General features: G+C 64.4%; 57 protein-coding genes (2 of these 57 only partly in view). 30 read left to right on the top strand and 27 right to left on the bottom strand.

Annotated features, from left to right (window positions below):
* The 3 genes from ACNJX8_RS15910 to ACNJX8_RS15900 all read left to right on the top strand — a co-directional run.
* Positions 1-2671, top strand: the 3' portion of a protein-coding gene (locus tag ACNJX8_RS15910; protein ID WP_439361322.1) for a PAS domain S-box protein. 167 nt of this gene lie to the left of the window's left edge; only the last 2671 of its 2838 coding nucleotides appear in the window; its start codon lies beyond the left edge, outside the window; the stop codon is at positions 2669-2671.
* Positions 2672-2729: 58 nt separating this feature from the next.
* Positions 2730-3731 (top strand): P1 family peptidase, encoded by a 1002-nt coding sequence (locus ACNJX8_RS15905; protein ID WP_128932933.1) that lies wholly within the window; start codon positions 2730-2732, stop codon positions 3729-3731.
* 262 nt (positions 3732-3993) lie between these two features.
* Positions 3994-4218, top strand: coding sequence for a KTSC domain-containing protein (locus ACNJX8_RS15900; RefSeq protein ID WP_128932932.1), 225 nt, complete (start codon positions 3994-3996; stop codon positions 4216-4218).
* Here the strand turns inward: ACNJX8_RS15900 and ACNJX8_RS15895 are convergent, their stop codons facing one another.
* Entirely contained in the window at positions 4219-5028 is an 810-nt protein-coding gene (locus ACNJX8_RS15895; RefSeq protein WP_439361321.1) for an EF-hand domain-containing protein, read from the bottom strand.
* A 282-nt stretch (positions 5029-5310) separates the two neighbouring features.
* Here ACNJX8_RS15895 and rpe point away from each other — a divergent pair, with 282 nt between their 5' ends.
* The 4 genes from rpe to ACNJX8_RS15875 all read left to right on the top strand — a co-directional run bounded on the left by rpe (position 5311) and on the right by ACNJX8_RS15875 (position 6710).
* On the top strand, positions 5311-6012 hold the full coding sequence (gene rpe, locus ACNJX8_RS15890; protein WP_439361320.1) for a ribulose-phosphate 3-epimerase: 702 nt from the start codon (positions 5311-5313) through the stop codon (positions 6010-6012).
* 152 nt (positions 6013-6164) lie between these two features.
* Positions 6165-6308, top strand: a complete 144-nt coding sequence (locus ACNJX8_RS15885) for a hypothetical protein (protein ID WP_164940187.1) — start codon at positions 6165-6167, stop codon at positions 6306-6308.
* 5 nt (positions 6309-6313) lie between these two features.
* Positions 6314-6493, top strand: a complete 180-nt coding sequence (locus tag ACNJX8_RS15880) for a hypothetical protein (protein ID WP_128932929.1) — start codon at positions 6314-6316, stop codon at positions 6491-6493.
* Positions 6494-6518: 25 nt separating this feature from the next.
* Positions 6519-6710, top strand: a complete 192-nt coding sequence (locus ACNJX8_RS15875) for a hypothetical protein (protein ID WP_128932928.1) — start codon at positions 6519-6521, stop codon at positions 6708-6710.
* 22 nt (positions 6711-6732) lie between these two features.
* Here the strand turns inward: ACNJX8_RS15875 and ACNJX8_RS15870 are convergent, their stop codons facing one another.
* The 5 genes from ACNJX8_RS15870 to ACNJX8_RS15850 all read right to left on the bottom strand — a co-directional run bounded on the left by ACNJX8_RS15870 (position 6733) and on the right by ACNJX8_RS15850 (position 11086).
* Positions 6733-8172: a serine/threonine protein kinase gene (locus ACNJX8_RS15870; RefSeq protein ID WP_439361319.1), complete on the bottom strand. Its 1440-nt coding sequence runs from the start codon at positions 8170-8172 to the stop codon at positions 6733-6735.
* A gap of 5 nt (positions 8173-8177) precedes the next feature.
* On the bottom strand, positions 8178-8918 hold the full coding sequence (locus tag ACNJX8_RS15865) for a metallophosphoesterase family protein (RefSeq protein ID WP_128932926.1): 741 nt from the start codon (positions 8916-8918) through the stop codon (positions 8178-8180).
* A gap of 116 nt (positions 8919-9034) precedes the next feature.
* The gene (locus tag ACNJX8_RS15860) at positions 9035-9640 is read right to left on the bottom strand and encodes a hypothetical protein (protein WP_439361318.1); all 606 of its coding nucleotides are present in this window, start codon (positions 9638-9640) and stop codon (positions 9035-9037) included.
* Complete coding sequence (locus ACNJX8_RS15855; RefSeq protein WP_128932925.1) at positions 9633-10319, bottom strand: hypothetical protein; 687 nt, start codon at positions 10317-10319, stop codon at positions 9633-9635. Before ACNJX8_RS15855 ends, ACNJX8_RS15860 begins: the two co-directional genes overlap by 8 nt.
* On the bottom strand, positions 10316-11086 hold the full coding sequence (locus tag ACNJX8_RS15850) for a MotA/TolQ/ExbB proton channel family protein (protein WP_128932924.1): 771 nt from the start codon (positions 11084-11086) through the stop codon (positions 10316-10318). The genes ACNJX8_RS15855 and ACNJX8_RS15850 overlap by 4 nt, the downstream gene beginning before the upstream one ends.
* Positions 11087-11298: 212 nt before the next feature.
* On the opposite strand from ACNJX8_RS15850, the gene ACNJX8_RS15845 reads away from it, so the two are divergent.
* Positions 11299-12669 (top strand): sensor histidine kinase, encoded by a 1371-nt coding sequence (locus ACNJX8_RS15845; RefSeq protein WP_439361317.1) that lies wholly within the window; start codon positions 11299-11301, stop codon positions 12667-12669.
* A gap of 7 nt (positions 12670-12676) precedes the next feature.
* Positions 12677-13330, top strand: a complete 654-nt coding sequence (locus tag ACNJX8_RS15840) for a response regulator (protein WP_128932922.1) — start codon at positions 12677-12679, stop codon at positions 13328-13330.
* Between the two features lie 450 nt (positions 13331-13780).
* Here ACNJX8_RS15840 and ACNJX8_RS15835 read toward each other — a convergent pair whose 3' ends face one another.
* Entirely contained in the window at positions 13781-14368 is a 588-nt protein-coding gene (locus ACNJX8_RS15835; protein ID WP_164939644.1) for a TetR family transcriptional regulator, read from the bottom strand.
* A 564-nt stretch (positions 14369-14932) separates the two neighbouring features.
* Here ACNJX8_RS15835 and purB point away from each other — a divergent pair.
* The gene (gene purB, locus ACNJX8_RS15830; protein WP_439361316.1) at positions 14933-16240 is read left to right on the top strand and encodes an adenylosuccinate lyase; all 1308 of its coding nucleotides are present in this window, start codon (positions 14933-14935) and stop codon (positions 16238-16240) included.
* Positions 16241-16365: 125 nt separating this feature from the next.
* Positions 16366-17538: a M20 aminoacylase family protein gene (locus tag ACNJX8_RS15825; protein ID WP_439361315.1), complete on the top strand. Its 1173-nt coding sequence runs from the start codon at positions 16366-16368 to the stop codon at positions 17536-17538.
* A 115-nt stretch (positions 17539-17653) separates the two neighbouring features.
* Here the strand turns inward: ACNJX8_RS15825 and ACNJX8_RS15820 are convergent, their stop codons facing one another.
* The gene (locus ACNJX8_RS15820) at positions 17654-19456 is read right to left on the bottom strand and encodes a caspase family protein (RefSeq protein ID WP_439361314.1); all 1803 of its coding nucleotides are present in this window, start codon (positions 19454-19456) and stop codon (positions 17654-17656) included.
* A gap of 205 nt (positions 19457-19661) precedes the next feature.
* Positions 19662-21569, bottom strand: a complete 1908-nt coding sequence (locus ACNJX8_RS15815) for an acyl-CoA synthetase (RefSeq protein ID WP_439361313.1) — start codon at positions 21567-21569, stop codon at positions 19662-19664.
* 251 nt (positions 21570-21820) lie between these two features.
* Here ACNJX8_RS15815 and ACNJX8_RS15810 point away from each other — a divergent pair, with 251 nt between their 5' ends.
* The 9 genes from ACNJX8_RS15810 to ACNJX8_RS15770 all read left to right on the top strand — a co-directional run bounded on the left by ACNJX8_RS15810 (position 21821) and on the right by ACNJX8_RS15770 (position 29376).
* Positions 21821-22894 carry a SecDF P1 head subdomain-containing protein gene (locus ACNJX8_RS15810; protein ID WP_439361312.1) on the top strand — a complete coding sequence of 358 codons (1074 nt, stop codon included), beginning with the start codon at positions 21821-21823 and terminating at the stop codon, positions 22892-22894.
* A gap of 238 nt (positions 22895-23132) precedes the next feature.
* Entirely contained in the window at positions 23133-23939 is an 807-nt protein-coding gene (locus ACNJX8_RS15805; RefSeq protein WP_370988907.1) for a Crp/Fnr family transcriptional regulator, read from the top strand.
* A gap of 187 nt (positions 23940-24126) precedes the next feature.
* Positions 24127-24924, top strand: a complete 798-nt coding sequence (gene murI / locus ACNJX8_RS15800; RefSeq protein WP_439361311.1) for a glutamate racemase — start codon at positions 24127-24129, stop codon at positions 24922-24924.
* Positions 24925-24985: 61 nt separating this feature from the next.
* Positions 24986-25759 (top strand): HpcH/HpaI aldolase family protein, encoded by a 774-nt coding sequence (locus tag ACNJX8_RS15795; RefSeq protein WP_439361310.1) that lies wholly within the window; start codon positions 24986-24988, stop codon positions 25757-25759.
* A gap of 305 nt (positions 25760-26064) precedes the next feature.
* Positions 26065-26832: an acyltransferase gene (locus ACNJX8_RS15790; RefSeq protein WP_439361309.1), complete on the top strand. Its 768-nt coding sequence runs from the start codon at positions 26065-26067 to the stop codon at positions 26830-26832.
* A 199-nt stretch (positions 26833-27031) separates the two neighbouring features.
* A complete protein-coding gene (gene rpsD, locus ACNJX8_RS15785) occupies positions 27032-27649 on the top strand; it encodes a 30S ribosomal protein S4 (RefSeq protein WP_128932912.1) in 618 nt (205 codons plus the stop codon).
* Between the two features lie 114 nt (positions 27650-27763).
* Entirely contained in the window at positions 27764-27991 is a 228-nt protein-coding gene (locus ACNJX8_RS15780; protein ID WP_128932911.1) for a hypothetical protein, read from the top strand.
* Positions 27988-28272 (top strand): type II toxin-antitoxin system RelE/ParE family toxin, encoded by a 285-nt coding sequence (locus ACNJX8_RS15775; RefSeq protein WP_245474148.1) that lies wholly within the window; start codon positions 27988-27990, stop codon positions 28270-28272. Before ACNJX8_RS15780 ends, ACNJX8_RS15775 begins: the two co-directional genes overlap by 4 nt.
* 36 nt (positions 28273-28308) lie before the next feature.
* Complete coding sequence (locus ACNJX8_RS15770) at positions 28309-29376, top strand: threonine aldolase family protein (protein WP_128932909.1); 1068 nt, start codon at positions 28309-28311, stop codon at positions 29374-29376.
* Here the strand turns inward: ACNJX8_RS15770 and ACNJX8_RS15765 are convergent, their stop codons facing one another.
* From ACNJX8_RS15765 to grxD, 4 genes are read right to left on the bottom strand one after another with little or no spacing between them, the layout of a single operon-like run.
* Entirely contained in the window at positions 29377-30636 is a 1260-nt protein-coding gene (locus ACNJX8_RS15765; protein ID WP_439361308.1) for a serine hydrolase domain-containing protein, read from the bottom strand. It abuts the gene before it with no gap.
* 1 nt (position 30637) lies between these two features.
* Positions 30638-31924, bottom strand: a complete 1287-nt coding sequence (locus ACNJX8_RS15760) for a serine hydrolase domain-containing protein (protein WP_439361307.1) — start codon at positions 31922-31924, stop codon at positions 30638-30640.
* Between the two features lie 46 nt (positions 31925-31970).
* Positions 31971-32522 carry an O-acetyl-ADP-ribose deacetylase gene (locus ACNJX8_RS15755; RefSeq protein WP_439361306.1) on the bottom strand — a complete coding sequence of 184 codons (552 nt, stop codon included), beginning with the start codon at positions 32520-32522 and terminating at the stop codon, positions 31971-31973.
* Positions 32523-32525: 3 nt separating this feature from the next.
* Positions 32526-32852 (bottom strand): Grx4 family monothiol glutaredoxin, encoded by a 327-nt coding sequence (gene grxD / locus ACNJX8_RS15750; RefSeq protein WP_061883061.1) that lies wholly within the window; start codon positions 32850-32852, stop codon positions 32526-32528.
* 249 nt (positions 32853-33101) lie between these two features.
* Between grxD and egtB the strand changes: the two genes are divergently transcribed.
* A complete protein-coding gene (gene egtB, locus ACNJX8_RS15745; protein WP_439361918.1) occupies positions 33102-34400 on the top strand; it encodes an ergothioneine biosynthesis protein EgtB in 1299 nt (432 codons plus the stop codon).
* 48 nt (positions 34401-34448) lie between these two features.
* The gene (egtD, locus tag ACNJX8_RS15740; RefSeq protein ID WP_439361305.1) at positions 34449-35420 is read left to right on the top strand and encodes an L-histidine N(alpha)-methyltransferase; all 972 of its coding nucleotides are present in this window, start codon (positions 34449-34451) and stop codon (positions 35418-35420) included.
* Between the two features lie 10 nt (positions 35421-35430).
* On the opposite strand, the gene ACNJX8_RS15735 is transcribed toward egtD, so the two are convergent.
* Entirely contained in the window at positions 35431-36612 is a 1182-nt protein-coding gene (locus ACNJX8_RS15735) for a low temperature requirement protein A (protein WP_439361304.1), read from the bottom strand.
* Between the two features lie 39 nt (positions 36613-36651).
* Positions 36652-36897, bottom strand: coding sequence for a BolA family protein (locus ACNJX8_RS15730; protein ID WP_128932902.1), 246 nt, complete (start codon positions 36895-36897; stop codon positions 36652-36654).
* A gap of 174 nt (positions 36898-37071) precedes the next feature.
* On the opposite strand from ACNJX8_RS15730, the gene ACNJX8_RS15725 reads away from it, so the two are divergent.
* The gene (locus ACNJX8_RS15725; RefSeq protein WP_128932901.1) at positions 37072-37431 is read left to right on the top strand and encodes a DUF427 domain-containing protein; all 360 of its coding nucleotides are present in this window, start codon (positions 37072-37074) and stop codon (positions 37429-37431) included.
* 122 nt (positions 37432-37553) lie between these two features.
* Here the strand turns inward: ACNJX8_RS15725 and ACNJX8_RS15720 are convergent, their stop codons facing one another.
* The gene (locus ACNJX8_RS15720) at positions 37554-37727 is read right to left on the bottom strand and encodes a DUF1328 domain-containing protein (protein WP_007612121.1); all 174 of its coding nucleotides are present in this window, start codon (positions 37725-37727) and stop codon (positions 37554-37556) included.
* A 176-nt stretch (positions 37728-37903) separates the two neighbouring features.
* Here ACNJX8_RS15720 and ACNJX8_RS15715 point away from each other — a divergent pair, with 176 nt between their 5' ends.
* On the top strand, positions 37904-39094 hold the full coding sequence (locus ACNJX8_RS15715; RefSeq protein WP_439361303.1) for an acyltransferase family protein: 1191 nt from the start codon (positions 37904-37906) through the stop codon (positions 39092-39094).
* Between the two features lie 183 nt (positions 39095-39277).
* On the opposite strand, the gene purL is transcribed toward ACNJX8_RS15715, so the two are convergent.
* Entirely contained in the window at positions 39278-41488 is a 2211-nt protein-coding gene (gene purL, locus ACNJX8_RS15710) for a phosphoribosylformylglycinamidine synthase subunit PurL (protein WP_128938690.1), read from the bottom strand.
* A 184-nt stretch (positions 41489-41672) separates the two neighbouring features.
* Here purL and ACNJX8_RS15705 point away from each other — a divergent pair, with 184 nt between their 5' ends.
* Together ACNJX8_RS15705 and ACNJX8_RS15700 are read left to right on the top strand one after the other, a co-directional pair.
* On the top strand, positions 41673-42152 hold the full coding sequence (locus tag ACNJX8_RS15705; protein WP_439361302.1) for a PaaI family thioesterase: 480 nt from the start codon (positions 41673-41675) through the stop codon (positions 42150-42152).
* Positions 42153-42227: 75 nt separating this feature from the next.
* Positions 42228-43193: a DMT family transporter gene (locus ACNJX8_RS15700; RefSeq protein ID WP_439361301.1), complete on the top strand. Its 966-nt coding sequence runs from the start codon at positions 42228-42230 to the stop codon at positions 43191-43193.
* A 257-nt stretch (positions 43194-43450) separates the two neighbouring features.
* Here ACNJX8_RS15700 and ACNJX8_RS15695 read toward each other — a convergent pair whose 3' ends face one another.
* Together ACNJX8_RS15695 and purQ are read right to left on the bottom strand one after the other, a co-directional pair.
* Positions 43451-44425, bottom strand: coding sequence for a tripartite tricarboxylate transporter substrate binding protein BugD (locus ACNJX8_RS15695; RefSeq protein ID WP_439361300.1), 975 nt, complete (start codon positions 44423-44425; stop codon positions 43451-43453).
* Positions 44422-45123 (bottom strand): phosphoribosylformylglycinamidine synthase subunit PurQ, encoded by a 702-nt coding sequence (purQ, locus tag ACNJX8_RS15690; RefSeq protein WP_091889052.1) that lies wholly within the window; start codon positions 45121-45123, stop codon positions 44422-44424. The genes ACNJX8_RS15695 and purQ overlap by 4 nt, the downstream gene beginning before the upstream one ends.
* Before the next feature lie 170 nt (positions 45124-45293).
* Between purQ and ACNJX8_RS15685 the strand changes: the two genes are divergently transcribed.
* Entirely contained in the window at positions 45294-46310 is a 1017-nt protein-coding gene (locus ACNJX8_RS15685) for a magnesium and cobalt transport protein CorA (RefSeq protein WP_128938692.1), read from the top strand.
* Positions 46311-46322: 12 nt separating this feature from the next.
* On the opposite strand, the gene purS is transcribed toward ACNJX8_RS15685, so the two are convergent.
* Positions 46323-46562: a phosphoribosylformylglycinamidine synthase subunit PurS gene (gene purS / locus ACNJX8_RS15680; RefSeq protein ID WP_091889056.1), complete on the bottom strand. Its 240-nt coding sequence runs from the start codon at positions 46560-46562 to the stop codon at positions 46323-46325.
* A gap of 15 nt (positions 46563-46577) precedes the next feature.
* A complete protein-coding gene (gene purC / locus ACNJX8_RS15675; protein ID WP_173015815.1) occupies positions 46578-47345 on the bottom strand; it encodes a phosphoribosylaminoimidazolesuccinocarboxamide synthase in 768 nt (255 codons plus the stop codon).
* A gap of 319 nt (positions 47346-47664) precedes the next feature.
* Between purC and ACNJX8_RS15670 the strand changes: the two genes are divergently transcribed.
* Positions 47665-47988, top strand: coding sequence for a DUF1476 domain-containing protein (locus ACNJX8_RS15670; protein WP_128932894.1), 324 nt, complete (start codon positions 47665-47667; stop codon positions 47986-47988).
* Positions 47989-47993: 5 nt separating this feature from the next.
* On the opposite strand, the gene ACNJX8_RS15665 is transcribed toward ACNJX8_RS15670, so the two are convergent.
* Positions 47994-48968: a LysR family transcriptional regulator gene (locus ACNJX8_RS15665; protein WP_439361299.1), complete on the bottom strand. Its 975-nt coding sequence runs from the start codon at positions 48966-48968 to the stop codon at positions 47994-47996.
* A gap of 104 nt (positions 48969-49072) precedes the next feature.
* Here ACNJX8_RS15665 and ACNJX8_RS15660 point away from each other — a divergent pair, with 104 nt between their 5' ends.
* The gene (locus ACNJX8_RS15660; protein WP_439361298.1) at positions 49073-49900 is read left to right on the top strand and encodes an isocitrate lyase/PEP mutase family protein; all 828 of its coding nucleotides are present in this window, start codon (positions 49073-49075) and stop codon (positions 49898-49900) included.
* On the opposite strand, the gene cynS is transcribed toward ACNJX8_RS15660, so the two are convergent.
* The 4 genes from cynS to ACNJX8_RS15640 form a co-directional block, all read right to left on the bottom strand.
* Entirely contained in the window at positions 49887-50375 is a 489-nt protein-coding gene (cynS, locus tag ACNJX8_RS15655; protein WP_439361297.1) for a cyanase, read from the bottom strand. The genes ACNJX8_RS15660 and cynS overlap by 14 nt on opposite strands.
* A 73-nt stretch (positions 50376-50448) precedes the next feature.
* Complete coding sequence (locus tag ACNJX8_RS15650; protein WP_439361296.1) at positions 50449-51372, bottom strand: ABC transporter ATP-binding protein; 924 nt, start codon at positions 51370-51372, stop codon at positions 50449-50451.
* Between the two features lie 4 nt (positions 51373-51376).
* Complete coding sequence (gene ntrB, locus ACNJX8_RS15645) at positions 51377-52216, bottom strand: nitrate ABC transporter permease (protein ID WP_128932890.1); 840 nt, start codon at positions 52214-52216, stop codon at positions 51377-51379.
* A gap of 166 nt (positions 52217-52382) precedes the next feature.
* Entirely contained in the window at positions 52383-53765 is a 1383-nt protein-coding gene (locus ACNJX8_RS15640) for a CmpA/NrtA family ABC transporter substrate-binding protein (RefSeq protein WP_128946525.1), read from the bottom strand.
* Between the two features lie 159 nt (positions 53766-53924).
* On the opposite strand from ACNJX8_RS15640, the gene ACNJX8_RS15635 reads away from it, so the two are divergent.
* Complete coding sequence (locus tag ACNJX8_RS15635; protein ID WP_439361295.1) at positions 53925-55859, top strand: sigma 54-interacting transcriptional regulator; 1935 nt, start codon at positions 53925-53927, stop codon at positions 55857-55859.
* Between the two features lie 194 nt (positions 55860-56053).
* Here the strand turns inward: ACNJX8_RS15635 and ACNJX8_RS15630 are convergent, their stop codons facing one another.
* On the bottom strand, positions 56054-56663 hold the 3' portion of the coding sequence (locus ACNJX8_RS15630; protein WP_128938699.1) for a sulfurtransferase. It continues 269 nt past the right edge of the window; only the last 610 of its 879 coding nucleotides appear in the window; the start codon falls outside the window, past its right edge; it ends in the stop codon at positions 56054-56056.

Below are 56663 nucleotides of genomic sequence, written 5' to 3'. Positions count from 1 at the left end.
GGCCGTGCCCTTCGCGGGTACCCCGCTCCTGCCCGTCCCCGCCTTCGTGGCGAGTTATCAATCGGCGCTCGCGGTGAGCGACATCGTCACGGCAGTGCTGCTGCTGTCGCAATTTGCAGTCTTGCGGACCCGTGCGTTGCTGTGGCTCGCGACCGGTTATCTCTTCACCGCCGCAGCGGCGTTGGTCCATGCCCTCACCTTCCCCGGCCTGTTCACACCGACCGGGCTCTTCGGCGCGGGCCGGCAGACCACGGTCTGGCTCTACATGATCTGGCACGGCGTCTTCCCGCTATGCGTGCTGGGCTATGCCTGGCTGAAGGAAAAGGACGGAGGCCCGCGGGTTCGGACTGCGACGAGGAGGGCGATCTGCGCCAGCGTGCTCGGCATCATCGCCGCGATGGCGGTCTTCACTTGGATCGTCACCGTACAGCACGATCTGTTGCCGGTCCTGCTGCGCGACGGCCGCTACACGCCGACAATGATCGGTGTCGTGTCCTTCGTGTGGTCGCTGAGCTTTGCCGCGCTCGTCTCGCTCTGGTTCCGCAGGCCGCATTCGGTGATCGACGTCTGGCTCATGGTCGTCATGTGCGCCTGGCTGTTCGACATCGCGCTGTCGGCGATTGTCAACGTCGCACGCTTCGATCTGGGCTTCTATGCCGGCCGGCTCTATGGGCTCGGCGCGGCGACCTTCGTGCTCGCGGTGCTCCTCATCGAGAATGTCCGCCTTCAGGCGCATACGGTGGGCCTCGTCGGCAGGTTGCGCCAGCAATCGGCTTCGGAACGCGACTATTACGGCAAGCGTCTCGCCCTGTATGGCGCGGTGGTCGAGTCCTCCAACGACGCCATCATCACGAAAACGCTCGACGGCATCATCACCGGCTGGAACAAGGCCGCCGAACATCTGTTCGGCTATTCTGCTGCGGAGGCGATCGGCAAGCCGATCGACATCATCGTGCCGCCGGATCTCAAGGGCGAAGTCAGGAGCATCCTCAACCGGATCGCCAGCAACGAGTCGATCGCGCAGCACGAGACGATCCGCATCCGAAAAGACGGACGTCCGCTCGACGTCGTCCTGAATGTCTCCCCTTTGCGCACAGATCATGGCGAGATCATCGGCGCCTCCAAGATCGCGCATGACATTACCGAAGAGAAGCAGGCGAGAGAAAAGCTGCGCCGCGAGACCGAAGAACGCCAGCGCATTTTCGAGACATCGCAGGACCTGATCCTGGTCACTGACGGCTATGGCAATTTCGTCCAGATCAGCCCGAGCGTGAAGAACATCCTCGGCTACAGCCCCGAGGACATGGTCGGGCACTGCGCGACCGAATTCATCCATCCCGACGATCTCGAGAACACGCGGAGCGAGATGCGCGCGGCCCGGCGTGGCGCGGCCAAGCGCAGTTTCGAGGCGCGCTACTATCATTACGACGGTCACGAAGTCACGCTGAACTGGATGGGCACCTGGTCGGAGCCGGTGAAGCGCCACTTCTTCATCGGCCGCGACCTCACCGACAAGCAGGCCGCCGAAGCCCAGCTCCGGCAGGTCCAGAAAATGGACTCCATCGGCCAGTTGACCGGCGGCGTCGCCCACGACTTCAACAACGTGCTGACCGTCATCACGGGCACGATCGGCATTCTCAGCGACGCCGTCGCGGACCGGCCCGAACTTGCCGCCATCACCAAGTTGATCGACGATGCCGCCGAGCGGGGTGCGCAGCTGACCAAGCACCTGCTTGCCTTCGCGCGCAAGCAGCCGCTGCAGCCGCGCGAGATCGACGTCAACGCATTGGTGCTCGAAGCCGCCAAGCTGTTGCATCCCACGCTCGGCGAGCAGATCACGATCGTGCCGCAGCTCACCGAGGATGCCTGGCCGACACTGGTCGACCCGGGCCAGCTCTCCACCGCGATCCTCAATCTGGCATTGAACGCGCGCGACGCCATGCCCGACGGCGGCACCTTGGTGCTGGAGACGCGCAACATCTTCCTCGACGATGGCTATGCCAGCATGAACCCTGACATGGTCGCCGGCAGCTACGTGATGATTGCGGTCAGCGACACCGGCAGCGGAATTCCGGCGGACCTGATCGACCGTGTGTTCGATCCTTTCTTCACCACCAAGGAGGTCGGCAAGGGCACCGGCCTGGGCTTGAGCATGGTGTTCGGCTTCGTCAAGCAGTCTGGCGGCCACATCAAGATCTACAGCGAGGAAGGCCACGGCACGAGCGTGAAGATCTACCTGCCGCGCTCGACCGGGGTGCAGGAGACCGAGTTCGAAGCGCTCCAGAATGCGCCCATCGCCGGCGGCAACGAGAAGATCCTGATCGTCGAGGATGACGCGCTGGTGCGGCAATATGTTGTGACGCAGGTCAAGAGCCTCGGCTATACCGCGCTCGAGGCCGCCAACGGCGCCGAGGCCCTCACCATCATCGACAGCGACAAGACCATTGACCTGCTCTTCACCGACATCATCATGCCCGGCAACATGAACGGCCGCCAGCTTGCTGACGAAGCGCACAAGCGCCGCCCCGACCTGAAGACGCTGTTCACCTCGGGCTACACCGAGAACGCCATCGTCCATCACGGCCGGCTGGATTCCGGCGTGCTGCTGCTGGCCAAGCCCTACCGCAAGTCCGAGCTCGCCAAGATGCTCAGGACGGCCCTCGCCAGTTGAGCCTGCGACGTCTCTGCGCTATCGCAGGTGCGAACTCCTCTCAGCTCACGAGGCCAGTTTGAAAAATCTCCTCACCGACATCGCCGGCGTCCGCGTCGGCCATGCCGAAGACGCAAAAGTCGGCTCGGGCGCGACCGCGGTTGTCTTCGATTCTCCGGCGGTCGCCGCCATAGACGTTCGCGGCGGCGGACCCGGCACGCGCGAGGACGCATTGCTCGATCTTGCCAACACCGTCGAGCGCGTCGACGCCATCGCGCTGTCGGGCGGCTCCGCCTTTGGCCTCGATACCGGCGGCGGCGTGCAGGCCTGGCTCGCCGAGCAGGGCCGCGGCTTCCGGGTTCGCGAAGCGCTGATCCCGATCGTGCCGGGCGCGATCCTGTTCGACCTCCTCAATGGTGGCGACAAGGCCTGGGGACGCTTCTCGCCCTATCGTGACCTCGGCTACGCCGCGGCAGCAGCAGCCGCCGCCGGCACGGACTTCGCGCTCGGCAGCGTCGGCGCCGGCCTCGGTGCCACCACCGCGACGTTCAAAGGCGGGCTCGGCTCGGCCTCGGCGGTGACGCCCGATGGCGTCAAGGTCGCGGCGATCGTCGCCGTCAACGCGGTGGGCAGCGTCACCGTCGGCGACGGACCGTGGTTCTGGGCGGCGCCGTTCGAGGTGGACGGCGAATTCGGCGGACGCGGGCTGCCGGACAGATTCACCGACGACATGCTCCGCATGCGCATCAAGGGCGGTCCCGCGGCGAGCGCGCGCGAAAACACCACTATCGGCGCCATCGTCACTGATGCGGTGCTGACCAAACCCCAGGCCAAGCGGCTGGCGATGATCGCGCATACCGGTTTTGCCCGCGCGATCTATCCGGTGCACGCGCCGACCGACGGCGACGTGCTGTTCGCCGCCGCGACGTGCGCGAAGCCGATCGAGCCGCTGGTCGGCCTCACCGAGCTTGGCACGATCGCTGCCAACGTGGTCGCACGCGCGATCGCGCGTGGCGTCTACAGCGCGTCGGCCTTGCCGTTCGCGGGCGCCCAGCCGGCTTGGAGGGATCGGTTTGGCTAGAAGCGAAACGGAAATTAGGTTGAATCGATTGCCGCGGGCCGCTCACCTCTCCCGCTTGCGGGAGAGGTCGGCGCGAAGCGCCGGGTGAGGGCTCTCTCCACTAGGCGATTGTCCCATTGCGGAAGCACCCTCTCCCCAACCCTCTCCCGCAAGCGGGAGAGGGAGCCCACCTCCCTGTTGCAGCTATCGAGCTTCATCTCGTCATGCTTTAGCAACGAATCGGCGGATGCCGCGTTTGCCTGACGGGCTAAGGTGCACCGTCATGCCGTCTTCCGTGATCCGCTTCTTTCGCTATGCGCCCGATATGCGCGAGCTGAAGGTGACTTTCGTCAGCGGTCGCCTGTATGTCTACGAGGACGTTCCGGCCGAGGTCGTTGCCGCGTTCAAGGATGCGCGCTCAAAGGGAACGTTCTTCAACCAGCACATCCGTGACCGCTATGCCTGTCACGAGATCACGCGTGAATACTCCGGACGCGCCGGATCCTGATCACACGCTCATCGACATCGAAGAGGACGCGGTCGCGGACACAGCCTGCGCCTGACGCTGCATCATCTGCCCGAACCAATCATAGGGCGAATTGCCGCCACCATTCGCGCTTGAAGAGCTGGACGCGCCAGGCACAGTCGTCGACATCTTGAAACCGTCGGCATAGGTGACGGTGGTGGTGGTCGAGCCGTCGGCATTGGTCGTCGTCGTCGAGGTCGACCCCCTGCTTGCCTTCGACGAAGACTCCGATCCGCCGCCCGACGCATCGCCCGATCCGCCGGCGCCTTGCGCGTGATGGCGGCCATAGCCGCTCGTCAGCGCCTTCGACATCTCATCCAGGCTGATGCTGTCATCCGAGTTCGCATCCATCTTCGAGAACACGTCGTCGGCCTGCGCCAGATTGGTGCCGCCGGCGCCCAGCGCATCCTCGAACTCGGACTTGGTGATCTTGCCGTCGCCATCCGCATCGATCTGCGAGAACAGATCCTTCAGCGCCGCCTCCCGGTCCTTCGAGGTCGAGGACGCCGAACTCGACGAGGTCGAGCTGGTCGCCCCGCTCGCGCCGTCGGTCGACTGGCTTTGCGCCGCGAACAACGCATTCATCGTTTCGGGCGATATCTGCGGATACCTGCCCGAATTGATCGACGAGGTCGCGCCGCTGGTCGTGCTGCTGCTGCCGCTGTCGATCGCGAATGGATTGGTTGCGCCTTGGGAAGATCGCGTCTTCTGCGTTGCCGATGACGATTTCGAGCTCGTCAGCGACTGGATCACGTCGAGCGCACTGCCTACGGCACCGAGGGCGAACAACATTGCACAACTCCAACCGATGCGGCATGCCGCGGCCAATGTTCCGAAGACGACGTCAGCAAGAGATGACGCCAGAAAGAGACGTCAGCAAGCGTCGTGCCAGCGTGAAAAGCTCAATGAAATCCGCCTTCGCTGCGCCTTGCACGGTCCGGGAACACCGGCAATTCGTGCCGGTCGCGGCAGAAATTTCCGCCCACAGGAAGCAGCTTCCCCCTGCATTGCCCGCTGCGGAGGCCCATGTTAGGCGAGGCCATTCTTGTTTCGGCCGCCACCGGAAACCGCGCCATGACCCAAGCCTTCGCCCCCCGCCCCCTGGCCATAGCACCCTCGATCCTGGCCTCGGATTTCTCCAAGCTCGGCGAGGAGGTGCGCGCGGTGGATGCCGCCGGCGCCGACTGGATCCATCTCGACGTGATGGATGGACACTTCGTTCCCAACATCTCCTACGGTCCTGATGTCATCAAGGCGATGCGCCCGCACACGAAGAAGATCTTCGACGCGCATCTGATGATCTCGCCCTGCGACCCCTATCTCGAGGCCTTTGCGAAAGCCGGGTGCGACCACATCACCGTCCATGCGGAGGCAGGTCCACATCTGCACCGTTCGCTCCAGGCCATCCGCGTGCTCGGCAAGAAGGCCGGCGTCTCGCTCAACCCGGGCACGCCGATCAGCGCGCTCGAATACGTGCTCGACCTGGTCGACCTCGTGCTGGTGATGTCGGTCAATCCCGGCTTCGGCGGCCAGGCCTTCATCCCCTCCGCGATCGGCAAGATCCGTGACATCCGCGCGATGACTGCGGGACGCCCGATCGACATCGAGGTCGACGGCGGTGTCGGCCCTGACGTTGCCGGCGCGCTCGCGGCGGCGGGCGCCAACGCCTTCGTCGCTGGCACCTCCGTGTTCAGGGGCGGCACGCAGGAGGCCTACAAGACCAACATCGCGGCCATCCGCAACGCGGCGCTAGGGGCGCGCGGCGAAGCGATTTGAGCTGGATCGGGAGCCCGCAAACCTGCGGCTCTTAGCGGTGTTGCAGCGCGCAATGCCTAGAAACTGCAATCTTGATCCGTACTCACCCGGACTTCACTGATTCGCGCAAATCACCGCAAGTGACTCCTGCCTGCTTTTGACGGGAGCACATCATGACGACGACCCTGGTTTGGACTGGCGTAGCGTTGTGGTTCGGATTCAATGCGGCGATTGCAGCTCGCAGCCTCTACGTGGCGCGACCGGTGAAGGCCCCAACTTCGGCCCGCATCATCCCGCTTCATCGTCACCGGGACTGAGCGCGATGCAGATCGCACTCGTGAAGCGCCAGCCGAAGCGCAGGTGCCGGATCCCGCGTCGCCCGCATCTGAGCCTCGATGACTTGTTCGGCCGCCTCGAACGCGCCGACGGCACGCTGGACAACGATGCCTGGCCTGACAATTCGGACCTCGACCATTCGTTCTCCTCGCAGCGCCGACACTGAGATTTCCTTTTCCGGACCGCCCACCATGAAGCCGCACTGCCCGAACTGCCTGAAGGAAATGACGAAGGCGTCCGCGTCGCGCAACCTGTTCAACTGCGAGCCCTGCCGCGAGATCATCCAGTATTTTGGCGGCAGTGCGGATCACGGCGAGCCCGGCCCGCAATTCTCCTGGCCCATCCGCCGTAAGCGCGCTGCTCACACCGTCCACGCGGCCTGATCCGCCGTTCGGAGGCGCAGCCCTATCCGGCCGCCTCGCCGGCATCCGCTTCGGCTGCATCCCCCGCCATTCGCGGCGGCCGCACCACGGTGACGGTGCAGGCTGCTTCCGAGGCCACCTTGGCCGAGACGCTGCCGAGCAGCGTACGGCGGAACGAGCTCTGCCGTGCCCCGATGATGACGTGGTCGACCTGATTGACCGCGGCGAACTCCAGGATCGCAGCGGCGGGATCGACGGCTTCCAGCACATGAACCGACAGCCGGCTCTCATCCAGCTTGAGGGGCGTCGCCCAATGCCGGAGCGCGACCAGGCGGTCGATATGCTTGTTGGAGCCCTGCTCGTCGAGCGTCCGGTCGATCGCGATGCGGTTGAGCTTGAGCACGTTGAGGCAGGCAAGCCGCGCCGAGGGCAGTGTGGCGAGGATGCGCGCGGTCGTCACGCGGAGCGCTTCGTTCAGCTCCGGTGCGCCCTCCACCGTGTCGAGCGCCACCGCAAGAATTGGGCTCGACGCGATCTGCGCCGCGACATCCGACTTCGCCCGTGGCTGCATGATGCCCTGATTGAAGCGGCGCCGCCACGCGATGCCCAGGGAATCACGCTTCAGCCGTTCCGCGCGCGCGGTGAGCTTGACCTGATCCGGATGGGTGAGGTCGAAGGCGAGCTGTGACGCCGTTGGATAGCGCCACACCGGCTCGATCTCGAGGCAGCGCAGCACCACCTCCTGGAGCCAGGGCGGATAGTCAGCGCGCAATGCGCGCGGCGGATAGGGATCGCGCCACAGCCGGCGCCGCATCGCGCGCAACGTCTCACCCTCGCCGAACGGACGCTCGCCCGTAGTGAAGAAATAGAGCAGCACGCCGAGCGAGAACAGGTCACTGCGCGGATCGTCACGAACACCAAGCAGCCGCTCGGGGGCCATGTAAGGCGCGGTCCCGTAAGGCAGGCGAAATTCTTCCTGCAATAAATCAGGCAGATGGTTGTGGTGCGACAGGCCGTAATCGATCAGCACGGCCTCGCCGCTCTCGCGGAACATGATGCTGCTTGGCTTGATGTCGTGATGGATCACGTTCTGCCGGTGCAGGTCGGCGAGCGCGGTCGCAATCTTCGCCACGAGTTGCCGCGCCTCGTCATAGGGCAGCGGCAGGTCCGGCAGCCGCTTGTAGAGCGTCGTGCCGACGATGCGCTCGATCACGACATAGGCCTGGTGCGCGAAATCCCCGGTGCCGAAACAGGCCGGCACGTGCGGCCCTGCGAGCCGCGGCAGGATCATCATCTCCATCTCGAAAGAGACGATCGCGGCGGGATCCTCGCCCTCCGACACCCGCGGGATCTTCATCAGCATGGGCACATCGATGCCGGGATGGGTGACGGTCCACAGCGTCGCCATTCCGCCAGCATGCACGCACTCGCCGATGGTGAAGCCGTCGATCACAGCGCCTGATTTGACCAGCGGTTTCGGCATCGCCGTCAGCGCCCCTGCGAGAGGCGGTCGGCCAGCCAATGCGGCAGGCCGTTCTCGCGGATCCGGTTTGCGGCCGTCTCGATATCGTAGGGCGCGCGGCAATAGGTGATCTGGCACGAGACCGTGTCGAACAGCACGAAGGCTGCGGATGGATCGCCGTCGCGGGGCTGGCCGACCGAACCGAGCACGGCAAGCCATTGCCGCCCGCGCAAGAGCTGCACGGACACGTCGGTCTTCGGCACAAAGCTCGTCATCTTCGCCGTCACCGACATCGAATAGAGCGCCGGCCTGTGGATGTGGCCGCAGAAGGTGACGTGGGCGGGCGTCGATATCAGGCTCTTGGCGGCATCGGCCGTTGATCGGACATAGTGCCAGCGCTGCGGGCTGGAGGCTTCCGAATGCACGAACAGACGGCCGTCGTCCTCCACCAGCATCGGCAATTCGGCCAGGAACCGCCGCTGCGCGCTATCGAGCCGGCCGCGGGTCCATTCGATCGCGACCTGCGCCTCGACATTCATGGTCTCGGCCGAGGAATTGACCGCCTGGTCGTGGTTGCCGCGCACGGCAATGGCGCCGCCGGCGACGAGCTCCATCGCTGTGTCCACGACCCATTCCGGATCGGCGCCATAGCCGACGAAATCACCGAGCAGGACGAAGCGCTCCGCGCCCTTCGCACGGGCGATCTTCAGGCACGCCTCGAACGCCTGCCGGTTGCCGTGGATATCCGAGAAGACAGCTAGGAGCACGCACCCTCCACCCTCAAATCTTATCGGAAGCCGATAAGGCCAAATTGAGGGACGTCAAGAACATGCGCCGGCGCGGGTCGGTTTTCCAGCGGGTCGCTGCCGCGATGGTGAAGGGCCTATTGCTCGTCCTTTGGCGGCATCCGGGGCGGCGGCAGCGGCGTGAACACAGCGCTTTGCGCGCCGGCCGGCGGGGCATTGAACTCGCCGGTCGAGGAATCGCCGCCACTGGTCTCCAGGATCGTCTTCGGCGTCACATATTCCCGCACCATGTCGATCAGGCTGCCGTCACCGCCGCCGAAATCGGCAGCGCGCCCGCCTTGCGGATGCCCGGCCGCGATCTCGTTCTGCGCCGCATGGGTCTTGTCGGCCAGCCTGTCGTCATAGGGCACCCGGAACGCCCGCGGAATGCCGCTCGGGCGATTGTCTTCGTCCAGCGCCTCGACCCACAGATAGATCGAGCCGGGGTCGCCCTCCAGCGAATGCGGCTCGACGATGCGGGCCTGGAGCAGCTTGAAGGCGGCCGGCATCCGGTCGGAGCTGGCCCAGCCGAGTAACCCGCGCATCTCGGTGAAGCTGACGACATAGAAGGCGCTGGTGATGACGACGGCTGTCGCCTTCAAGGACCAGTGCAGCCGCGCATAGACTAGAACGACCAGCAGCAGCGCGCCTACGACGGCGTAGGCGACCGACAGCGAGATGACGACCGTCTGCAAGTTAATCACGGCGCACCCTCACAGCGTTCTTGCTCACACCGGTCTTGGGATCGACATCGCCGCCGTTGCGCCAACTGCTGCGAAACGTCTCCAGCAGCGACTTCGGCCGCTGATCCACATTGACCACCTTGCCCTCGGCATCGAGTCGGAACCGGACTGCGGTCTTCTCGTCGCCGGTGTGGTCGAGCGTAAACTTGTTGTCGAAGATCACCTGCGCTGTCGGATTGAGCTTCTGCACCTTCACATTGGCCGTCACGGGCTCGCCGGTCGTCGCGACGAAATGCGAGACGTTGACGGTGTATTCGCCGGCGAGGATACCGCGCACGGTGACGATCTCCTCGCGGATGGGCGAGGCGATCTTCTTGCCGGCGACGATGATGAAGTCATTGGCCCCGCCGCGATCGTCGCGGTCGAGCGTGAGGAAGCCGGCCTCGCGGTGGCGGTACCAGGCGATGTTGCCGGCGGGATCCTGCACGAACAGGTCGAGATCGTCGGGATGATTGTCCGGCCAGTCCAGCGTGATCATGAACTCGGCCTTGGAATCGATCTTGCCGTCCTTGGCGTCCGGCGAGACCGCAAGCAATGCCAGAAAGAACAGGAACGCGATCACCTGGAGCGCCTTGAACAGCATCACGCCGAGCGGATCGAACGCCTCCTCGCGCGGATAGAGACCGAAATCATCCATCATGACGGCGTCCCAGATCCCCTGCGCTCCAGGACCGGGGTCACGTAGGTCTCGGTCAGCACCACCGCATCCGAGAACACCCGCTGGGTCGCCGCATCCAGCATGTAGTACTGGATGCGGACCAGGATCGAGCCGACGAGGCCCGCCAACGTCGTGTACATCGCCACCGCCATGCCGTCGCTCATCAGCCCCATCGAGGAGCGCATCGCGGTCTTGTCGGCGGCATCCAGGCCCGCGATCGGCGCCAGCATGATGATGAAGCCGATGATGGTGCCGAGCAGGCCGAGCTTCATCAGCGTGTCCGAGACGAAAGCGCCGAAGCCGTTGGAGCCGCGCAGCCGGTCGGCCAGCGTCCGCAGCAGCAGCGTCTGGTCGACCGGCCGGTAGCCTTGCGCGGCGGCCTTGGTCACGAGGCTCTCGATGTGATCGCGCACGAGGCCCCGCGGCAGCGCCGTCGCCCCTGCATCCAGCGCCTTGCTGCCGCCGACGGCCGACAGCACCGCCCGGCAGCGCCGTGCCGCTGCGCCCTCACGGGCGATCGCCCGCGTCCGCAGGAAGCAGTGGCCGCAGGTGACGACATAAAGCACCGCGATCACGCTCGAAATGTAGGTGCGGTCGGAGGTCAGCATCAGGTGGATCAGGCCGAAGCGCCACAAGAGCACGACGGCGAAGACCGAGAGCCCGGTGAAGATCATCCAGAACAGCAGCGCGCTGCGCTCGGATGGGTCGGCAGCTTGGCCCGCGATCGGTCCAATCGTCATAGAACTCATGCTGCACTGCTCCTGACTTGCGCCGATTGGCTGCGACGATTGGCCGAGAAAGATTGTTGCCCGATTAGATCAAAGCCGCCGCGCCAGGTCCAAAGACCCATGCCCAATCCGGCTTGGGAATTTTGCCCGAGCTGCCATCCTGCCGTTCCCCGCAATTGGCAAGGCGCGGCGGCGTTGTTAGGCTGAGCTTACCAAACGTTGGGGGTGATCGCATGCGCCTCGTGCTTCAGCTCGTCGCCCGTCTGCTGCTCATTGTGGCGCTGTGCCTGGGAGCGGCAACGGTGTGGGCCACGTTCGACGCCTACCGCAGCGTCGACTGGGCGACGGCGGCCTCCGCGCAGCGGGTCGCGCAGGCGCTTCAGGCGCTGTACTGGCGTGAGCTCTTGCTGCGCAGCAGCAGAGCCCGCGAGCATCTCTTGCCGGTTCCGGATTGGCGCACGCTGGAGACGATGAAGCTGATCTCGCCCGGCGTTTGCGTCGAGTTCCAGCCAGCCGCGGCGTTCGAGAAGCCGCTCTGCGGCCAGAGCCAAGGCATCGGCAAGACACCGCCGCGCTGGTTCGCATCGATCGTGCCGACCTTCCTCGGCAGCCACGCCGAGGTGGTGCGGCCTGTCAGTTCCCGCGCGGCAGCCGCCGGCACGGTGGTTGCGACACCGGACGCCGCCGCCGCAATCTCGCTCGCCTGGGAGTACATCCTCAACGTGATCGACGTTGCTCTGCTGATGGCGGCGGCAATCGCTCTGCTGGCTTCGCTCGCGATCGCGCACGCGCTGGCGCCGGCACGCACCATCGTCACCGCCTTACAGCGCATGGCGCGCGGCCAGTATCGCACGAAGCTGCCGCGCTTCCGTTCGATGGAGCTTGCGATGATCGGTAGCGCCGTCGATGCGCTCGGCGGCCGGCTGGAGGAAGCGACCGAGCAGCGCGCGGCGCTGACACGGCGGCTGATCGAGATCCGAGACGACGAACGCCGCGCGCTCGCCCGCGAGCTCCACGACGAATTCGGACAAAATCTATCGGCCATCCTCGCCTTCGCCAACACCATCGAGATGGCGAGCGCGAAGGAAAGCAAAGACAACGGCATCGCGCAGGATGCGCGCATGATCTCGCAGGCCACCCATCACCTGATGGCCTCGCTGCGTGACGCCTTGAAGCGGCTGCGCAATCCGCTGCCCGAGGAGCTTGGGCTCGAGGCCAGTCTCGTCAATCTCGTCGACAGCTGGCGTTCGCAAAGCGCGGCGCGGCCGACGATTCAGCTCGACCTCAGGGGCGATCTCACCGACATCAGCGGTCCGGCGGCCACCACCGCCTATCGCGTGGCGCAGGAATGCCTGACCAATGCCCTACGCCACAGCTCGGCGCGCGAGATCTCGTTGCGGATCGAGCGCCAAGCCGGCGAGGACGACGCGCTCCTGATCCGTGTCGAGGACGACGGCGGCGGCGATGCGGAGCGCGTCGCGCAATCGGCCGGTTTCGGCCTCACCGGCATCCGCGAACGTGTTGCGGCCGCCGGTGGATCGCTGTCGATCCTGCCCGCGACCCGCGGCCTCAGCGTGGCCGCCACCATCCCGCTCGCCGCGTGACGCCGAGATGAGCGAGGTCGCGGCAACAGGAATCTCCGTGCTGCTGGTCGACGACCACCCGATCGTGCGGCAAGGCTACCGGCGCGTGCTGGAAAGCCAGGGCGATCTTCGCGTCGTGGCGGAAGCCGACAACGCCGCGGACGCCTATGGTGCCTTCAAGGCGCACGATCCCGATGTCGTCGTGCTTGATATCTCGATGCCCGGCGCGAGCGGGCTGGAGGCGATCCGCAACATCCGTGCGCGCAGCCCGCGGGCGCGCATTCTCGTCTTCACCATGCACAACGAAGCCGTGCTGGTGAAAGCCGCCTTCAGCGCCGGCGCCTCTGGCTTCGTCACCAAGAGCAGTGAGCCGTCGGCTGTCGTGAATGCGATCCGCAGCGTAGCGCGCGGCGAGCGTGCGATGAGCGACGACATCGCGCATATTTTAGCCGAGGACAGCCTGTCGCCGACCGGCTCGGCGCTGGATCAACTGGGCGAGCGTGAGATCGAGATCCTGCGGCAGTTCGCCGGCGGCGCCACCACCGAGCAGATCGCAGCGCATCTCAACCTCAGTGTGAAGACGGTGCAGAACTATCACTATCTGATCAAGTCGAAGACGGGCGCGCGCACGGACGCGCAACTCGTACGGCTTGCGGCGTCGTGCGGGTTGACGAGGATCTAGCAGCAGGGCTGCCGCATCGCTTCAGTCCTGTGAACCTTCTCAATGTGCCAAGCGGAATGGAACGGAGACCGTTCAGTTTCGGTTAGCAACGGAGTGAAGGAGTAACGGTCATGAGTAAGGGTCATCACAAAACAGTCGACCATCCCCCGATCATCACAGTAGGCGAACTCATTGACGAGCTTTGCCGCCTACCGGACACCGCCGTCGTCCACTTCCGCTGCCCAATGCTCGATCAGGAACTCACATTCTACCGCCTTCGAAAGCGATCGAAGGACGTCGTCGAAATCGCGGTCAATGCATATCCGGAGAGTCCGCCGGTCGTGCCCTCGTCCGACCCTGCTTTCCACACGCGAAGACACCAGGCTTCCTCGCCCTCGCTTCGCGACGGCCCCCTGCTCCACAAGGCGAGAGGTTGATTAGCCACACCGCTTTTGAAGGGATCCTGCGGCTTTAGGCCGCCTTCAGCCCACGCAGCAGCAGCGCCAGCGTCGCATCGACGCGCGCGGAGAGATCGGCATCCTTCCACTCGTCGGCATGGGCCGGATGGTGGAAGCGGACGGTGGCATCGAAGATGGCGCGCGCGGTGGTCTTGACGTCCTCCACCTCGAATACGCCCTGCTTGACGCCGTCGGTCAGGATCGCCGCGATCTGGTCGATCATGGTGTCCTTGTGACACTTGACGGCCGCACAGGCCTCGCGCGCCAGCGTCAGATAAGTCTGGAACATCTCGGGGTCGTCGAGCACGCGCGAACGCTTGGCGGCGAACAGCGTGCGCAACCAGCGATCGAGCCTATCAGGCGCGGGGCCCTGCTCCCCGGCGATCGCGCGCAACGGCGCGTCGATGCGGTCGAGCCAGCGTTTGGCAACGGCCTCGCGCAGCGAGGCCTTGCTCGGGAAATGGCGATAGACGCTGCCGTGGCTCACATCGAGCGCACGGGCAACGTCGACCACCGTGGCCTTGGCAAGTCCGAAGCGCCTGAGCACGTCCTCGGTGACTTCGAGGATCCGCTCCGGCGTCAAGACAACAGCTTCGTTCATGCCAGCACCATGTTCCCGTTCAGGGTTCAGTTACCCGGCAATAGGACCGCTTCCGAAGCGCCCTGGCCGGTCGTTCGGAAAGCCTATGCCTTAATGAGGCAGTTTTGCAGCCTGCGCCGCGATCTGGCGCGCCACCAGCAAATTGAGCCAATGCCCAATCACGCCGGTGAAATTGAGGATTTCGGTCGTCATTGTCTTAAGTCTCCATTCGTCCGCGGTCCCCGTTCTTCAATCCGCCCTCCGATCCGAGCTTGATTCGGATGTCGGGCTCCCCGAGGCTTGTCGCGGGACGCCCAATCGGAGCGTCCGGTTACGGATATACACGTCTCGCTGACAGATTTCAATATCTGTCAGTCAATGATCCGTGATTGACAGCCAATTTTTGGTCCGGCGCAGGCTCGCCCCGCCCGACCGGTGGATAGTTGCCCCCGTACCCCGCTCCCTGAGCCGGATCGTTTGTTTCGCCCTCCCCGCTCTGCTAAATCGCGGCGTAAAAAGCATTTTGGCCGGAGCCCACGCCCCTAGCGTCCCCAGGGGTGTCCGCCCACCTCTTGGAGCCGTCAGATGATCCCCCGCTATACCCGCCCGGAAATGGCCTCGATCTGGGAGCCGCAGACCCGGTTCAAGATCTGGTTCGAGATCGAGGCGCATGCGGCGGACGCGCTCGCCGAGCTCGGCACCATCCCCAAGGAGGCCGCCAAGACCGTCTGGGCCAAGGCCAAGGACGCCACGTTCGACGTCGCCCGCATCGACGAGATCGAGCGCGAGACCAAGCACGACGTCATCGCCTTCCTCACCCACCTCGCCGAGATCGTCGGCCCCGAGGCACGTTTCGTGCACCAGGGCATGACCTCCTCCGACGTGCTCGACACCTGCCTCAACGTCCAGCTCACCCGCGCCGCCGACCTGCTGCTCGCCGACCTCGACAAGGTGCTGGCCGCCCTGAAGAAGCGCGCCTTCGAGTACAAGATGACGCCAACCATCGGCCGCAGCCACGGCATCCATGCCGAGCCCGTCACCTTCGGCCTCAAGCTCGCCTATGCCTATGCCGAATTCTCGCGCGCCAAGGAGCGTCTGATTGCGGCGCGCAAGGAGGTCGCGACCTGCGCCATCTCCGGCGCCGTCGGCACATTCGCGCAGATCGACCCGCGCGTCGAAGCGCACGTCGCCAAGGCCATGGGCCTCGTGCCGGAGCCGATCTCGACGCAGGTGATCCCGCGCGATCGCCACGCGATGTATTTCTCGACGCTCGGCGTGATCGCCTCCTCGATCGAACGCATCGCGGTGGAGATCCGCCACATGCAGCGCACCGAGGTGCTGGAGGCCGAAGAATTCTTTTCGGAGGGACAGAAGGGCTCTTCGGCGATGCCGCACAAGCGCAATCCGGTGCTCTCGGAAAACCTCACCGGCCTCTCCCGCATGGTGCGGGCCTATGTGACGCCGGCGCTGGAGAACGTCGTGCTCTGGCACGAGCGCGACATTTCGCACTCCTCGGCCGAGCGCATGATGGGCCCGGACGCGACCGTGACGCTCGACTTCGCGCTGGTGCGCCTCGCCGGCCTGATCGACAAGCTGCTGGTGTACCCCGCCAACATGCAGAAGAACCTCGACCGCCTCGGCGGCCTCGTGCATTCGCAGCGCGTGCTGCTGGCGCTGACCCAGAAGGGCGCCAGCCGCGAGGACGCCTACAAGCTCGTGCAGCGCAACGCCATGCCGGTCTGGCGCGGCGAAGGCGACTTCCTCCAGCTCCTGAAGGAGGACGCCGAGGTGAAGAAGTATCTCACCGACGCCGAGATCGAGGAGCAGTTCGATCTCGGCTATCACCTCAAGCACGTTGATACGATCTTCAAGCGCGTGTTCGGCGAAGCGTAGGATCGTAGGGTGGGTTAGCTTTGCGGCCTGCGCGAAGCGCAGTCCGCTGGGCGTAACCCACCTCTTTCGCGTCCGCGGAGCTAACCCACCCTCGAACTACGAACGACAACAAGAACGGATCCTCCATGCCCATCGTCAATCGCGTTGCCGCCCTCTCCGACGAAATGGCCGCCTGGCGCCATGACTTCCACGAGAACCCCGAGCTGCTCTACGAAGTCCACCGCACCGCCGGCATCGTCGCCGACAAGCTGCGCGAGTTCGGCTGTGACGAGGTGGTGACGGGCATCGGCCGCACCGGCGTAGTCGGCGTGATCCGCGGCCGCAAGTCCGCCTCCGGCAAGACCATTGGCCTGCGCGCCGATATGGACGCGCTGCCGATCATGGAGACGTCAGGCGTACCTTACGCCTCAAAAGTGCCCGGCAAGATGCACGCCTGCGGCCATGACGGCCACACCGCGATGTTGCTCGGCGCGGCCAAATATCTCACCGAGACGCGCAATTTCGACGGTACGGCGATCATGATCTTCCAGCCCGCCGAGGAAGGCGGCGGCGGTGGCAAGGCCATGGTCGAGGACGGGCTGATGACGCGCTGGAACATCCAGGAGGTCTACGGCATGCACAACATGCCGGGCCTGCCCGAAGGCCATTTCGCAACCACTCCCGGCGCGATGCTCGCATCTTCCGACAACATTCAGATCACGGTCCACGGCAAGGGCGGCCACGCCGGCGCCGGCCCGCACAAATCGGTGGACAGCGTGCTGATCGGCTCGCAGATCGTGGGCGCGCTGCAATCGATCGTGGCGCGCAATGTCGATCCGCTGAAGTCCGCCGTCATCTCGATCACGCAATTCCACTCCGGCACCGCCTTCAACATCATCCCCGAGATCGCCGAACTCGCCGGTACCGTGCGCACGCTCGATCCTGAGGTGCGCGATCTCGTCGAGCGCCGCATCGGCGAAGTCGCCGACAGCGTCGCCCGAGCCTATGGCGGTTCGGCCGAGACGAAATATACGCGGATGTATCCGGTGACGATGAACCATGCGCGCGAGGCCGGCATCGCGGCCGAGGTCGCGCGCGACATCGTCGGCACTGATCGCGTCAACGACAAGTTCGTTCCGATGATGGGCGCCGAGGACTTCTCCTTCATGCTCGAAGCACGTCCCGGCGCGATGATCCTGGTCGGCATGGGCGACGGCAACGAGTGCCACCACCCGGCCTACGTCTTCAATGACAACATTTTGGGCCACGGCGCATCGTACTGGGTGCGCCTGATCGAGACGCGGATGCCGGCGGGGTAGCGCTGCATTCGCGATCAGCAGGATAGGCAAAGCAAAAGCGTGCCCATTATCGCTGTCTCCGCAGAAATGGTGGGCACGGCGCTTCGCGCCTTTTCCCACACTACCAGCTTCGTCATCAGTTGCAGATTTCGGCGGGCAGTTTGTAGGCGGGATTAGACGGATGACTGGCCGTTCCGAGCCGGCATCCCTTGGCAATCGGTCTGCATCCGGCATTGTTGCAGATCATCTGGCCCGAGGCTTGCGGGGTCGACGGCGCGGCCTCCGTTTGCTTTCGATCGGTGTCCCGTTTCCTCGAATCCTCGCGCGTCGCGACCGGCTTCTTCTCCGGCACCTTCTCGCATTCGTTGTCATCGCCAACGCGATAGCCGGCGCGGCAGGTAATCTTCACGCATTGATCGCCGTCGGCCTTGAAGCCGAAATTGCAGACCAGCGGGCAGACCCGTCCCGGTTTCGCCTTCAGCGCATCGAGCGCGTCGACGCTGGCGAGCTTCACGTCGAACTGGGTGCCGGCATATTTGTTGAACAGCGTCAGCGAGCGCTGCGCGGCGGAAGTCCAGTCGCCCTCCGCAGCCGACGTAAGACAGCCGACGCGGCGCAATTCGCTCTGCACGGATTTTGTCAGATCGGCCGCGGATAATGTTGACGTCGGCGCCGGCGAGAGCGCAGCGACTTTCTGGTTGTCGACTTCGGGCATCTGCCGATCGGCAGCCGGCTTTGCGGCCTGCTCCGCTTTCTCTGCCGCCTGCTTGGCAGCGAGCTCGGCCTTAGCCTTCTCCGCCGCCTGCTTCTCGGCCAAGGCCTTCGCTGCTGCCGCCTCGGCAATCTTGCGCTGCTGCTCGGCCGCCTCGGCCCTCGCCTGCTCGATCTGCTTCTGCTTCTCCGCCGCGATGCGCGCCTCTTCGGCGGCTTTGGCCGCGGCGGCCGCCTTCTCCTGCTCGGCCTTCCGGGCGCGCTCGGCGATGAGCCTTGCCTTTTCCTGCTCGGCCGCCTTGGCCTTTTGTTCCGCCGCAGCGCGCGTCTCTTCGGCCGCGATCTTGTTCAACTGGCCCTTGGCCAGATTGGCGTAGAAGCCGTCCGGATACGCCGCCAGAAACGCTTCCCAGCCGTCGCGCGTGGCAAGCTGGAGCGCAAGTTCGTAATCCCTGCGAATGGCATCCTGCGGGTTGGCCTGCGGACCGCTCGCGGCTTGCTTCGCCACAAGGGGCACGTCGTCGCCGCCGAGCGAGCCGTAAACATAGGGCTCCTGCTTGTAGCTGGTCGCCTTGAGCACGTCGTCGCGGACGAAGCCGAAGGCCTTGCGCAGATCGAGTCCCGGCTTCGGCAGGTGCTCGACCAGCGCCGTGGCGAAGGGGCTGTTTCTGGCATCGCCGTCGGACGCGGTCGACCCAGCCTTGGCCGCGAAGGCAATCATCGTGTTCGGGCTGGTCGGTTCGACCTTGGCCAGGCCGCGTCCGATCGCGCGCGAGGCCAACGTGCGCTTCATCGTCTTCGCGAATGGATTGTCGCGGCACGCATCCAGAATGATCAGGCGCAGCTGCTTGGCCGGCTCGACTGCGAACAGCGCACGCTCGACCGGAATGGTCTCGTCGAGAACGTCGCCGTCCGTCTCCAGCGTGGCATCGGTCGGAATGAGATAGTTGTTGCCGTCGAGCTCGATGCCGTGACCGGCGTAATAGATCACCGCCATGTCGGCATCGCGTGACCTGCCGGCAAATTCGCGCAGCATGCGCCGCATCTCGCTGGCGCTGAGATCCAGCCTGACGTCCACGGAATCGAAGCCGGCCTTCTTGAACATGCCGCCGACCAGGGTGGCATCGTTGACGGGATTGCCGAGCTTCGGCGCGCTCTTGTAGGCGGAATTGCCGATCACGAGCGCCACCCGCCGGTCGGCATGCGCCGATCCGCAGGTAAGGCCCATCGCAAATATCAACAAAGCAAATAGCCGAAACGGAATCACTTGCGTCCCCCCGGATGCAATTCCACGAGACTATTCGGAAGCATCGCTGATTGCCAATTTTTCCTATGTGATGCCTGTCACATAAGACGCCTTAATGGGGGTATGGATAATGCGGCGCAGCGTCGCCCTGCTTTCGGACTGACGCCGAAGCCGTCTATCGGGGTCGCTACATCTGCACCACCTCGTGGCGCATCACGAACGGTGCAAGCAGCGCATGCACCTCGTTCGCGACCACCTCGCGCTGATCCGGTGGCAGGCCCGCAAGCGTCACGGTTGCGATCGAGCCGTGGCTGCCATGCGCGCCGACCTTCACCTTGCAATCGATGCCGCGCGCGACGATCGGCGCCAGCACCTTGGTGAACACGCGCTCCGCCGCGTCCCAACGCAGCTGCGGCTTGAACACCTTGCCGACGCCCGTCACCGGCATCGGATTGATCGGAATCACCTGCACCGGCACGGCGGCGCGCTCCGGCGTGCGCTCGCGCACCCACGTTTCGAGCTCGCCCGGCTCGACGCTCGCGCCCGGCTTCAATTGCACGTAGCCCACCGGCAGCTCGCCGGCATAGGCGTCAGGCTGGCCGACAACGGCGGCGAAGCCGACGGCGGGATGCCTGAACATGATCTCCTCGATCGGCGCCGGATCGATGTTGTGTCCGCCGCGGATCACGAGATCCTTGGCGCGGCCGGTGATCCAGAGATAGCCGTCGGCATCGAGCCGGCCGAGATCGCCGGAATTGACCCAGACCTCGTCGACAAACGCGCCCTTGTTGTGCTCGTCGTTGAGATAGCCGCCGAACACGCCGGGGCCGGCCATGATGACGACACCGATCTCGTCGGGCGCACAATCGCGGATCAGGCGGCCATCGGCATCGAGTTGCACGATGCGCACGCGCGCGTAAGGCATGGGAAGGCCAACCGAGCCGAGCCGGATCGGCCGCGACGGATAGGCCAAGGTGTGCACACTCGAGGTCTCGGTCATGCCGTAGACCTCGATCACCGGCAGCTTGAGTTTGTCCTGGATCGCCGAGCCCACGGCGACGGGAATCGCCGAGCCACCGCCGGCGGCATATTTCAAGCTGGAGATGTCGGCGTTGCCTGGCGGCACCGCCAGCGTAGCGGCGAGCACCGTCGGCACGCTCGACAGCGCGTCGGGCCTGTAGCGTTCGACCAGCTGCCAGATGTTCTTCACCGCATTCGGATTGCGCCAGCCGCTCGGCGACAGCACGACCAGCGAGCCGCCGCTCGACAGCGTCAGCAGCACTTGCGTCAACGATCCACCGACGTGAAACAGCGGCATGCCGAACAGCAGATTGGAGCCAGGCTTCGCCTTCAGCAGCAGATTGAGCGCCCAGGCCTGATAGACCTGGTTGGCATGCGTGTGCCGCACCAGCTTCGGCGTGCCGGTGGTGCCGCCGGTGTGGAAATAGGCGGCGATGTCGGCACCCGAAATCTTGCGCCCGCTGACAAGCCGGTCCGACGGCTGCTGCTTGATCAGGTCGCCGAAGGCGAAGATGCCGTTGGCGGGATCGCCGCCGCCGAACACCTGCACGATGGCCTTGAGATGCTTCAGTTGCGGGCGGATCTGCTCGACCTTCTGCCAGATGTCGGTGCCGGGCATCGGCCCAAGCGCCACCAGGATTTTCGTGTTCGCGGCCTCCAGGATCTCCGCGATCTGGTGCGGCTCGAGCAGCGGGTTGACGGGATTGGCGATGCCCGCGGCTTCGGCGCCGAACAGCGTCACGAAGGCATCTGGCACGAGCGGCAGCATGAAGCTGATGACGTCGCCCTTCTCCGCTCCCAACGCGTGAAACATGTTGGCGGCCTGCGTGACGCGCGCGATGAAATCGCGATACGTGACCACGACCGGCGTGTCGGCGGGATCGGCGTTTTGCAGGAACTGGATCGCCGCGCCGTCGGGGTTGCGCGCTGCACCCAGCCTGATCGCGTCATAGGTGCTCTCGGCCGCGACGCGATCGGCATAAGGAATCTGCTCGAAGGCTCGGACGTCGGCGTCCGTCAAGAAATCCGGATAGTCCTTGCCGATGAGCCGATCGAGCGCGTGGATGCCCGCCATGGAATTCCGTCCTCCCTCAGATTGCATGTCCCCGCCCCCTGTCTTTTGACATTTTGGTTCGGCGAGGCCTCGACCGATTTGCCGGTCGAGCGGGAACACAATGATGGATGATTTGGCGTTCGTCCATCGCCTACCGGCCGCGGCGCTCCGCCTCGATCCAGACCGAAATTGAACCTCCGCACCCGATCCGGGGACCAAGAAACTGGCGCCGGCCTCCCTGCCAGCGTCCTGCCGCAAGACTTGAGGTGATCATGCCTACGCATCTGCGGAACCGCATCACAAGCCTGCTCGTCGGACTCGCCATGGCGATCGTGCTGCCTCGCGTGGCGTTGGCCGACACTCAATTCGACAAGATGCGCGCCAAGGTCGCGGCTTTCGTCGCCGACAAGATGGAGAAGTTGGGCGGATCCCGCATCATCTACGAGGTGGACACCGATGGCTTACGGGAGGCGGTCGTCACGGATCTGCGCGACGACGCCTACAAGATTCTGCGCGAGGGGCGGATCGCCTTCTCCGGCCTTGCGATCCGCGACGGCGGCATCGAAGTGAAGATTGCGGACGCCAAAGGTCGCGAACAGCTCACACGCAAGCTGGCCTCGGCGGCGGAGGGATTGCCCACGCACGCGCTCACTGTGACCGACGCCGGCGACGGACTGATCAGGCTTGCGCCGACCGACGCGGCATCCGCCGCACGGCTGCACGATCTCGTCGAAGATTCCATCGCTATGATCGAGCAGCGCCTTAAGGACGCCGGCATCACGCTCGCCAGCGTCCAGCCCGAGGGAACGGACCGCATCCGCATCTTCCTGCCGGCCGCGATGGAGCCCGAGCGCATCACCACAATCTTCGCCAAGAAGGTGCGGGTCAGCTTCCGCCTGATCGATCTCTCGATGCCGCCGGAGCAGGCGCGATCCGGCACGCCGCCCACTGGCACGGAAGTCCTGCTCGGCTTCAAGGACAAGCTTTCCTATCTCGTTGCCAAGGACAGCGCGCTCGACGGCGACGACATCGGCTATGCGGGACCCGGATTTACGAGCGACACGAAGGAGCCGATCGCCTCGTTCCGCTTCAACGGCCGCGGCACGCGGCGCTTCGCCCACGTCACCGCAGAGAACATCGGAAAGCCCTTTGCCATTGTGTTCGACGACAAGGTGATCGCCGCTCCCGTGATCCGCGAGCCCATCACCGGCGGCTCAGGCCAGATCTCCGGCAACTTCACCCTGGAAGAGGCCAACAGCGTCGCCATGCTGCTGCGCGCAGGCTCGCTGCCCGGACGTCTTGGCCTCGTCGAGGAGCAGGTCGTGCAACCCGCCGCCAAGCCCTAAGGCGGAGATCGGGTGGTCCCCGCGGCGTCGGGCCCATCCGCGACGCTGAAGTCGCCCCGAATCACGGCCGCGTTGCGGGCCGACGCACAACCAAAGGGGCAATTGCCGAAACGCCCGATCAAGCTAAAATTTGCCTCTTGCGGCATGATGGCCAAAGGCTTCATTTCAGGCGGCCGTCATTCGATTTCGGCTATACGAATACCGAGCAGGACTGAAGGCCTTACGCGGGGTTAGTACCATGCCGTCCGGCAGCGCAGACGTTTCCTCGATCCTCGACCGCATTCTCGATGCGGCAACGGACAACCTCAGGATCGCGAAGATCCTGGTCCAGATGGGCCTCGATCCAAACAACGTCACCTACGACGCGATCTTCAACCGGCTGCTGGAGATCTTCGTCCACAACATCACGTTGGCCAATCTGTTCGCCGCGGTCGGCGCCGTCTTCTTCGTCGCCACCCTCTTGATGCGGACGATGGTGCCGCTGCGCGTCGCCAACATGATCGGCTGCGCGTTGTTCGCCGTTTTCGGCGCGCTCTCCGCCAACGTCTCGACGTTCCTCCTGTATCTTCTGTTGCTGCCGATCAACGCCCTGCGGCTGCGGCAGATGCTCAAGCTGGTCAAGAAGGCGCGCCATGCGGCCGAAGGCGACATGTCGATCGAATGGCTCAAGCCGTTCATGACCGAGCGCAAATATCGCCATGGCGACACGCTGTTCAGGCTGGGCGACCCCGCCAATGAGATGCTCCTCACGGTCACCGGAAAATTCCTGGTCAAGGAGATCAATGTCGAGATCGGGCCGGGAACTCTCATGGGAGAGCTCGGCTTTCTCACGCCAGACAACCGGCGCACCGGAACGATCGAGTGCATCGAAGACGGACAGGTGCTGACGATCACCTATGACCGGCTGCTCGAGATTTATTTCCAGGATCCGCAGTTCGGTTATTACTTCCTGGTGCTGACCAGCCAGCGCCTCTTGCAAAACATCGATCGCCTGCAGAAGCAGCTCGCCACGGAGCGGGCGGCCACCACGAACAGGATCGCGTGACCGCCCCGGCTCTACGCCGCAACGCCAAAGGCGTTGCGGCCCGTCTAGGACACGATGGCTCCCCGCAATTTTGCGGATATGTCCCCGTCCGCAGCGCATTCGACCCTTCCAGATTGGCGCTGGGGCGGTCCCGCCGCAAAACCGCCCTAAAAACCGAATGGTAACCATGGCGCCTTAAGGTAATGACGTGACCAATTCCCCAACCATCCTGGTGTTCGATTCCGGCCTTGGCGGACTCACGGTGCTCCGTGAGGTCGTCGCCGCACGCCCGGACGCGCATTACGTCTATGTCGCCGACGACGCCTTCTTCCCCTACGGCCACCATGGCGAGGACGAGATCATCGCCCGCGTGGTGCCGTTGATGGGTGAATTGATCGGTACGCATGATCCCGACCTCGTCGTGATCGCCTGCAACACGGCATCCACCCTGGTCCTGTCTCACTTGCGCGCCGCTTATTCCGTGCCCTTCGTCGGCACGGTGCCGGCGATCAAGCCGGCCTGCGCGCAGTCGAAGACCCGCCGCGTCTCGGTGCTCGGCACCAAGGGCACGGTGAAGCGGGAATATACCAAAGCTCTGATCCGCGACTTCGCGCAGGGATGCGAGGTGACTCTGGTCGGCTCACCCGAGCTTGCCTCGCTGGCTGAAGCCGAGCTCAGCGGCGCTGCGATCAGCGACGAGGCCATCCTCGCCGAACTCGCTCCCTGCTTCGTCGGCGACGCCGGGGATGCGACATCGCGCACCGACACGGTGGTGCTCGCCTGCACGCATTATCCGCTGCTGCTCGAACGGCTGAAACGGCTGGCGCCCTGGCCGGTCGAGTGGATCGACCCCGCGCCCGCGATCGCCCGCCGCGTCTCGGATCTGCTTGGCCCGCGGATGGGCGGCATCGTGCAGTCCGGCGCCGAGATGATCTTCACCTCGAACCGCGTGCATGGCCTTTCGGCGATGCTCACACCGTTCTTCGGCGGCCGCGCCCTGGCCTGACTTTGCGCGGCAACGGCGCGCTGCTAGGCTTTGCCGTCGTCACCTTGCCGCAGGCCTTCCCATGTCGGTCCCCTCCACACCACTCAACCGTCTCCGCAAGCTCTGGCGCGAGGGGCGCCCCGCCTTCGGCGCGATCGCGACGATCCCGAGCGTGCAGATGGTGCAGATCATGGCGCGCTCACTCGACTGGATCATCGTCGATCTCGAACATGGGCCGATTGGATTGACCGAAGCACATGCGATGATCGCCGCGACCACGGGCACGCCATGCACGCCACTGGTTCGGATCGCCGCGAACGAGCCATGGCTTGCGAAAGCACCGATGGACATCGGTGCCTTCGGCATCAATTTCCCGATGATCACCAACCGCGACGACGCCGAGAAAGCGGTGCGCAGCGTGCGCTATCCGCCGCGCGGCGATCGGCTCTGGGGTCCCTTCCACGCGCCGTTCCGCTGGGGCCAGTCGATGCCGGACTACATGGCCAGCGCCGACGACGAGATGATCTGCATGATCACCATCGAGCATGTCGACGCCGTCAATCGCATCGACGAGATCATGGGAACGCCGGGCATCGACGTCGCGGTGATCGGCCCCGGCGATCTCGCCACCTCCATCAACAAGCGTGGTCAGATGGACGATCCGGAGCTGCTTGAGCTGGTCGCCCGCGCGGAAGCCGGCATCCTCAGAAGCGGCGTGCCGATCGGCGGCGTGGCGCGCACCGCCGACCAGGCCAACGCCCTGATCGACCGTGGCTACCGGGCGATCGCGCTCGGCTTCGACTGGTCGCTGTTCCAGCGTGGCATCATGGCGGCGTTCGAAGGGACCAGGCGCTGAACAAGCCGATCTCGGCCTTGCCGGAACCGGGGCGCTGCTAGGGAGTCGGCGGTCCACAAGCATCTGAAGGCCGGCGATTCCTACCGGGTCCCGGCAGATGCCCGTGCACGACGCCAAAACATATGGCAGCAAGCCTCTGAAAATACTAGTAATTTACGTTTTCAACAAAGCCAATCCGCTGGCCTCGCCGGCGCCCCTCATGCGACGAACCGACCGAGCCCAAGCGGGTTGGTTCGTGCTAGATCACGCGGCGAGCGGATGACCCGCTCGCTGCACATATTTTAATCTGCGGGAACCGGAGACCAATGCGCGGGACGCCCAAGACCATCTCGCTGCGACGCCGCCTGATTTGCGACCTCATGCGCGCCTCGATGGGCGTGCCCTTCGTCTCGCTCTCCCGTTCGCTTGATATTCGCCCCCTGCTCGAATCCCGCGCCGGCGCGATGGCGCCTGCCGGCTGGGCGGCGATGTTCGTCAAGGCCTTTGCCCTGGTCGCCAAAGACGAGCCGATCCTGCGGACCGTCTATGCCAAATGGCCCTGGCCGTCGCTCTATGAGCTGCCGAAGAGCGTGGCGCTGGTCGCCATCGCCCGGGTCGAACGGGGCGAGGAATGCGTGCTGCCGCAGCGGATATCGGCCCCGGAAGCCCTGCCATTGGGCCAGATCGACGCCGAAATCCGGCGCGCCAAGACGGCGCCGGTCGAGGACGTCCCGATGTTCCGCAAGATCATGCGGGCGACCCGCCTGCCCCTGCCGCTGCGGCGCCTGTCCTGGGCGGTGGGGCTGAATTTCGGCCGGCAGCGCGGCAACTGGTTCGGCAGCTTCGCGGTAAGCTCGGTGGCCGCCTATGGCGGCGGCGAGCTCCACCCCATCACGCCGGGCCCCTTCGTCATCAGCTATGGGGTGGTCGAGGCGGACCAGACCATCCATGTCGTGATCCGCTGGGACCACCGGGTGACGGATGCCGCCCCGATCGCCCGGGTCCTGACCCGTCTGGAACAGGTCCTCAACACTGAAATCGCTGCCGAATTGCGGGCAGCCGGCGCCAAGCCCATCCGGGCAGTAAGGACCTGATTCCGGGGGCATTCGCATTGACAGCGAACCCCAAACTCCCCTAAAAGCCGCCTGCTCGCGGGCCGATTTCGGCCCGCGAAGCGTTTCGCGACCCGTGGTCCCGTCCCTTAAGCTTTGGGGATCGGACCTGTCGGTGCCGGGCGTAGCCCGTCACACAGGAGGGCGCGTTTCCTCAAACCATGCAACCGAAGAGGACGCGATGACTAAGCGTAGTGAGGCGAAGTACAAGATCGATCGCCGTATGGGCCAGAACATCTGGGGCCGCCCGAAGAGCCCCGTGAACCGCAGGGAATACGGCCCCGGCCAGCACGGCCAGCGCCGCAAGGGCAAGCTCTCCGATTTCGGCGTGCAGCTGCGCGCCAAGCAGAAGCTGAAGGGCTATTACGCCAACATCAGCGAGCGTCAGTTCCACGGCATCTATGTCGAGGCGAGCCGCCTCAAGGGTGACACCGGCGAGAACCTGATCGGCCTGCTCGAGCGCCGTCTCGACGCGGTCGTGTACCGCGCCAAGTTCGTCTCCACCATCTTCGCCGCGCGTCAGTTCATCAACCACGGCCACGTCAAGGTCAACGGCCGCAAGGTCAACATCTCGAGCTACCAGCTCAAGGTCGGCGACGTGATCGAGGTCAAGGAAGCCTCCAAGCAACTCGCTCACGTGCTCGAAGCCAGCCAGCTCCCCGAGCGCGATGTTCCCGACTATCTCGAAGTCGACCATGGCAAGATGATTGCGAAGTATGCGCGCATCCCCGGCCTCTCCGACGTGCCGTTCCCGGTGCAGATGGAGCCGCATCTGGTCGTCGAATTCTATTCGCGCTGATCGTTTCGGCAGATCGACGTTCAAAGGCCCCGGTTTCCGGGGCCTTTTTCGTTTCAGGCCGCCACTCCCCTGTCTCATCCTATCCGTGCTATGCTTGCACTAACGGAGTTGATCATGACGCGTCTTCTGGAAGAGGCCTTTAGCAAGGTTTCCGGCCTGCCCGATTCAGAGCAGGATGAGTTGGCGCGAGCGCTGCTTGAACTCGCCGGAGTCGATCAGCCTCCGATCCAGCTGACGGCGGCGGAAGAGGCGGATCTCGCCGAGGCCGAAGCTGAAATCGCCCGCGGTGAGCTGGCTAGCGCCGATGAAGTTCGCGTGATGTGGGCCAAGCACGGGCTGTGAAGGTCCGTTACACGAAGCGAGCGCTTGCCCAGATCGACGTGGCCCTGACCTATATCGAAGCGCGCTCGCCCCAGGGAGCAGGCCGCGTCCGCGACCGCATTGTCGCGCTTATCGCGCTGCTTCAGGACCATCCTTATGCAGGGCGCCAGACCACTCGTGCATCCGTCCGTCGCGTGCCGGTCAACCCTTATCCTTATCTGATCGATTATCGTGTGACCGAGACAGAAATCGTTATTATGCGGTTTCGTCACGCCGCCCGGCGTCCATCTAGAACTCGCTGACCGCGAGCGAATGCCAATCCCTCAGGGAGCAAGTTGATGCTCTACACCCCTCCCCCCGTCGATCCCAAGGCGCCGCCGGTGCGCATCAATCTGCTCTCGGACACGCAGACGAAGCCAACCGCTGCGATGCGCGAGGCGATGGCGCGGGCGGAGGTCGGCGACGAGCAGGTCGGCGACGATCCGACGGTGAACGCGCTGTGCGAGCGCGTGGCCGATCTGCTCGGCAAGGAAGCCGCGGTGTACATGCCCTCTGGCACGATGTGCAACGTCACCGCGACGCTGGTGCATTGCCGTCCCGGCGACGAGATCCTCGCCCACGAGACCGCGCACATCATCGCCCGCGAAGGCGGCGCGCATGCGGCGATCGGCGGCTTCCAGGTCACGCAGCTGAAGGGCGCCGACGGCCAGTTCACGCCCGACACATTGCGCAGGGCGCTGCATCCGCGCACGCGCTACCAGCCGCCGCAGACCGTCGTCAGCGTCGAGCAGACCGCCAATATCGGCGGCGGCACGATCTGGAAGAAGGCGGCGCTGGACGAGATCGTTGCGATCGCGAAGCAGCATGGCCTCATCACCCACATGGACGGCGCGCGCCTACTCAACGCGACCGTGGCGAGCGGAATCTCGCCGCGCGACATGACCGCCGGATGGGATTCGGCCTGGATCGACTTCTCCAAGGGCCTCGGGGCGCCCATCGGCGGCGTGCTCGCGGGCTCACGCGCCTTCATCGACGCGGTGTGGCAATGGAAGCAGCGCCTCGGCGGCTCGATGCGGCAGGCCGGCATCTGCGCCGCGGCCTGCATCTACGCCCTCGACCATCACGTCGAGCGCCTTGCCGACGACCACGCCAATGCGCGCGCGCTCGCCCGCGGGCTGTCGCAGATCTCTGGCATCGAGGTGCAGGAGCCCGAGACCAATCTGGTGTTCTTCAAGCCCGACGGCGCCGGCATTCCCGGCGACAAGATGGTCGCAGCGCTGCGCCAGCGCGGCGTGACGCTTGCGATGATGGACGGCCGCATCCGCGCCTGCACCCATCTCGACGTCAATGCGAGCCAGATCGAGGAGACGATCGGATACGTGCGCGAGATCGTGCGCGGAGCGTAACTATCGCCCCATCGCCTGATAGATCAGCGTCTTCAGCGCCAGCTGGATCCGGCCGCGCTGTGAGGGGGTCTGCACCATGAAGATCCCGAACAGATCGTCTTCGGGATCGATGAAGAAGAAGGTGCCGCCGACGCCGTCCCAGCGATACTCGCCAAGCGGCCACGCCGTACCCAGCGGCACCGCGGTGCGTACGGCAAAGCCGAGGCCGAAGCCGGAGCTGTCGCCCGGATAATAGTTCTGGTCGCGCGCGATCTTCGTCTCAGGTCCGATATGATCGGACGCCATCAGCGCGATGGTCTCGGGCTTGAGATAACGCCGTCCCTCGTAGATGCCGCCATTCAGCAGCATCTGCGCGAAACGGGCGTAGTCGCCGATCGTGCCGACCATGCCGCCGCCGCCCGATTCCCACTTCGACGGCCGCCTGATGTCGCGAACCGGCGTGGTCGGGTTGATGTTGCGGTCCTCCGGCATCGGCTCGGCAACGCGCGGGAATTTGGCGGGATCGGCGACGAAGAACGCGGTCTCGGTCATGCCGAGCGGATCGAGCAGCCGCTCCTTCTCGAACTGGAGCAGCGTCTTGCCGGAAGCGACCTCGACGACGCGGCCGAGCACGTCGGTGGAAAAGCCGTAATCCCACGCGGTGGCCGGCTGCTCGACCAGCGGCAGCGTGGTGATCTTCGCGACGAAGTCGGCATTGCTGAGATTGCTTTGGAACAGATTGGCCTCGGCATAGAGCTCGCGCACCATGCCGCCACCATGATAGCCATAAGGCAGACCCGAGGTGTGGCGCAGCAGATCCTTGATCGTGACGGGACGATTCTGCGCTTCCAGCACCAGCGCGACCTTGCCGTCCTCGGCCTTCGTCTCGACGCCGACCTTCATCTTGGCGAAGGCCGGAATGTATTTCGAGACGGGATCGTCGAGCGAGAGTTTGCCCTCCTCGACCAGCATCATCGCCATGACCGAGGTGATCGGCTTCGACATCGAATAGAGGCGGAAGATCGTGTCCGCGCTCATCGAGATCTCGGTCGCGACGTCACGGACGCCGAAATTCTCATAGTAGACCGGCTTGCCATGCTGCTGGAGCAGCAGGATGGCGCCGGGAATCTTGCCGGTGGCGATCTCGTTCCGGATGTAGTCGGAGATCTTTGCGAGGCCTTCAGGCGAGAATTTGTGCGCGGCGCGCTCGGAGCCCGCACGCGCACCGACCACGCCAAACAGAACAACGAGCGCCGCGATCAGCGCGCGGCGCCCGCGCACATCACTTCTCCATGGATTCATAGACCAACTGCTTCAATGTCCGTTGCACCCGTTGGCGCTCGGTCGGGGTCTGCTCCAGGAGGACGAAGAACATGTCCTGCTTGGGGTCGATCACGAAATAGCAGCCGGAGGCGCCGTCCCACTTCAATTCGCCGAGATCGCCGGGTGGCGGCGGCTTGGCATTGCCGGGATCGGTGCGGACGGCGAGGCCGAGGCCGAAGCCAAAACCGTCACCGGGGAAGTAGAAATAGTCACGGTCGACTCCCGATTTCGGGCCGACCCGATCGGTCACCATCAGCTTGAATGTCTCGGGCTTGAGGATGGTCTTGCCGTTGAGGCTGCCGCCGTTGAGCAGCATCTGCGCAAAGCGCTCATAGTCGGCCATGGTCGTGACCATGCCGCCGCTGGCGAATTGGATCTTCTTGACCACGGTCGGATCGTTGATCCGGCCGACCCGGAAATCGCTGTCGTTCGGCACCGGCTGCGCCAGGAGCTTCTGCTTCTCGGGTGCCGTAACGAAGAAGCCGGTATCGACCATGCCGAGCGGGTCGAGCAGCTTTTCCCGCATGATGTCGATCAGCGGCTTGCCGGCCGCAATCTCCATCACACGCGCCAGCACGTCGGTGGAATGGCCATATTGCCAGAGCGCACCCGGCTGGTTGTGCAGCGGCAGTTTTGCGATCCGCTCGGCGAACTCGGCAAGGTCGAAATCGCCGGCATAGATATTGGCCTCGCGATAGGCTTTGCGCACCAGGCTGTCGCCATAGAATCCATAGGTGATGCCCGAGGTGTGGCGCATCAGGTCGAGCACGGTCATCGGCCGGTTGGGCGGCACCAGTTCGAGCGACTTGCTGCCGTCCTCCGCCTTCTTCTCGACGCCGACCTTCACATTGGCAAAGGACGGGATGTATTTCGAGACGGGATCATCTAGCTTGATCTTGCCATCCTCGATCAATCGCATCGCGACCACCGAGGTGATCGCCTTGGTCATCGAGAACAGGCGGAAAATCGTCTTGTCGGTGATCGGCGCCTTGCTGACCACGTCCTGCACGCCGAAGGCTTCGTGGTAGACCGGCTTGCCGTGCTGCTTGATCAGCACGGTGGCGCCGGCGATCTTGCCGGTGGCGACCTCGTTCTTGAAGAACTCGCTGACCTTCGCGAGCTTGTCCTGGTTGAAATGCGCGCCGGCCGGAATCTCGTAGGTGCCCTCCGCGTGCGCGGACGACATCGCGCCAAGCGACAGCAGCGCGCCGCAGACCAGCGCACGCAGTCCAGATTGTGAAATCATACCCCCTCCCCGGAACATGGTCCGGCGGAGTGTACTGACCGCGTCGTCACGCACAAGGGCGGCCGTACCGCGCCAACACGTCCATGTGAAGGGCGGCGCTTCGCTCCGAGAAACAACAGAATATGACACGGCTGACCGAGGGCGCGGCCGGCAGCGTGTCGATGGTCGTATGAACCGCAATCTCCGCGGCCTGGTCGGCCGGGAAACGATAAACGCCAGTCGAGATCGCGGAGAAAGCCAGCGAGTTCAGCCCATTGGCCTGACAGAGCTCGAGCGCGCGACGATAGCACGAGCGCAGCGCCTTCGCCTCGCCGTGGCTGCCGCCATGCCAGACGGGGCCGACGGCATGGATCACATGGCGCGCAGGCAGAAGATAGCCCTTGGTGATCTTGGCATCGCCGGTCGGGCATCCTCCGAGCGTCCGGCACTCGGCGAGAAGCTCGGGACCGGCAGCGTCGTGGATCGCTCCGTCAACGCCGCCTCCGCCAAGGAGAGACGAATTTGCGGCGTTGACGATGGCGTCAACGCCGAGCGTGGTGATGTCGGCAACGATGACCTCGAGCTCGGCGCCACTGACACGGCGCGTCAGCTGGGTCACGCATCAAGCCGCGACGACGACGCCCTTCTCGGAGAAGAGCTGCTGCAATTCGCCGGCCTGGAACATCTCGCGGACGATGTCGCAGCCGCCGACGAACTCGCCCTTCACATAGAGCTGCGGGATGGTCGGCCAGTTCGAATATTCCTTGATGCCGTTGCGCAGCTCGGCGGATTCCAGGACGTTGAGGCCCTTATAGCCGACGCCGATATGGTCGAGGATCTGGACGACCTGGCCGGAGAACCCGCACTGCGGAAATTGCGGCGTGCCCTTCATGAACAGAACGACGTCGTTCGACTTCACTTCGTTGGCGATGAATTCCTCGATGCTCATTTCCATGTCCTTCCGGGGCGGAGCCCCACCAATTGTCTCGGGCCGGCTCAGCCGATCTAACCCGACATCTGCCCATATATGTAGCCCAAACCGTTGTGCATCCAAAGTAAAATGGCGGCGAAGGGCCCTCGTCCTGGACTTGGGCGGCCGGTCTGAGCCCCGCCGGTCCATAGGCTGATGACATCAATATCATCGCCGGAGAGGACTTTCATACCGTAACGGAGCCCCTATCTAGGACGAACCTTGGTTTTGGAACCGGGTAGCGCCAACAACGTTCTCTTGTCCTGTCTGGAGAAAAACGTGACGAAACAAGCCTCCGCTACGGCCCCCGCTCCGCTTTCGTCACCGTCCTCCGACCCGGGCAAGCTCGCCCAGCGGCTGGGAGACGCGTTTCTCACCGTCCGCAACGAGACCGAACGCCGGGCGGCGCCACTCTCACCCGAGGACCAGCAGATCCAATCCATGCCGGATGCGAGCCCGATCAAATGGCACCGGGCGCATACCACCTGGTTCTGGGAGCAATTCCTGCTCGGCGAACATTGCCCTGATTACCGGCCCTTCCACCCCGATTTCGCATTCCTGTTCAATTCCTATTACGTCAGCGCCGGCCCGCGTCATGCCCGGCATCGCCGCGGCGACATCACCCGTCCCAGCGCCGACCAGGTCGGCGCCTATCGCAGATATGTCGATGCGGCCGTCGTCAAATTCTTCCGCGAAGCCGGCGCGGCCAAGCTGCGCGAGATCGCGCCGCTGGTCGAGGTCGGGCTCAATCACGAGCAGCAGCATCAGGAATTGATGTTCACCGACATCCTGCACGCCTTCGCACAGAATCCGGTCTCCCCGGCCTATGATCCGGACTGGCGCTTCCCGGCCGCGACCCGTGCCGGCGAGGATTGGCTGTCTCTGAACGAAGGCATCCACACCGTTGGCCATGTCGACGACAGTTTTCATTTCGACAACGAGAAGCCGGCGCATCGCGCGCTCGTTGGCCCGGTCAAGATCGCCCGCCATCTCGTCACGAACGGTGAATGGCTCGCCTTCATGCGCGACGGCGGCTACCGGACCGCAACGCTGTGGCTGATGGACGGCTTTGCCACGGTGAGCAACGAGGGCTGGGAGGCTCCGGGCCACTGGCGCGAGGTCGAAGGCGCGTGGCACGTGATGACGCTTGCCGGCCTCAAGCCGATCGATCCGAACGCGCCGGTCTGCCACGTCAGCTATTACGAGGCGGACGCGTTCGCCCGCTGGACTGGAAAACACCTGCCGACCGAGATGGAATGGGAGGTCGCCGCGCGCGCCGGCCAGCTCAACGATGCCTTCGGCATCGTCTGGCAATGGACCCGCTCTTCGTACGCGCCCTACCCCGGCTACCGCGCCGTTGAAGGCGCGCTCGGCGAATACAACGGCAAATTCATGGTCAACCAGCTGGTGCTGCGCGGCTCCTCGCTTGCAACCCCTGAAGGCCACAGCCGTATCACCTATCGCAACTTCTTCTACCCGCACCACCGCTGGCAGTTCACGGGGCTGCGGCTCGCCGACTACGACTAAAAATTCCGACGACAAATGCGCGCCGGACAGCGCGTTCAGGAGAGTATCATGAATGTGCACGCCAGCGCTTTGGCCGAAGCCCATCTCCCCGACGAGCAGACGACTGCCTTCGCCCGCGAGGCGATCGAGGACCTCTCGCAGCAGCCGAAAAAGCTGTCGCCGAAATATTTCTATGATGCGACGGGGTCAGAGCTGTTCGAGGCGATCACGCGCCTCCCGGAATATTATCCGACGCGCACTGAGCTTGCGATCCTGAGGGAGCGCGGCAGCGACATCGCGAAGATTATCCCGGAGCATGCGGCGCTGGTCGAGTTCGGCGCCGGCGCGACCACCAAGGTCCGCCTGCTGCTGGGCCATTGCAAGTTCGCGGCCTATGTGCCCGTCGACATCTCCGGCGACTTCCTGAAGGCGCAGGCAAACGGCCTGAAGCGGGATTTTCCCGCGCTCGGCATCTATCCGGTCGCCGCCGACTTCACCACGCCGTTCGAGCTGCCGAGGGCGGTCGCATCCATGCCCAAGGTCGGCTTCTTCCCGGGCTCGACCATCGGCAATTTCGAGCCGCAGGAAGCGCAAGCCTTTTTGAGGAGCGCCCGCAAGATCCTCGGTAAGGGCGCGCAGATGATCATCGGCGCCGATCTCGAGAAGGATGAGCGGGTACTGCACGACGCCTACAACGATGCCGCCGGCGTCACCGCGCGCTTCAACCTCAATGTGCTGGTGCGGATCAACCGCGAGCTCGGCGGCAATTTCGACCTGTCCGCCTTCACCCATCGCGCGATCTACAATCGCGAGCGGCACCGCATCGAGATGCACCTGATCAGCAAGAAGAGCCAGACCGTACGCCTGCTCGGCACCAGCTTCTCGTTCCGACCGGGGGAGAGCATCCACACCGAGAACAGTTACAAATACAGTATCGAGCGTTTCGCATCACTGGCACATGGCGCGGGCTGGCGTGTGCGCGAAAGCTGGACCGACGCGGCCAAGATGTTCTCCGTGCACGCGCTGGAGGTGGCCGAGTAGGCCTCCGCGCCTACTCCTCGGTTGCCGCTCCCAGCGACACCGACTCCCACACCGCCACGACGATCATGATCACGGTCGTTGCGACCGAAAGCCAGAGCGGCGATAGCTCCGACGCGAACCAGCTCAGCACCAGCAGCAGGATGATGCCGATGCCGTGCGAGAGCTGGAGGAAGCCGCGGATCGCGTGCTTGAACAGGATGGTGCCGACCAGGAACACCATGGGACCGCCGATCGTGCTCACGATGGTCCGCAGGTCGGAATGGCCGGTGGGATGCTTCAGCACCAGCTCGTCCGAGACCGCGGCCAGGATGATGCCGGCGACGATCGGCATGTGCAGATAGGTGTAGGCGAGCCGCGCCAGCCGACCGGATTCGGTGGACTTCGAGATGCGCTCGGAGCCGGCCTCGGCCCCCTTGTGGAAATAGACCCACCACATCGCGATGGCGCCGACCAGCGCCGAGACGAAGGCGAGGATGTTGTCCGCGGTCCACGTCAACTCGGCAAAAGTGGCGCCGTTGACGACGATGGCCTCGCCGAGCGCGATGATGACGAACAGAGAGCAGCGCTCGGCCATGTGCGCGCCTTCGACGGCCCAGGCCTCGACCGACGAGAAGCCCAGCTTCGGGACCCAGAAGCGCGCCGCCGGGGAGATGTACTCCCAGGTCACCGCCGCGATCCACAGCCATAGCCGCGTATCACCCTCGGAGAGGCCGCCAGCGATCCACAGCACCGCAGAGATCGAGAGCCAGGTCAGGATGCGAATCGCGTTGTGCCGCACCGCGGTGCGGTGATGCGGGGTCGCGAACAGCCAGAACGCGGTACGCCCCACCTGCATGGTCGCATAGGCGATCGCAAACCACAGACCCCTCCCCTCGAAGGCGGTCGGAATCGTGGTCGACAGCACAAGGCCGCCGAGCATCATCGCAAACAGCAGGATGCGGACCGGCGTCAGCTCGGGATTGAGCCAGTTGGTGACCCAGGCGGTGTAGACCCACACCCACCATACCGCGAGAAACAGCACCGCCACATGCACCGCGCCGAGCGGCGTAAAATGGTGCAGCAGCGTGTGCGAGACTTGTGTGACGGCAAAGACGAAGACGAGGTCGAAGAACAGCTCGGCATTGGTGACACGGCTGTGCTGGTTCGGACCGATGACGCGAAACATCGCGCCGCGCGGATTCTCCGCAGCCATCTTCGTGCCCCGTCGCGCTTGGATCAGGTGCCCGTCAGATCAAGTGCCCGGCCCGCCGGGTACCCCGGTTTGCAGCGCCAGCGCATGCAGCACGCCGCCCATCTGGCCGCGCAGGGACTGATAGACGATCTGGTGCTGCTGGACGCGGGATTTGCCGCGGAAGGATTCCGAGATCACGGTCGCAGCATAGTGGTCGCCATCGCCGGCGAGGTCTCGAATGGTCACTTCGGCATCGGGGATTGCTGCCTTGATCATCGCCTCGATATCGTGGGCGTCCATGGGCATTCTGGTCTCGCTCCTTCTGGTCTCGAATCGCTTGCCGGGGTCCCCTCACCGGCACGGCCAAACTTAGCGTGAACGGCCTTCACCGTCACGCACTCAAGCACTATATCCCTGATCCCAACAGGAAGGCACGACAAAGTGCCGCGCGCGGCAGGTTGATCGAAAAGGCGTGACATCATGAAGCTTCCAGGGCCCGACCACCCCATCACCATCACCCAAAATCCCCGGCGCGTCCGCGTCACGGCCGGCGACATCGTGATCGCCGAGACCAGCAAAGCGCTGACCTTGAAGGAGGCCAAATATCCGGCGGTGCAATATGTGCCACGGGAGGACACCAACATGGCCCTGCTTGAGCGCACCGACCGCGTCACCCATTGTCCGTACAAGGGCGATGCGAACTATTACAGCGTCAAAACCGACGGCAAGACGCTGGACAACGCGATCTGGACCTACGAGACGCCCTTCCCCGCGATGACGGAGATTTCCGGCCATCTGGCCTTCTATCCCGACAAGGTGAAGATCGAGGAAGTGGGGTAGTTTTGGGTGCCGTCATTCCGGGGCGGTCCGCAGGACCGAACCCTGGTGCGCAGTTGCGCACCTGAGAATCTCGAGATTCCGGGTCTGGTGCTGACGCACCATCCCGGAATGACGAACCTAAGCTACGCCCTGAAGATCGTGAGCCCCAGGATCAGCAGCACCAGGAAGATCACGACGAAGACGTAGAACAGGAAGCGGGCGATATCGGCGGAGGCGGCCGAAATGCCGGTGAAGCCGAGCACACCGGCCACGATCGAAACGAGTAAGAAGATCAGCGCCCACTTCAGGATCGTCATCGCCAGCTCCGAATTGGTGCCGCCCCTCGCGGCCTCACGCCCTTTTCGCGAACCCTAACTTCGTTACGCGGAACTGGTTCCTAAGGGGTCCGGGGACTGAAGAGCGACCCAAACGGCCCTTGCTGAATCAGGTTCCCGGCGGCACAGTCCAGCCGGGGCGGAAGCGCGGGGCAATCATGATGACGATGTCACATTCGGCGACGATCGGCGCAGAGACACATGCCGCACCTAAGGCCAAGACGCGCAATTTGTCGCTCGATCGTGCCCGTACCTTCCTGACGCTGGTGGTGCTGCTGCACCATGCCGTCATCCCCTATACTTACTTCGGTCATACCGACCCGAAATTCTTCTTCGGCTTCGACATGATCGTGCTCGCCACCGACAGCTTCTTCATGGCGATGTTCTTCTTCCTGTCGGGCTTGTTTGCGTGGTCGGGCATCGCCCGCAAGGGACCGCTGAACTATTTGGCCGATCGCCTGCTTCGGCTTGGCCTGCCGTTCGTGATCTGCGCATTCACGATCATTCCGCTCGCCTATTACGCCATCTCGCTCAGACACCATCCCGAGATCGGCTTTTCGGAATATTGGTGGAATATGGTCACGAAGGGCCCGTGGCCGAGCGGGCCGATCTGGTTCCTTTGGGTCCTGCTCGGATTCGACGTGGTCGCCTGCATATTGCATCGGCTGTCACCCACCCTGCTCGATCCGATCAACCGCCTCTCGCTGCACGGTCGCCGTCGGCCCGCCGTGTTCTTCGCGGTCATGCTTGCCGTCACCGCAGCGTTCTATGTTCCCGGGCTGATGTATTATGGACCAGGCAACTGGTTCGAGCTTGGGCCCTTCTCGGTGCAGCACGGGCGTGTGATGCTCTATGCGAGCTACTTCTTTTTCGGTGCCGGCATTGGCGTCGCGAATATGGATCGCGGCCTGCTCGCGGCAGACGGCCGGATGGCGAAGGTCAGCTGGGACTGGATGGTCTTGACGATCGTTCCGTATTGCCTGCTCTGGGGGCTGATCTTCATCAAGCGCGAAATACTGGGAAATCCGTCGCCGCTGCCGAACTGGTATGAGGGGCTCTATGCCATCTGCTTCGCTGTCTTCAGCGTGGCCATCATGTTTCTAATCCTGGCCTTTTTCCAGAGGTTCAGACAATCAGGCTCAGCCAAGCTACTCGATCCGATGCAGTCGGACGCCTACGGCATGTTTTTGGTGCACTACCCGATCGCGCTTTGGCTGCAATACTGGCTGTTTGATTATGAGCTGCCAGCGATCGTCAAGGCGACGATCGGGTTCGTGCTGACAGTCGCGTTCAGTTGGGCGCTAACGCGCGCCTTGCGCCAAATCCCCGGGGCAACGAGGGTGCTGTGACCCAGAAGCCCGGATGGAGCGCACGCTCCATCCGGGCTACGGGACTTATCGTGAGGTCAAGGTCTCTCAACTCGTCATTGCGAGGAGCCCCCTGCGACGAAGCAATCCAGAGTCCCTCCGCGGAAACCGTCTGGATTGCTTCGTCGCTTTGCACTTCGCAATGACGGAGAGCGCGGGAACGGCTTACGCCGCCTTCCCGCCCATATACTCCGGCAGCCAGCGCTCGAACGACTTGCGCAGCGTGTCGATCGCCACCGGCGCCTCGCCCGCGATGGCGATCGCATCGCCCCCGGTGGTGCCGATCCGCACGCAGGGCACCTCGCATCCGCGCATCTTGGCGAGCACGCGGCCGGCCTCAGTTTCCGGCACGGTGACGAGATAGCGTGCCTGGTCCTCGCCGAACCAATAGGCCTGCGACACAAGCGCGGTCGGCGCGGCGAGCAATTTTGCGCCGATGCCGCTCGCCATCGCCATCTCGGCGAGCGCGATCAAGAGACCGCCGTCGGAGAGATCGTGCACGGCCGTCGCGGTGCCCGCATGGATCATGCCGCGCACGCAATCGCCATTGCGCTTCTCCGCGGCGAGATCGACCGGCGGCGGAGCGCCCTCCTCGCGGCCGCAGATGTCGCGCAAGTAAACCGACTGGCCGAGCCAGCCATGGGTCTCGCCGACGAGCAGGATCGCCTCGCCCTCGGCCTTGAAGGCGAGCGAAGCGGATTTGGTGAAATCGTCGAGCAGGCCGACGCCGCCGATCGAGGGCGTCGGCAGGATCGCACGGCCGTTGGTCTCGTTGTAGAGCGAGACGTTGCCGGAGACGACCGGGAAGTCGAGCGTGCGGCAGGCTTCCGAGATACCCTTCAGGCAGCCGACGAACTGCCCCATGATCTCGGGCCTTTCAGGGTTGCCGAAATTGAGGTTGTCGGTGATCGCCAGCGGCTTGCCGCCGACCGCAGTGATGTTGCGCCAGGCTTCCGCCACCGCCTGCTTGCCGCCCTCAAACGGATCGGCCTCACAATAGCGCGGCGTGACGTCGACGGTCAGCGCCAGGCCCTTCGGTCCGTCCTGCACACGCACCACGGCGGCGTCGCCGCCGGGGCGCTGCATGGTGTTGCCGAGGATGACGTGGTCGTACTGCTCCCAGACCCAGCGCTTGCTGCACATGTCGGGCGTGCCGATCAGTTTCTCCAGCGCCGCGCCGAGGCCTATCGGCGCCGCAACGTCACGCGCATGTACGATCGGCAGCGCGGCGGAGGGGACATGCGGGCGGTCATAGACCGGCGCCTCGTCACCGAGCTCCTTGATCGGCAGGTCGGCCATGACGTCGCCGCCATGCTTGACCACGAAACGCTTGCTCGGCGTGGTGTAGCCGACCACGGCGAAATCGAGCCCCCACTTCGTGAAGATGGCCTCGGCTTCCTTTTCCTTCTCGGGCTTGAGCACCATGAGCATGCGCTCCTGGCTCTCCGAGAGCATCATCTCGTAGGCGCTCATGCCGGTCTCGCGGGTCGGCACCGCATCAAGATCGAGATCGACACCGAGATCGCCCTTAGCGCCCATCTCGACCGCCGAGCAGGTCAGGCCCGCCGCGCCCATGTCCTGGATCGCGATGACGCAGCCCTTCTCCATGATCTCGAGGCAGGCTTCCAGCAGCAGCTTCTCGGCGAAGGGATCGCCGACCTGCACGGTCGGGCGCTTCTCCTCGGACTTGTCGTCGAACTCGGCCGACGCCATCGAGGCGCCGTGAATGCCGTCGCGTCCGGTCTTGGAGCCCAAATAGACGATCGGCATGTTCACGCCGGAGGCGGCCGCATAGAAGATCTTGTCGGCATCGGCGAGGCCGACCGCCATCGCGTTGACGAGGATGTTGCCGTCATAGCGGGTGTGGAAGCGGACCTGGCCACCGACCGTCGGCACGCCGAAGGAATTGCCATAGCCACCAACGCCGGCAACCACGCCGGAGACGAGGTGCCGCGTCTTGGGATGTTCCGGCGCACCGAAGCTCAGCGCATTGAGGCAAGCGATCGGGCGCGCGCCCATGGTGAAGACGTCGCGCAAAATGCCACCGACGCCGGTGGTCGCGCCCTGATAGGGCTCGATGTAGCTTGGGTGGTTGTGGCTCTCCATCTTGAAGACCACGGCCTGGCCATCGCCGATGTCGATTACGCCGGCATTCTCGCCCGGGCCCTGGATCACCCAGGGCGCCTTGGTCGGCAGACCGCGCAGATGGATACGCGACGACTTGTACGAGCAATGCTCGTTCCACATCGCCGAAAAGATGCCGAGCTCAGTGAAGGTCGGCTCCCGCCCGATCAGCTTGAGGATGCGCTCATACTCGTCGGGCTTGAGCCCGTGGGCGGCAACCAGTTCGGGGGTGATCTTGGGTTCATTCTTCATGGATTCGGGGCTTTCGGCGGGCTTTGGCCGTTCTTAGGAACATCGGAGGGCTTGGAAAAGCCCTTTATGGCGCATTTTCCCGCTGTCCCACGTTTTGCGGCGGGGGCCCCGCGGGAACAGGAATTGCACGGCGCGGACGGATCGGATTTAAGGGCTAAAGACCCGCAATTGAAGGCCCATTTCCTTGCACGAATTGACCAAAGCGCCCGCTCCCCCCCGCCCCGACCTCCATGTTGCCACCGAGGGAGAATTTAAGGGCTGGCGGACCTGGATTCGGGACAGTTTTGAGTCCCATGTCGGCCCGTTCTGGCACCGGATCGAGGCGGACGGCAGTGTCCGCAGCGCCTTCCGGGTCGAAAAGAAGCACCTCAACGGCTCCGGCAACGTCCATGGCGGCTGCTATATGGCCTTTGCCGACTACTCCCTGTTCGCAATCGCCACCCACGTCCTGGACAGCCGGGCGGTGACGACCAACTTTGCCTGCGAATTCCTCGACGCGGCACGGGAGGGCGAGCTGATCGAATGCACCGGCGAGGTCAGCCGCGCCGGCGGCTCGCTGATCTTCCTGCGCGGCAAGATGATGTCCGGCGAGCGGCTGCTGCTCACCTTTTCCGGCACGATCAAGCGGATGAAGCGGAAGCCGCAGCCCCAGCCAAACGCATAGCTCGACGCCTTCCCTTTTCACGCCCCCTCGCCCAGAGTTGCATCAAGCGCTTGTGCGCCGGGGAGCAGGAACAAGGTGCCGCAGAGCACATCTGAGGCGGGTCGCGCGATGGCGTCCGCATCAACGCCGTCGCCGTCCATGGCCGCCACCGGCGCGCGCAGCTGGCGCGACTATGCGCTGCTGTTCGCGCTCGCCTGCTGCTGGAGCTCGACCTATCCGTTGGCGAAGCTCGCGCTGGACACGATTCCGCCCATCACCTTCATCTCGGCGCGCTCGCTGATCGCGGCCGCCTTCCTGTTCGCGATCCTGTGGATGCGCGGCGTCACGATCCCGACCGACGCCAAGGCCTGGAAGCTGTTCGCGACCCAGCAATTGATCAACTCGACCTTCCCGTTCCTGATCATCACCTGGTCGCAGCAATACGTGCCGGCATCGAACACGGTGGTGCTGGCGTCGACGACGCCGATCTTCGCCTTCCTCATCACCTCGCTGATCACACGGCACGAACCGGCAACGCTGCTGAAGCTCGCGGGCGCGATCCTGGGCCTTGCCGGCACGATTCTCATCGTTGGCCTCGATGCGCTACGCGGCTTTGGCAGCGAGATCGTCGCGGAGATCGCGATTCTCTTCGCCACCATCTCCTTTGCCTGCGCCACGATCTTCGGCCTCAGGCTGTCCGACTACGACCCGATGGTGGTGGCGGCGGGCTCGTTGCTGTTCGGCGGCATCATCCTGCTGCCGCCCTCGCTTGTCATCGATCAGCCCTGGATGCTGCACCCGACGCCGACCGCGATCATCGCCACCATCGTCATGGGCATCGTGTCGAGCGCATTGGGCTTGATGCTGTTCTACGTCTGCCTCGCCCGGCTCGGCACGCTGACCACCAACGCGCAAGGCTATTTGCGCATCCCGATCGGCGTCGGCCTCTCCGTGTTGCTGCTCGGCGAGAACGTGCCATCAAACCTGGCGCTGGGCCTGCTGCTGGTCATGGCCGGCGTTGCGGCCATGACAGCGCCGGCGGAGCGGCTGAAGCTACGATAGCGTGAAGCGCTTTTTGCGAGCGTCAATCAAGCAGCCACGTTCGGCTGCCGGAAGGCCGCTTCCATCTCGCGGCGCACCCGCACGGCGAGACTATTGGGGTCGTATTCGACGTCGTCCCATTTCAGGCGCGGGCGTAGAGCAGATGCGCGTCGGCGGAATCGAAGTCCGGCCATTGCTTCTGGAGATCGTCCAGCGTTGCGACGAGGGTCAGTCGTCTCAAACGCGATGCAAGTTCGTGAAATCGCAGCCGAATGCCGCTATTGCTTGGCGTCGTCCGCCAGCATCTTCCGGTACTTCTCGACGTCGCGCGTCACGAGCTTTTGCAGCACCTCGGGCGTGTGCTCGTCGGGGTCGGGCGCAACGGTCGAGAGGTCGGCAAAGCGCTTCTTCACCGCGTCGGCTTCCACCGCCGTGCGCGCGGCGGCGTTGAGCTTGGCGATGACGGCCGGCGGGGTGCCCTTGGGCGCAAACAGGCCGTTCCAGCCCTGCGCCTCGAACTCGGGCAGCCCGGCTTCGGTCGACGTCGGCAGATCCGGCAGCGTCGCGAGCCGCACGGTGGAGCCGACCACGACGCCCTTCACCAGCTTCTCGTTGATCGCCTGAGAGACGGAGGCGGCCGCATCGCAGACGCCGTCGATCTGACCGCCGACTGCATCGGTCAGCGCGGGCGCGGCGCCGCGATAGCCGACCAGCGTCGCGTCGATCCCGGCGGCGGTGACGAAGCTCTTGCAGATCAAATAGTTCGACGAGCCGACGCCGGCATGGCCGAGATTGATCTTGCCTGGATTGGCCTTGGCGTAGGCGATGAACTCCTTCAGGTCCTTCGCCGGAAAATCATTGCGCACGGCGATGATGCCGAACGTCTTCGCCACCATGGCGATCGGCACGAACGAGTCCGGCGTGAACGGCAGTTTTGGATAGATCGTGTAGGTCGCGGCATTGGTGCCGGCATTGCCGATCGCAATGGTGTAGCCGTCGGGCTCGGCGCGAGAGGCGCGTGCCAGCGCGGTCGAGCCGCCGGCACCGGCGACGTTCTCGATCACGATCGTCTGGCCGAGCGCGATGCCCATCTGCTCGGCGACGGTTCGCGCGATCACGTCCGAGGTGCCGCCGGCCGCGAACGGCACGATCATGGTAACAGGACGTTTGGGATAATCCTGCGCGAACGCAACGGTCGCGAACGACAGCGCCGCGAGCGCGGCGAGCGACCGCTTCAGCATGAACGAGATCACGCGGCTTTTTCCAGATGCTGGACCAGGCCGGCGAACAGGCCGCGGCCGTCGGTGCAGCCCATGATGTCTTCGACGTGGTTTTCAGGATGCGGCATCATGCCGAGCACGTTGCCCTTGTCGTTGACGATGCCGGCGATCGAATGCGCCGCGCCGTTGATGTTGCTGTCATCGTCAACGACACCGTCGGCCGAGCAGTAGCGATAGAGCACCCGCCCCTCACCTTCGAGCCGCTTGATGGTCTCTTCGTCCGCCTCGTAATTGCCCTCACCGTGGGCGACCGGCACGCGGATCACCTGCCCGGCATTGTAGCCGCGGGTGAACGGCGTGTCGGAACGCTCGACCCGCAGATGCACGTCGTGGCAGATGAATTTCAGCCGCGCATTGCGCATCAAGACGCCCGGCAACAGGCCGGACTCGCAGAGAATCTGGAAGCCGTTGCAGACGCCGAGCACGAGGCCGCCCTTGGCCGCATAGTCGCGCACCGCGTCCATCACCGGCGCCCGCGCCGCAATCGCGCCGCAGCGCAGGTAATCGCCATAGGAGAAGCCACCCGGCACCACCACGAGGTCGGTGCCCGCAGGCAGCGAGGTCTCGGCGTGCCACACCATTGCGGGCTCGCTGCCGGAGATCAGCCTCAAGGCACGCGCCATGTCGCGCTCGCGATTAATTCCGGGAAAGACGAGGATGGCGGCTTTCATGGCTTAAGTTCCGACGGTGGCTGGAATCGGGGGTGGCACGGAGGGGCCAATTCGCCAACAGACATAACCATTTGACGGGGATTTTACCAGTGCTAGCCTCGGCAAACGGCCTTGTACACAGGCTCTGGTCGCACGCAGTCTGACCGCTCGATTTGCTCGGGATTGAAGCTATGAATATCCCGTCGCTGTCCGCATCTCCCTCCGAGCCGGTGCCCACCGAGGGCGTCGTTGCTGCCGGCGCCTATGTCGACGGCCGGCGCGTCGCCAATATCGCCATCAGCGAGGCCTCGAGCTGGCGGGCCAAGCCCGGCCATGTGGTCTGGATCGGCCTGCACGAGCCGGACATGGCGCTGCTCGGCGCGGTGCAGAAGCAGTTCGATTTGCATGATCTCGCGATCGAGGACGCCAACCACGCCCATCAGCGGCCCAAGATCGAGCAGTACGGCGAGGCTCTGTTCATCGTTGCGCGCACCGCGCAACTGGTCGAAGGCCGGATCGCCTTCGGCGAGACGCACATTTTCGTTGGCGATGGCTATCTGGTCTCGGTGCGCCACGGCGCTTCGACCTCCTACACACCGGTGCGCGAACGCTGTGAGAGCTGTCCGCGGGCGCTCGCCCGCGGCGAGGACTACATCCTGTACGCCATCCTCGATTTCATCGTCGACAATTACTCGCCCGTGCTGGAGAGCATTCACGAGGAGATCGAGGAGATCGAGGACGACGTGCTCGCGCACGCGATCACCAAGGCGCAGATCGAGCGGCTCTATATGCTGCGCCGCGACCTCCTGCGACTCCGCAACGCAATCGGGCCGCTGGTGGAGGTCTGCCGCCGGCTGGAGCATGACGAGCTGTCGATGGTGCGGCAGGCCATGCAGCCACTGTTCCGCGACGTCACCGACCACGTCCGCAACATCCAGGAGCGGATCGATTCCATGCGCGAGGTGCTGGCCTTTGCCTTCGAGGCGAGCCTGCTGGTCGGCCAGGCTCAGGAGACGGCGGTGTCCAAGAAGCTCGCTTCCTGGCTCGCGATCATCGCGATCCCGACCGCACTCGCCGGCATCTACGGCATGAACTTCAAGCACATGCCGGAGCTGGAATGGGAGTACGGCTATTACATGCTGCTCGGCGTGATGCTGACGGCATGCGGCGCGCTGTACTGGCGATTCCGTCGTGCAGGGTGGCTGTAAGCCGCCCGCGCGTTAGACGATCTCGACCCGATAATTCTCGATCACGGTGTTCGCCAGCAGCTTGTCAGCGGCTTCCTTCAGCACGGCTTCCGCCTTGGTCTTGTCGGCGCCAGCGAGCTCGATGTCGAACACCTTGCCCTGGCGGACGCTGGCGACGCCGTCGACGCCGAGCGACTTCAGCGCGCCTTCGATGGCCTTACCTTGCGGATCGAGGATGCCCGTCTTCAGGGTAACGGTGACACGTGCCTTCACGTCAAAAATCCTCTCTCAGCTCTTCACCAGCACCGGGCCGGAGCCCTGGGGACGCTCGTTCTCCATGAGGATGCCGAGGCGCTTTGCGACTTCGGTATAGGCCTCGAGCAGGCCACCGAGATCCCTGCGGAAGCGGTCCTTGTCGAGCTTCTCGTTCGACTTGATGTCCCACAGACGGCAGGAGTCCGGCGAGATCTCGTCGGCGACGATGATCCGCATCATCTCGTTCTCGAACAGGCGGCCGCACTCCATCTTGAAGTCGACGAGGCGGATGCCGATGCCGAGGAAGAGGCCGGTGAGGAAGTCGTTGACGCGGATGGCGAGCGCCATGATGTCATCGATCTCCTGCGGCGTCGCCCAGCCGAAGGCTGTGATGTGCTCTTCCGACACCATGGGGTCGTTGAGCTGGTCGTTCTTGTAGTAGAATTCGATGATCGAACGGGGCAGCTGGGTGCCCTCCTCGATGCCGAGGCGCTGCGACAGCGAGCCGGCGGCAACGTTCCGCACCACCACCTCCAGCGGCACGATCTCGACCTCGCGAATCAACTGCTCGCGCATGTTGAGGCGGCGGATGAAATGGGTCGGCACCCCGATGTCGTTGAGGTGCTGAAACAGGTACTCCGAGATCCGGTTGTTGAGGACGCCCTTGCCCTCGATCACCTGATGCTTTTTCGCATTGAATGCGGTGGCGTCGTCCTTGAAGTGCTGGATCAGGGTACCGGGCTCCGGGCCTTCATAGAGAACCTTTGCCTTGCCTTCATAAATGCGACGCCGACGGCTCATTGGGATGTACCGTGTTTTGTTGAAATCCATGAATTTGGTGTGCTCCGGTTGACTAGGATTAGGACCCACAGCGGAGCTGCCGTGAACGGCTGGGAACCCGTCTCGAATCCTTGGAAACAGAACGGGAACCAAGCCTTAGGCAACCTATCCGATTGGCTGTCCAAGCACAATCGATCCGGCCGTCCGGCACCAACTTATACCGTCTTGCCTGCGGCTTAACGGCCCGTTGTTTTGCCTATTTCTGCTCTCTATGTAGGCATGCAGCCGGGCCGCCGCAACGGAAGGCTCCCACTCCATTCAGAGGGATTTGGAACAAAGCATGAGCGAGTTCGACAAGCGCGAGGAAGGTTTCGAGAAGAAGTTCGCCCTCGACGAGGAGCAGAAATTCAAGGCGGAGGCCCGCCGCAACCGGCTGCTCGGCCTGTGGGCGGCCGAACAGCTCGGCATCACCGGTGACGCCGCCACCGCCTATGCCAAGGAGGTGGTCGCGGCCGATTTCGAGGAGGCCGGTGATGGCGACGTCCTGCGCAAGGTCATGGCCGATTTCGCCGCCAAGAAGGTCGCCGTCACCGAGCAGGCGATTCGCGCCAAGATGAGCGAGCTGATCGCGGTGGCGGCCGCCGAGGTGAAGGCCGGGAAGTAACTGGTTCAGGCGAGTCGCCGGCGCGCAATTCCCTTGCGCGCCGGCGACCGCTTTCTGGCGTCCCGCGTGGTCGAGACATCCGGCCCGGCATAGTGGCGGCGGATGGTCTCGAGCAGGCGCTCGGCGGCCGCGCTCAGAAAGCCGCCACGACGCGTGACAAGGACGATGTCCTGGTTCGCGGCAAGATCGCCCACGGCGATCGTCGCGATCGAGGCCGCACGCAGCTCCTCCGCCACGTGGCTTCTCGCCAGGAGTGCAAGGCCAAAGCCCGATTCCACGAGCCGCTTCTGCGCGGTGAGGCTGTCCACGGCCGTCCACTCGATTTCGCCAAGCCCTTGCGTCAGAAACAACGCGAACACGTGAGCGGCGGCGATCTCGCGACGACCGCGAGTCTCCGGGAATGCGATCCAGCGCTCGCCGTGCAGCTCGGCGAGGCGCTTCACGCGCTTTCCGGCCAGAGGATGGTCGGGCGCACAGACGACCTGCAACGCCTCGCTCAGCACCTGCTCGCAGGCGAGATCGCCGGAGCGGTCGGTGTTGTAGCGCAGGCCGATCGTGGCCTCGCCGCGCCGAATGAGATCGCTGACCTCCGCACTGGTCGCTGTCTGCAATGCCAGCGTGACGGCGGGATTTTCCCTCGCAAACCGCTTCATGATGGTCGAGAGGCGGCCATCGGCCAGCGTACCGGTGACGGCCAGCGAAACCGGCCCCGAATTCTGCTTGGTCAACGCGCGTATCGCCTGTTCGGCGTCCTGCGCCGCGGCAACGGCGCGCTCGGCATAGGGGATCAGCACGCGCCCGGCATCGCTGAGCCGGGTGCGGCCTGCCACCCGCTCGAACAGGGGCACGCCGAGCTCCTGCTCCAGCAAGGCGATACGGCGCGAAATCGCCGGCTGCGAACGGTGCAAGAATTTTGCGGCATTCGAGATCCCGCCCCTGCGATGAACCGCCAGGAAGGTGTTGATGGCGTCACTGTCCATCGCAACCTCATGCAAAAAACTGATGATGTCCGGAGAAATAACAAATTTGGCGGATGACGGAAATGCTCCTAAGGCTGCGTGCACGAACAACACGGAGACGAGCCATGACGAGCCAGCTGGACAAGGCGACGGCGTTTCGCGCGCTGCACGAGCGGCCCGGAGCCTTCATCATTCCCAATCCGTGGGACGCCGGGACGGCCAAGCTGCTCGCGGCGATGGGCTTCGAGGCCCTCGCGACCACGAGCCTCGGGGTGGCCAACATGCTCGGCAGCGGCGGCGTCGGTCTCGACGTCATCCTCGCCAACGCGCGCGCGATCGTCGAAGCCACCAACTTGCCGGTCAGCGTCGACCTCGAGAATTGCGGCGCAGATGAGCCGAAGCGTGCCGCCCAAGCGATTCAGCGCGCCGCCGAGGCTGGCGCGGTCGGAGGTTCGATCGAGGATTTCAGCGGCGACCGCGATCGCCCCATCTACGACTTTTCTCACGCCGTCGAGCGCGTCCAGGCCGCGGTCGAAGTGGCGCGCGCGCTGCCGATTCCGTTCACGCTGACTGCGCGGGCCGAGAACTTCCTGCACGGCCGCAAGGACATCGACGACACAATTCGCCGCCTGCAGGCCTTCGAGGCCGCGGGCGCCGATGTCCTGTATGCGCCGGGCCTCTACGATCTCGCCACGATCCGGACCGTCGTCGCCTCGCTCAGCAAGCCGTTCAACCACGTGATGGGCTTTGCCGACCCGACGCTGACAGTTGGGCAATTGTCCGCCGCCGGCGTCAAGCGCATCAGCGTCGGCGGGGCCATGTCGCGCTACGCGCTCGCCGCGTTCCTGAACTGCGCACGCGAGATGAAGGACAAGGGATCCTTCACCTATGTTCGCGACATGGCGCCCGTCGGCGAGCTGCGCGCCGCCTTCGCCGCGCTCACTCCTCCCTAAAGCCGTATTCCGGCACGTTGCCGCTGGCGCCGTAATATTTGTACGGCAGGAACTTGCCGCTCATGGTGATCTTGACGCGGTCGCCCTTCGGATTGGCGACGCGCTCGATGCCCATGTCGAAGTCGATCGCCGACATGATGCCGTCGCCGAACTCTTCCTCGATCAGCGCCTTCCAGGCTGGGCCGTTCACCATCACCATCTCGTAGAAGCGGTAGATCAGCGGATCGGTCGGCGGCATTGGCGTGCCGGTGCCGCGCATCGGCACCTCGTTCAGAATGGCAACCTCCGCCTTCGACAGGCCGAACAGCTCGCCGGCATTCGCGGCCTGCGGCTTGGTCAATTTCATCTGACCGAGGATCGCGCCAACGATCAGCACCTCGGAATAGCCACCGATCTTGTCGCAGATGTGTTTCCAGCTCCAGCCCTTCTCGCGCTTGATGTCGAGCAGCTTTTCGGTGAGGTCTTCGCGTTTCATGTCAGGGTCTCCTCTTCAAAGGCATGATCCGGAAAGTGTGAAGCGGTTTTCCGTAGATCGTGCGTCTATAAAATCACGCAGTGAGTCCGGGGCTGGGCCCGGATATCCATGGCTGTCGTTGCTCTTCGCCATTCGACGCGATCGTTAGTCCGGGCTTGCCGATCTGAACCACCGGCACGTTGCGCGGATCGTGACCGGGCGTCTCGGCGGCAAAGGTCTTGCTACGCGTCACCAGGAAATCGATGATGTGGTTGCGCAGGGCGTAGTACAGCGGATGGCGGTGCAGATCGGTGCGGCCGCGATCCCTCGGCAGCGGGTTCTCGACGACTTCGGCGAGCACCGCGCCCGGACCGTTGGTCATCAGAAAGATCTTGTCGGCGAGGTAGATCGCCTCGTCCACATCATGGGTGATCATGAACGCGGTCTGCCCGGTCTCGAGGCAAATGCGCCGCACCTCGTCCTGGAGCGTGCCGCGCGTCAGCGCGTCGAGCGCCGAGAACGGCTCGTCCATCAGCATCATCTTCGGCGTGATCGAGAGCGCGCGGGCGATGCCGACGCGCTGCTTCATGCCGCCCGACAGCTCGGAGGGACGCTTGTGCTCGGAGCCGGTGAGGCCGACAAGATCGATGAAACTCTGCGCATGCGCCCTGACCTTGGCGCGATCCCAGCTCCGCCATTTCGAGCTGACGGCATAGGCGACGTTGCCGAACACGGTGCGCCAGGGCAAAAGCGCGTGGCTCTGGAAGATCACGGCGCGGTCGAGACTGGTGCCGGAAATCGCCTGCCCGTCGACGATGACGGCGCCTTCGCTCGGCGCATCGAGGCCGGCGAGGATGTTGAGCACTGTGGTCTTGCCGCAGCCGGAATGGCCGATCACGCAACAGAACTCGCCGCGGGCCATCGACAGCCAGAGATTCTCGAACACGCTCGTGGTGGCGCCGCCCGCGCCCGGATAGCGCTTCGCGATGCCTTCGATGGAGATGAATTTATCGGTCACTGTCCTACTCCGGAAACGTGACCATGCGCGTGAAGCGCGCCAGGATCTGGTCAAGCAGCATGCCGACGATCCCGATCAGGAGGATCGCGATGATGACGTTGGTGATCGAGAGGTTGTTCCACTCGTTCCAGACGAAATAGCCGATGCCGGTGCCGCCGACGAGCATTTCGGCCGCGACGATCACGAGCCAGGCAATGCCGATCGAGATGCGCATCCCGGTCAAGATCGTCGGCGCCGCCGCCGGTAGGATCACGGTGAAGGCGCGCCTGACGGTGCCGACCTCAAGCGTGCGCGCGACGTTGATCCACTCCTTGCGCACGCCGGCAACGCCGAAGACGGTATTGAGCAGCATCGGCCAGATCGAGCAGATGAAGATGACGAAGATCGCCGAGACCGAGGAATCCTTGATGGTGTAGAGCGCGAGCGGCATCCAGGCCAGCGGTGAGATCGGCTTGAGCACCTGGATGAAGGGATCGAGCGCCTTGCTGAGCAGCGGCGACATGCCGATGAGGAAGCCGAGCGGGATCGCGACCATCACCGCCAGCAGATAGCCGGTGCCGACGCGCGCGATCGAATAGGCAAGCTGGATGCCGAGCCCCTTGTCGTTCGGCCCGTTGTCATAGAACGGCCGCCTCAGGTGCTCCCAGAGCTTTGCGCCGACATCGAGCGGCCCGGGCATCGCGGATTTGCCCTGCGTCGCGGTCAGGCCCATCAGCTTGGCGTATTCCGGGCTCATCGCTGTCGTTGTGCCGGTCGAGCGCGTGGCGAGATGCCAGATGCCGAGGAATGCGGCGAGAAGCGCGATAGAGACGAGGCCGGCGCGGAGGCGGAGGGAGGAGTTCATTGCGCAAGACCTCTCCACATGTCGTCCCGGCGAAGGCCGGGACTCATACCGCGGACTCTATCGATCGCCATCGGCAGCAGTACCGAACGACGAGTCTTCGCCAAACATCTCCCTGGGGTTATGAGTCCCGGCCTTCGCCGGGACGACGGTAGCGAGAGAAGTTTACTCACGACGCCTTCCTGATTTTGAAGCTGGCCAAATAGTCCTCAGGCTTGGTCGGATCGAATGTCTTGCCCATCACCGCGAACGACTTGTAGCTGCTCACGGGCGGCGACAGCCCCATCTCGGTCATCAGCTTCTTCGTATCGGTCGCCAGGTACACCTGCTCGGCGACTGTCTTGTAGTCGACGTCGCCCTTGATCTGGCCCCAGCGCTTCATCTGCGTCAGCATCCACACCGCAAAGGACTGCCAGGGGAACGGATCGAAATCTACCCGCTTGGCGTCGGTCTTCACGCCACCGAGGCCGTCGGCGTAGGTGCCGGTCAAAACCTGTTCCAGCACCGTGACCGGTGCGTTGATGTAGTTCGCCGGCGCGATCGCCTCCGCGATCTGCTTGCGGTTCTCCGCCTTCGACGCATAGGCCGTCGCATCAACGATGGCCCGCGTCAGTGCCGCAAAGCTGTTCGGCGCCGTCGTGATGAACTCTCGACTCGCAGCAAAGCTGCAGCAGGGATGGCCGTCCCAGATCTCCTTGGACAAGAGATGCATGAAACCGACGCCGTCATAGATCGCGCGCTGGCAGATGTTGTCGGGCGCGAGGAAGCCGTCGATGTTGTCGGCGCGCAAATTCGCGACCATCTCTGGCGGCGGTACCGAGCGCAGCTGCACGTCGGTATCGGGGTCGAGACCGGCTTCCGCGAGATAATAGCGCAGCAAATAGTTGTGCATGGAATAGTCGAAGGGAATGGCGAACTTCAGGCCCTTCCAGTCCTTGGGATCGCGCTTGTCCTTGTGCTTGGCCGCCAGCACGATGCCCTGCCCGTTGATGTTCTCGATCGCCGGCACGGCAAAGGGAATGGCATTCGCACCGAGCCCCAGCGAGATCGCGATCGGCATCGGCGCCAGCATGTGCGCCGCGTCGTATTCCTTGTTGATGGTCTTGTCGCGGATCACGGCCCAGCCGGCGGTCTTGACCACTTCGACGTTGAGGCCGTGCTTGGCATAGAAACCGAGCGGGGCCGCCATGATGATCGGCGTCGCGCAGGTGATCGGGATGAAGCCGACCTTGAGGTCCTTCTTCTCGGGCGCGCCAGTCTCGGCAAACACCTCGGTTGCGGTCTGAAGCGGGAAGAACTGCGATAGCGCCGCCAGCGCCGTCGAGGCCCCAACCGATTTCAGAAACGCGCGCCGCGCCATATCTTGCGGAAACATCGCGCGCATCACCGCGGAGGCGACGACGCCCGCGTAACGCGTCTCCTCGCTGTCCGTCGGGTCGCAGCGCAGGGCTGCGCTGGCCTGCTCGTGCTCCGCCGCCGATCGGTGCTGGCCACAGACACAACCGGCTCGAAGGTTTCGATCGGGATCAAACGGATTGTCGAATGTGGACATCGGACCTCCTGCGCGTCATTGCAGAAGGGATTACGCAAGGAGCATGCCATCGTCGGATCGTCGTGCAGTGCGTTGATGGCGCAGCACTTTCTGTCGCGTTTGGTCGCTACGAAAAGTCGTGATAAACGAAAATTCGTAATCAAATGACGAGATTTCGTAATGGCAATGACGCCAATGCCCGGCCGCGACGATGCGGCCGACACCATCGATCCGCGCACCGCGGCGTTCGAGTCCTCAGTGGAGGCGACGCTGCTGGTCGATCCCTATCGCGATCAGATCATCGACGCCAATCCGGCGGCCTGCACCCTGCTCGGCTACGACCGCACGCTGTTGCGGCAGACCAGGGCCAGCACCCTTCATGCCGGCCAGCTCCCGGCGCTGACCGTGTTCACCCAGGCCGTGCTGCACAAGGGCGCCTACTGGACCACGGCGCTCACCCCGCGCCATGCCGCCGGCCAAAATCTCAGGCTCGAATATGCCGGCTGCATCCTGCCCCATGACGGCCGCACGCTGGTGCTGCTCACCCTCACCGATCTCGAAGCGCGCCGCCGGCGCAACGTCGACGCTGCTGCCGAAGACCACATGCGCGGCGGCATCTCGACCTGGCAGCGGGTCGAACGCGTGTTCCAGGACATCGAGCGCGAGAACCAGCTGATCCTGCGCGCGGCCGGCGAAGGCATCTATGGCGTCAACGCCGAGGGCAAGACCACCTTCGTCAACCCTGCGGCGGAGCGGATGCTCGGCTGGACCGCCGAGGAGCTGGTCGGCAAGGAAATCCATCCGATCGTGCACCATACCCACCATGATGGCCGGCACTATCACAACCACGACTGCCCGATCTATGCGGCGTTCCGCGACGGTGCCGTGCATCAGGTCGACGGCGAGGTGTTTTGGCGCAAGGACGGCTCGCCGGCCTGGGTCGAATACACCTCCACTCCGATCCGCGACCGCGGCGTGGTGGTCGGCGCGGTCGTGGTGTTTCGCGATGTCAGCCAGCGCCGCGAGGCCGACGAGAAACTGCATGCCGCGCTTGCCGAGGTCGACCGCCTGCGCGAGCGTCTCGAGCTCGAAAACGCCTATCTCCAGGAAGAAATCCGCATCGAGACCAATCCCCGCGGCATCATCGGCCAGAGCGAGGCGATCCAGAAGACGCTGCGCCAGGTCAAGCTGGTGGCCCCGACCACCGCGGCGGTGATGATCACCGGGGCATCAGGCACCGGCAAGGAGCTGATCGCGCGCGCCATCCACGAAGCCTCGGGTCGCAGCGACCGGCCGCTGATCCGCGTCAACTGCGCCGCGATCCCGCGCGAATTGTTCGAGAGCGAGTTCTTCGGTCATGTCCGCGGCGCCTTCACCGGCGCAACGCGCGACCGCATCGGCCGGTTCGAGCTTGCCGACGGCGGCACGTTGTTTCTGGACGAGGTTGGCGAGATCCCGCTCGAACTCCAGGGTAAGCTGCTGCGCGTCTTGCAGGAAGGCAATTTCGAGCGCGTCGGCCAGGAGCGCACGCGCGCGGTCGACGTGCGCGTCATTGCCGCGACCAATCGCGATCTCAAGCAGGAGGTGCAACGCGGCCGGTTTCGCGAGGACCTCTATTTCCGTCTCAACGTATTCCCGATCGAGACCGTCCCCTTGCGCGAACGACGCGAGGACATTCCGCTGCTGGCCCAGCATTTCCTGACGCGCGAGAGCAAGGCGTTGAAGTCGAACCTGCGTCTGTCCGAAGGCGATGCGCGGCGGCTGACCCGCTACGACTGGCCCGGCAATGTCCGCGAATTGCAGAACGTGATCGAGCGCGCCGCAATTCTGTCTCAGAACGGGCGGCTGCGCATCGATCTGCCCGACCCCTCCGGCACGCAAGCTCCGAGCGGCGTTGCACGCCCGAAAGCCGATGTGCGCCCCGCGGTCATGACGTCATCGGAAATGCGCGATCACGAGCGCGCCAACATTTTGGCGGCGCTCGAAGCCTGCGCAGGGAAAGTCTTCGGCCCCGGCGGCGCGGCCGAGATGCTCGATATCAAGCCGACCACGCTGGCCTCGCGGATCAAGGCGCTGGGAATCGCGCCTCGTCCACGGGCGGGCCTCAACGGCTAGAATGTGGCGAAGCACGGTCGCGCGCCTCGGTTCGCCTCTCCCGTAGGGAGAGGTCGGATCGCACCGAGAGATGCGATCCGGGCGAGGGCTTACGATCTCACCAAAGGCAACGCCCCCTCACCCGGATTGCTGCGCAATCCGACCTCTCCCCGTCGGGGAGAGGTGGGACCGAGCCCTACGGCAGCGGCACGCTATCACGCCGCCTTTGTCGTGACACCCGATGCAATCGGCAGCCCTTGCTCGATCGGCAGCGACGGATCGCGCGACCATTCGTTCCAGGAGCCAAAGTACATCCGCACGTCCTTCACGCCGGCGTTCTTCAGCGCCAGGAACGTGTTCGAGGCGCGCGCGCCCTTGAAGCAGTAGAGATAGACCGGCGTCGTCTGCGAAATGCCGACAGTGGCGCATTCGGCCAGAATCTCGTCCTTGGACTTGAAGCGCGGGCCCTCAGCGGTCGGCTTCATCATGCGGTACCATTCCAGCCACACCGCGCCGGGGATGCGGCCCTTGCGTGGACAGAAATCCTTGCCGTATGGGGACGAGCTGTCGCCGATCCACTCATCGACATCGCGCACGTCGAGGATGGCGATGCCGGGCTTGCCGATGGCCCCGAGCATGGTCTTGGCGTCGATCAGGATCTCGCCCGCCTCAGGCACGATCGTGAACGATGCCTTCGCCGGCGTCGGCACGTCCTTGGTGACCGGCAAACCGGCTGCTGCCCAGGCATCGAAACCGCCATGCAGCACCTTCACCCTGGGATAGCCGAGCATGGTGAGGAGATAATAGCCGCGGCAGGACTGGCCG

It is taken from the genome of Bradyrhizobium sp. SPXBL-04 (assembly GCF_051853035.1).
GTDB classification, from domain to species: Bacteria; Pseudomonadota; Alphaproteobacteria; order Rhizobiales; family Xanthobacteraceae; genus Bradyrhizobium; species Bradyrhizobium zhanjiangense.
This window is presented reverse-complemented; position numbering and strand designations above follow the sequence as displayed.

Coding starts and splice junctions, on each gene's coding strand:
- ACNJX8_RS15845 (WP_439361317.1), top strand. CDS start 11,299: ATGCGCCTCGTGCTTCAGCTCGTCGCCCGTCTGCTGCTCATTGTGGCG.
- ACNJX8_RS15760 (WP_439361307.1), bottom strand. CDS start 31,924: ATGATTTCACAATCTGGACTGCGTGCGCTGGTCTGCGGCGCGCTGCTG.
- purC (WP_173015815.1), bottom strand. CDS start 47,345: ATGAGCCGTCGGCGTCGCATTTATGAAGGCAAGGCAAAGGTTCTCTAT.
- ACNJX8_RS15805 (WP_370988907.1), top strand. CDS start 23,133: ATGCCGTCCGGCAGCGCAGACGTTTCCTCGATCCTCGACCGCATTCTC.
- ACNJX8_RS15670 (WP_128932894.1), top strand. CDS start 47,665: ATGAGCGAGTTCGACAAGCGCGAGGAAGGTTTCGAGAAGAAGTTCGCC.
- ACNJX8_RS15850 (WP_128932924.1), bottom strand. CDS start 11,086: ATGAGTTCTATGACGATTGGACCGATCGCGGGCCAAGCTGCCGACCCA.
- ACNJX8_RS15640 (WP_128946525.1), bottom strand. CDS start 53,765: ATGTCCACATTCGACAATCCGTTTGATCCCGATCGAAACCTTCGAGCC.
- ACNJX8_RS15820 (WP_439361314.1), bottom strand. CDS start 19,456: ATGGGCCTTACCTGCGGATCGGCGCATGCCGACCGGCGGGTGGCGCTC.
- purQ (WP_091889052.1), bottom strand. CDS start 45,123: ATGAAAGCCGCCATCCTCGTCTTTCCCGGAATTAATCGCGAGCGCGAC.
- purL (WP_128938690.1), bottom strand. CDS start 41,488: ATGAAGAATGAACCCAAGATCACCCCCGAACTGGTTGCCGCCCACGGG.
- ACNJX8_RS15735 (WP_439361304.1), bottom strand. CDS start 36,612: ATGGCTGCGGAGAATCCGCGCGGCGCGATGTTTCGCGTCATCGGTCCG.
- egtD (WP_439361305.1), top strand. CDS start 34,449: ATGAATGTGCACGCCAGCGCTTTGGCCGAAGCCCATCTCCCCGACGAG.
- ntrB (WP_128932890.1), bottom strand. CDS start 52,216: ATGAACTCCTCCCTCCGCCTCCGCGCCGGCCTCGTCTCTATCGCGCTT.
- ACNJX8_RS15660 (WP_439361298.1), top strand. CDS start 49,073: ATGACGAGCCAGCTGGACAAGGCGACGGCGTTTCGCGCGCTGCACGAG.
- ACNJX8_RS15895 (WP_439361321.1), bottom strand. CDS start 5,028: ATGTTGTTCGCCCTCGGTGCCGTAGGCAGTGCGCTCGACGTGATCCAG.
- ACNJX8_RS15855 (WP_128932925.1), bottom strand. CDS start 10,319: ATGATGGATGATTTCGGTCTCTATCCGCGCGAGGAGGCGTTCGATCCG.
- ACNJX8_RS15725 (WP_128932901.1), top strand. CDS start 37,072: ATGAAGCTTCCAGGGCCCGACCACCCCATCACCATCACCCAAAATCCC.
- ACNJX8_RS15685 (WP_128938692.1), top strand. CDS start 45,294: ATGAATATCCCGTCGCTGTCCGCATCTCCCTCCGAGCCGGTGCCCACC.
- ACNJX8_RS15875 (WP_128932928.1), top strand. CDS start 6,519: ATGAAGCCGCACTGCCCGAACTGCCTGAAGGAAATGACGAAGGCGTCC.
- purB (WP_439361316.1), top strand. CDS start 14,933: ATGATCCCCCGCTATACCCGCCCGGAAATGGCCTCGATCTGGGAGCCG.
- ACNJX8_RS15790 (WP_439361309.1), top strand. CDS start 26,065: ATGCGCGGGACGCCCAAGACCATCTCGCTGCGACGCCGCCTGATTTGC.
- ACNJX8_RS15840 (WP_128932922.1), top strand. CDS start 12,677: ATGAGCGAGGTCGCGGCAACAGGAATCTCCGTGCTGCTGGTCGACGAC.
- ACNJX8_RS15835 (WP_164939644.1), bottom strand. CDS start 14,368: ATGAACGAAGCTGTTGTCTTGACGCCGGAGCGGATCCTCGAAGTCACC.
- ACNJX8_RS15885 (WP_164940187.1), top strand. CDS start 6,165: ATGACGACGACCCTGGTTTGGACTGGCGTAGCGTTGTGGTTCGGATTC.
- ACNJX8_RS15810 (WP_439361312.1), top strand. CDS start 21,821: ATGCCTACGCATCTGCGGAACCGCATCACAAGCCTGCTCGTCGGACTC.
- ACNJX8_RS15815 (WP_439361313.1), bottom strand. CDS start 21,569: ATGGCGGGCATCCACGCGCTCGATCGGCTCATCGGCAAGGACTATCCG.
- ACNJX8_RS15870 (WP_439361319.1), bottom strand. CDS start 8,172: ATGCCGAAACCGCTGGTCAAATCAGGCGCTGTGATCGACGGCTTCACC.
- cynS (WP_439361297.1), bottom strand. CDS start 50,375: ATGAAACGCGAAGACCTCACCGAAAAGCTGCTCGACATCAAGCGCGAG.
- ACNJX8_RS15635 (WP_439361295.1), top strand. CDS start 53,925: ATGGCAATGACGCCAATGCCCGGCCGCGACGATGCGGCCGACACCATC.
- ACNJX8_RS15720 (WP_007612121.1), bottom strand. CDS start 37,727: ATGACGATCCTGAAGTGGGCGCTGATCTTCTTACTCGTTTCGATCGTG.
- rpsD (WP_128932912.1), top strand. CDS start 27,032: ATGACTAAGCGTAGTGAGGCGAAGTACAAGATCGATCGCCGTATGGGC.
- ACNJX8_RS15715 (WP_439361303.1), top strand. CDS start 37,904: ATGATGACGATGTCACATTCGGCGACGATCGGCGCAGAGACACATGCC.
- ACNJX8_RS15880 (WP_128932929.1), top strand. CDS start 6,314: ATGCAGATCGCACTCGTGAAGCGCCAGCCGAAGCGCAGGTGCCGGATC.
- ACNJX8_RS15665 (WP_439361299.1), bottom strand. CDS start 48,968: ATGGACAGTGACGCCATCAACACCTTCCTGGCGGTTCATCGCAGGGGC.
- ACNJX8_RS15730 (WP_128932902.1), bottom strand. CDS start 36,897: ATGCCCATGGACGCCCACGATATCGAGGCGATGATCAAGGCAGCAATC.
- ACNJX8_RS15795 (WP_439361310.1), top strand. CDS start 24,986: ATGTCGGTCCCCTCCACACCACTCAACCGTCTCCGCAAGCTCTGGCGC.
- ACNJX8_RS15770 (WP_128932909.1), top strand. CDS start 28,309: ATGCTCTACACCCCTCCCCCCGTCGATCCCAAGGCGCCGCCGGTGCGC.
- ACNJX8_RS15780 (WP_128932911.1), top strand. CDS start 27,764: ATGACGCGTCTTCTGGAAGAGGCCTTTAGCAAGGTTTCCGGCCTGCCC.
- ACNJX8_RS15900 (WP_128932932.1), top strand. CDS start 3,994: ATGCCGTCTTCCGTGATCCGCTTCTTTCGCTATGCGCCCGATATGCGC.
- ACNJX8_RS15825 (WP_439361315.1), top strand. CDS start 16,366: ATGCCCATCGTCAATCGCGTTGCCGCCCTCTCCGACGAAATGGCCGCC.
- rpe (WP_439361320.1), top strand. CDS start 5,311: ATGACCCAAGCCTTCGCCCCCCGCCCCCTGGCCATAGCACCCTCGATC.
- grxD (WP_061883061.1), bottom strand. CDS start 32,852: ATGAGCATCGAGGAATTCATCGCCAACGAAGTGAAGTCGAACGACGTC.